The 55,384-nt window shown below is 68.9% G+C and carries 56 protein-coding genes; 30 read left to right on the top strand and 26 right to left on the bottom strand.

Annotated elements, in window-relative coordinates; translation table 11 throughout:
* From RU09_RS04370 to RU09_RS04335, 9 genes are all read left to right on the top strand, one after another.
* Window positions 1-821, top strand: an 821-nt coding sequence (locus RU09_RS04370; RefSeq protein ID WP_042537891.1) for an ABC transporter substrate-binding protein, incomplete at its 5' end; no start/stop codon positions are given.
* Between the two features lie 40 nt (window positions 822-861).
* Complete coding sequence (locus RU09_RS04365; protein ID WP_231567464.1) at window positions 862-1,797, top strand: ABC transporter permease; 936 nt, start codon at window positions 862-864, stop codon at window positions 1,795-1,797.
* On the top strand, window positions 1,794-2,114 hold the full coding sequence (locus RU09_RS19005; protein ID WP_042537885.1) for a hypothetical protein: 321 nt from the start codon (window positions 1,794-1,796) through the stop codon (window positions 2,112-2,114). The genes RU09_RS04365 and RU09_RS19005 overlap by 4 nt, the downstream gene beginning before the upstream one ends.
* The gene (locus tag RU09_RS18440) at window positions 2,111-2,254 is read left to right on the top strand and encodes a hypothetical protein (RefSeq protein WP_156145865.1); all 144 of its coding nucleotides are present in this window, start codon (window positions 2,111-2,113) and stop codon (window positions 2,252-2,254) included. Before RU09_RS19005 ends, RU09_RS18440 begins: the two co-directional genes overlap by 4 nt.
* Window positions 2,251-3,957, top strand: a complete 1,707-nt coding sequence (gene nikE, locus RU09_RS04355) for a nickel ABC transporter ATP-binding protein NikE (RefSeq protein WP_042537883.1) — start codon at window positions 2,251-2,253, stop codon at window positions 3,955-3,957. Before RU09_RS18440 ends, nikE begins: the two co-directional genes overlap by 4 nt.
* Window positions 3,954-4,421, top strand: a complete 468-nt coding sequence (locus RU09_RS04350) for a DUF3237 domain-containing protein (RefSeq protein ID WP_042537881.1) — start codon at window positions 3,954-3,956, stop codon at window positions 4,419-4,421. The genes nikE and RU09_RS04350 overlap by 4 nt, the downstream gene beginning before the upstream one ends.
* Before the next feature lie 4 nt (window positions 4,422-4,425).
* Complete coding sequence (locus RU09_RS04345; protein ID WP_231567463.1) at window positions 4,426-6,102, top strand: amidohydrolase; 1,677 nt, start codon at window positions 4,426-4,428, stop codon at window positions 6,100-6,102.
* 58 nt (window positions 6,103-6,160) lie between these two features.
* Window positions 6,161-7,405, top strand: coding sequence for a flavin-dependent oxidoreductase (locus RU09_RS04340; protein WP_042537879.1), 1,245 nt, complete (start codon window positions 6,161-6,163; stop codon window positions 7,403-7,405).
* Window positions 7,402-7,899, top strand: coding sequence for a DUF3237 domain-containing protein (locus RU09_RS04335; RefSeq protein WP_042537877.1), 498 nt, complete (start codon window positions 7,402-7,404; stop codon window positions 7,897-7,899). Before RU09_RS04340 ends, RU09_RS04335 begins: the two co-directional genes overlap by 4 nt.
* 31 nt (window positions 7,900-7,930) lie before the next feature.
* On the opposite strand, the gene RU09_RS04330 is transcribed toward RU09_RS04335, so the two are convergent.
* The 9 genes from RU09_RS04330 to RU09_RS04290 form a co-directional block, all read right to left on the bottom strand.
* A complete protein-coding gene (locus RU09_RS04330; RefSeq protein WP_042537875.1) occupies window positions 7,931-9,397 on the bottom strand; it encodes a carboxylesterase/lipase family protein in 1,467 nt (488 codons plus the stop codon).
* Between the two features lie 67 nt (window positions 9,398-9,464).
* Entirely contained in the window at window positions 9,465-10,424 is a 960-nt protein-coding gene (locus tag RU09_RS04325) for a DUF1214 domain-containing protein (RefSeq protein ID WP_042537873.1), read from the bottom strand.
* A gap of 115 nt (window positions 10,425-10,539) precedes the next feature.
* Entirely contained in the window at window positions 10,540-10,884 is a 345-nt protein-coding gene (locus RU09_RS04320) for a type II toxin-antitoxin system PemK/MazF family toxin (protein ID WP_042537871.1), read from the bottom strand.
* Entirely contained in the window at window positions 10,881-11,126 is a 246-nt protein-coding gene (locus RU09_RS04315) for a hypothetical protein (protein WP_042537868.1), read from the bottom strand. Before RU09_RS04315 ends, RU09_RS04320 begins: the two co-directional genes overlap by 4 nt.
* A gap of 77 nt (window positions 11,127-11,203) precedes the next feature.
* Complete coding sequence (locus tag RU09_RS04310) at window positions 11,204-12,205, bottom strand: DNA-methyltransferase (protein WP_042537909.1); 1,002 nt, start codon at window positions 12,203-12,205, stop codon at window positions 11,204-11,206.
* Window positions 12,202-13,251: a lipoate--protein ligase family protein gene (locus RU09_RS04305; protein ID WP_042537866.1), complete on the bottom strand. Its 1,050-nt coding sequence runs from the start codon at window positions 13,249-13,251 to the stop codon at window positions 12,202-12,204. The genes RU09_RS04310 and RU09_RS04305 overlap by 4 nt, the downstream gene beginning before the upstream one ends.
* A 49-nt stretch (window positions 13,252-13,300) precedes the next feature.
* Entirely contained in the window at window positions 13,301-14,038 is a 738-nt protein-coding gene (locus RU09_RS04300; protein WP_042537864.1) for a DUF1684 domain-containing protein, read from the bottom strand.
* 269 nt (window positions 14,039-14,307) lie between these two features.
* Window positions 14,308-15,162, bottom strand: a complete 855-nt coding sequence (locus tag RU09_RS04295) for an alpha/beta fold hydrolase (protein WP_042537862.1) — start codon at window positions 15,160-15,162, stop codon at window positions 14,308-14,310.
* A gap of 78 nt (window positions 15,163-15,240) precedes the next feature.
* The gene (locus RU09_RS04290) at window positions 15,241-15,978 is read right to left on the bottom strand and encodes a copper homeostasis protein CutC (RefSeq protein WP_042537860.1); all 738 of its coding nucleotides are present in this window, start codon (window positions 15,976-15,978) and stop codon (window positions 15,241-15,243) included.
* Window positions 15,979-16,059: 81 nt separating this feature from the next.
* Between RU09_RS04290 and RU09_RS04285 the strand changes: the two genes are divergently transcribed.
* The 9 genes from RU09_RS04285 (at window position 16,060) to RU09_RS04245 (ending at window position 24,354) form a co-directional block, all read left to right on the top strand.
* Complete coding sequence (locus RU09_RS04285; protein WP_042537858.1) at window positions 16,060-16,500, top strand: MarR family winged helix-turn-helix transcriptional regulator; 441 nt, start codon at window positions 16,060-16,062, stop codon at window positions 16,498-16,500.
* Window positions 16,501-16,505: 5 nt separating this feature from the next.
* Entirely contained in the window at window positions 16,506-17,861 is a 1,356-nt protein-coding gene (locus tag RU09_RS04280; protein ID WP_082041035.1) for an MFS transporter, read from the top strand.
* Between the two features lie 62 nt (window positions 17,862-17,923).
* Entirely contained in the window at window positions 17,924-18,352 is a 429-nt protein-coding gene (locus RU09_RS04275) for a hypothetical protein (RefSeq protein WP_042537854.1), read from the top strand.
* A gap of 216 nt (window positions 18,353-18,568) precedes the next feature.
* Window positions 18,569-19,504 (top strand): ABC transporter substrate-binding protein, encoded by a 936-nt coding sequence (locus RU09_RS04270; RefSeq protein ID WP_042537852.1) that lies wholly within the window; start codon window positions 18,569-18,571, stop codon window positions 19,502-19,504.
* On the top strand, window positions 19,501-20,553 hold the full coding sequence (locus RU09_RS04265) for an iron chelate uptake ABC transporter family permease subunit (RefSeq protein WP_082041034.1): 1,053 nt from the start codon (window positions 19,501-19,503) through the stop codon (window positions 20,551-20,553). The genes RU09_RS04270 and RU09_RS04265 overlap by 4 nt, the downstream gene beginning before the upstream one ends.
* Window positions 20,550-21,614, top strand: a complete 1,065-nt coding sequence (locus tag RU09_RS04260; protein ID WP_231567462.1) for a FecCD family ABC transporter permease — start codon at window positions 20,550-20,552, stop codon at window positions 21,612-21,614. Before RU09_RS04265 ends, RU09_RS04260 begins: the two co-directional genes overlap by 4 nt.
* Window positions 21,607-22,443, top strand: a complete 837-nt coding sequence (locus RU09_RS04255) for an ABC transporter ATP-binding protein (protein WP_042537849.1) — start codon at window positions 21,607-21,609, stop codon at window positions 22,441-22,443. Before RU09_RS04260 ends, RU09_RS04255 begins: the two co-directional genes overlap by 8 nt.
* Window positions 22,440-23,291, top strand: coding sequence for a siderophore-interacting protein (locus tag RU09_RS04250; RefSeq protein ID WP_042537846.1), 852 nt, complete (start codon window positions 22,440-22,442; stop codon window positions 23,289-23,291). Before RU09_RS04255 ends, RU09_RS04250 begins: the two co-directional genes overlap by 4 nt.
* Window positions 23,292-23,418: 127 nt before the next feature.
* A complete protein-coding gene (locus tag RU09_RS04245; protein WP_231567461.1) occupies window positions 23,419-24,354 on the top strand; it encodes a hypothetical protein in 936 nt (311 codons plus the stop codon).
* 68 nt (window positions 24,355-24,422) lie between these two features.
* On the opposite strand, the gene nrdF is transcribed toward RU09_RS04245, so the two are convergent.
* The 4 genes from nrdF to nrdH are packed head-to-tail and all read right to left on the bottom strand — an operon-like array spanning window position 24,423 to window position 28,279.
* The gene (nrdF, locus tag RU09_RS04240) at window positions 24,423-25,403 is read right to left on the bottom strand and encodes a class 1b ribonucleoside-diphosphate reductase subunit beta (protein WP_042537843.1); all 981 of its coding nucleotides are present in this window, start codon (window positions 25,401-25,403) and stop codon (window positions 24,423-24,425) included.
* 33 nt (window positions 25,404-25,436) lie between these two features.
* Window positions 25,437-27,557 carry a class 1b ribonucleoside-diphosphate reductase subunit alpha gene (gene nrdE, locus RU09_RS04235; protein ID WP_042537901.1) on the bottom strand — a complete coding sequence of 707 codons (2,121 nt, stop codon included), beginning with the start codon at window positions 27,555-27,557 and terminating at the stop codon, window positions 25,437-25,439.
* Window positions 27,558-27,577: 20 nt separating this feature from the next.
* Window positions 27,578-28,039, bottom strand: a complete 462-nt coding sequence (gene nrdI / locus RU09_RS04230) for a class Ib ribonucleoside-diphosphate reductase assembly flavoprotein NrdI (RefSeq protein WP_042537840.1) — start codon at window positions 28,037-28,039, stop codon at window positions 27,578-27,580.
* 6 nt (window positions 28,040-28,045) lie between these two features.
* On the bottom strand, window positions 28,046-28,279 hold the full coding sequence (gene nrdH / locus RU09_RS04225; RefSeq protein ID WP_042537838.1) for a glutaredoxin-like protein NrdH: 234 nt from the start codon (window positions 28,277-28,279) through the stop codon (window positions 28,046-28,048).
* Between the two features lie 389 nt (window positions 28,280-28,668).
* Between nrdH and RU09_RS04220 the strand changes: the two genes are divergently transcribed.
* The 6 genes from RU09_RS04220 to RU09_RS04195 all read left to right on the top strand — a co-directional run bounded on the left by RU09_RS04220 (window position 28,669) and on the right by RU09_RS04195 (window position 34,695).
* Window positions 28,669-29,877 carry an MFS transporter gene (locus RU09_RS04220; RefSeq protein WP_197065952.1) on the top strand — a complete coding sequence of 403 codons (1,209 nt, stop codon included), beginning with the start codon at window positions 28,669-28,671 and terminating at the stop codon, window positions 29,875-29,877.
* The gene (locus RU09_RS04215) at window positions 29,874-30,788 is read left to right on the top strand and encodes a sugar kinase (RefSeq protein ID WP_042537834.1); all 915 of its coding nucleotides are present in this window, start codon (window positions 29,874-29,876) and stop codon (window positions 30,786-30,788) included. The genes RU09_RS04220 and RU09_RS04215 overlap by 4 nt, the downstream gene beginning before the upstream one ends.
* A 44-nt stretch (window positions 30,789-30,832) precedes the next feature.
* Window positions 30,833-31,591, top strand: a complete 759-nt coding sequence (locus RU09_RS04210) for an alpha/beta fold hydrolase (RefSeq protein ID WP_042537832.1) — start codon at window positions 30,833-30,835, stop codon at window positions 31,589-31,591.
* The gene (locus tag RU09_RS04205; protein ID WP_042537829.1) at window positions 31,588-32,748 is read left to right on the top strand and encodes an acyl-CoA dehydrogenase family protein; all 1,161 of its coding nucleotides are present in this window, start codon (window positions 31,588-31,590) and stop codon (window positions 32,746-32,748) included. The genes RU09_RS04210 and RU09_RS04205 overlap by 4 nt, the downstream gene beginning before the upstream one ends.
* 88 nt (window positions 32,749-32,836) lie before the next feature.
* Window positions 32,837-33,304, top strand: a complete 468-nt coding sequence (locus RU09_RS04200) for an Lrp/AsnC family transcriptional regulator (RefSeq protein WP_153302254.1) — start codon at window positions 32,837-32,839, stop codon at window positions 33,302-33,304.
* Window positions 33,301-34,695 (top strand): aspartate aminotransferase family protein, encoded by a 1,395-nt coding sequence (locus RU09_RS04195; protein ID WP_042537827.1) that lies wholly within the window; start codon window positions 33,301-33,303, stop codon window positions 34,693-34,695. Before RU09_RS04200 ends, RU09_RS04195 begins: the two co-directional genes overlap by 4 nt.
* Window positions 34,696-34,723: 28 nt before the next feature.
* Here RU09_RS04195 and RU09_RS04190 read toward each other — a convergent pair whose 3' ends face one another.
* Window positions 34,724-36,208, bottom strand: a complete 1,485-nt coding sequence (locus RU09_RS04190) for a PucR family transcriptional regulator (RefSeq protein WP_052492854.1) — start codon at window positions 36,206-36,208, stop codon at window positions 34,724-34,726.
* 152 nt (window positions 36,209-36,360) lie between these two features.
* Here RU09_RS04190 and RU09_RS04185 point away from each other — a divergent pair, with 152 nt between their 5' ends.
* Both RU09_RS04185 and RU09_RS04180 read left to right on the top strand, forming a co-directional pair.
* Window positions 36,361-37,845 carry a CoA-acylating methylmalonate-semialdehyde dehydrogenase gene (locus RU09_RS04185; protein WP_042537895.1) on the top strand — a complete coding sequence of 495 codons (1,485 nt, stop codon included), beginning with the start codon at window positions 36,361-36,363 and terminating at the stop codon, window positions 37,843-37,845.
* Between the two features lie 33 nt (window positions 37,846-37,878).
* On the top strand, window positions 37,879-39,267 hold the full coding sequence (locus tag RU09_RS04180; protein ID WP_042537825.1) for an aspartate aminotransferase family protein: 1,389 nt from the start codon (window positions 37,879-37,881) through the stop codon (window positions 39,265-39,267).
* Window positions 39,268-39,317: 50 nt separating this feature from the next.
* Here RU09_RS04180 and RU09_RS04175 read toward each other — a convergent pair whose 3' ends face one another.
* The 5 genes from RU09_RS04175 to RU09_RS04155 are packed head-to-tail and all read right to left on the bottom strand — an operon-like array spanning window position 39,318 to window position 44,352.
* Window positions 39,318-40,046: a FadR/GntR family transcriptional regulator gene (locus tag RU09_RS04175; RefSeq protein WP_042537823.1), complete on the bottom strand. Its 729-nt coding sequence runs from the start codon at window positions 40,044-40,046 to the stop codon at window positions 39,318-39,320.
* 34 nt (window positions 40,047-40,080) lie between these two features.
* A complete protein-coding gene (locus RU09_RS04170) occupies window positions 40,081-40,860 on the bottom strand; it encodes a 3-oxoacyl-ACP reductase (RefSeq protein WP_042537821.1) in 780 nt (259 codons plus the stop codon).
* A gap of 45 nt (window positions 40,861-40,905) precedes the next feature.
* Window positions 40,906-42,267 (bottom strand): aldehyde dehydrogenase family protein, encoded by a 1,362-nt coding sequence (locus RU09_RS04165; RefSeq protein WP_042537818.1) that lies wholly within the window; start codon window positions 42,265-42,267, stop codon window positions 40,906-40,908.
* Complete coding sequence (locus RU09_RS04160; protein ID WP_082041033.1) at window positions 42,264-43,016, bottom strand: gamma-glutamyl-gamma-aminobutyrate hydrolase family protein; 753 nt, start codon at window positions 43,014-43,016, stop codon at window positions 42,264-42,266. Before RU09_RS04160 ends, RU09_RS04165 begins: the two co-directional genes overlap by 4 nt.
* Window positions 42,997-44,352 carry a glutamine synthetase family protein gene (locus RU09_RS04155; RefSeq protein WP_042537814.1) on the bottom strand — a complete coding sequence of 452 codons (1,356 nt, stop codon included), beginning with the start codon at window positions 44,350-44,352 and terminating at the stop codon, window positions 42,997-42,999. The genes RU09_RS04160 and RU09_RS04155 overlap by 20 nt, the downstream gene beginning before the upstream one ends.
* A gap of 156 nt (window positions 44,353-44,508) precedes the next feature.
* Here RU09_RS04155 and RU09_RS04150 point away from each other — a divergent pair, with 156 nt between their 5' ends.
* Entirely contained in the window at window positions 44,509-46,056 is a 1,548-nt protein-coding gene (locus RU09_RS04150; RefSeq protein ID WP_042537812.1) for an amino acid permease, read from the top strand.
* Window positions 46,057-46,076: 20 nt separating this feature from the next.
* Here RU09_RS04150 and RU09_RS04145 read toward each other — a convergent pair whose 3' ends face one another.
* From RU09_RS04145 to RU09_RS04135, 3 genes are read right to left on the bottom strand one after another with little or no spacing between them, the layout of a single operon-like run.
* Entirely contained in the window at window positions 46,077-46,349 is a 273-nt protein-coding gene (locus tag RU09_RS04145) for a metal-sensitive transcriptional regulator (RefSeq protein ID WP_042537810.1), read from the bottom strand.
* Between the two features lie 29 nt (window positions 46,350-46,378).
* Window positions 46,379-46,789 (bottom strand): type II toxin-antitoxin system VapC family toxin, encoded by a 411-nt coding sequence (locus RU09_RS04140; RefSeq protein ID WP_042537807.1) that lies wholly within the window; start codon window positions 46,787-46,789, stop codon window positions 46,379-46,381.
* Window positions 46,790-46,792: 3 nt separating this feature from the next.
* Window positions 46,793-47,068, bottom strand: coding sequence for a type II toxin-antitoxin system prevent-host-death family antitoxin (locus RU09_RS04135; RefSeq protein WP_052492856.1), 276 nt, complete (start codon window positions 47,066-47,068; stop codon window positions 46,793-46,795).
* 127 nt (window positions 47,069-47,195) lie between these two features.
* Here RU09_RS04135 and RU09_RS04130 point away from each other — a divergent pair, with 127 nt between their 5' ends.
* Window positions 47,196-48,473, top strand: coding sequence for a DUF445 domain-containing protein (locus RU09_RS04130; RefSeq protein ID WP_042537803.1), 1,278 nt, complete (start codon window positions 47,196-47,198; stop codon window positions 48,471-48,473).
* Window positions 48,474-48,488: 15 nt separating this feature from the next.
* A complete protein-coding gene (locus tag RU09_RS04125) occupies window positions 48,489-49,010 on the top strand; it encodes an AAA family ATPase (RefSeq protein ID WP_231567460.1) in 522 nt (173 codons plus the stop codon).
* A 60-nt stretch (window positions 49,011-49,070) separates the two neighbouring features.
* Here the strand turns inward: RU09_RS04125 and RU09_RS04120 are convergent, their stop codons facing one another.
* From RU09_RS04120 to hutH, 4 genes are read right to left on the bottom strand one after another with little or no spacing between them, the layout of a single operon-like run.
* On the bottom strand, window positions 49,071-49,976 hold the full coding sequence (locus RU09_RS04120) for an arginase family protein (RefSeq protein WP_042537799.1): 906 nt from the start codon (window positions 49,974-49,976) through the stop codon (window positions 49,071-49,073).
* Window positions 49,957-51,165 carry an imidazolonepropionase gene (hutI, locus tag RU09_RS04115; protein ID WP_042537797.1) on the bottom strand — a complete coding sequence of 403 codons (1,209 nt, stop codon included), beginning with the start codon at window positions 51,163-51,165 and terminating at the stop codon, window positions 49,957-49,959. The genes RU09_RS04120 and hutI overlap by 20 nt, the downstream gene beginning before the upstream one ends.
* Window positions 51,162-52,850 (bottom strand): urocanate hydratase, encoded by a 1,689-nt coding sequence (hutU, locus tag RU09_RS04110; RefSeq protein WP_042537796.1) that lies wholly within the window; start codon window positions 52,848-52,850, stop codon window positions 51,162-51,164. Before hutU ends, hutI begins: the two co-directional genes overlap by 4 nt.
* Window positions 52,843-54,384, bottom strand: coding sequence for a histidine ammonia-lyase (gene hutH, locus RU09_RS04105; RefSeq protein WP_042537794.1), 1,542 nt, complete (start codon window positions 54,382-54,384; stop codon window positions 52,843-52,845). The genes hutU and hutH overlap by 8 nt, the downstream gene beginning before the upstream one ends.
* Window positions 54,385-54,436: 52 nt before the next feature.
* Here hutH and RU09_RS04100 point away from each other — a divergent pair, with 52 nt between their 5' ends.
* Window positions 54,437-55,213, top strand: a complete 777-nt coding sequence (locus RU09_RS04100; protein WP_042537893.1) for an IclR family transcriptional regulator — start codon at window positions 54,437-54,439, stop codon at window positions 55,211-55,213.
* The last annotated feature ends 171 nt before the right edge of the window (window positions 55,214-55,384 follow it).

Below are 55,384 nucleotides of genomic sequence, written 5' to 3'. Positions count from 1 at the left end.
TTGAAGCAGAAGACGGCGAGGGCCGCCTGATCTCCGGGCCCTCCACGGCCTCGTACAGCTTCGGTCCGACCTCGGCCGACAGCGCGGCGGCCGACCCGCGCGTGCGCCAGGCGCTGAGCCTCGCCATCGATCGCAGCACCTACATCGACACCGTTCTGCAGGGCCTCGGCCAGGTGCAGAAGACGATCGTCCCGCCGTTCGTCTGGAGCGGCATGGAGGCGAAGGACACCTACCAGGACGCCTACGACGCGCTGCCCTCCCCCGAGGTCGATCTCGATGCGGCCAAAGACCTGATCGCCGAATCCGGCATCGACACCTCCACGCCCCTGGTGCTCGCCGTTCCTGCCGGTGCCAAGGAGTTCTCGCAGACGGCATCGATCATCCAGAGCGCGGCGAAGGACATCGGCCTCACCGTCACGATCGACGAGCGTCAGCCGGCCGACTTCGGAGCACTCTTCTACACTCCCGAGCTGCGCGACGGCATCGACTTCGTCGCCACGACCGGCTACCTCGAGGTGCCCGGCGTGCTCGGCTACCCGCAGCTGTTCATGCTGCCGGCAGAGTTCGGCGGCATCTTCAACTGGTCGGGCTACGCGAACGACGAGGTGACGGCCGACCTCCAGGCGGCGCGCACCGCGACGGATGCGACCACCGCGGCCGAGGCGTTCGTGAGCGCGCAGGAGATCTTCGCCCCGGACCAGCTGCAGGTGACGCTCGCCGGCGCCTACCAGCTCACCTACCTGTCCGACGACCTCACCGGCATCACCACCTCCGTCGCCATCTACAGCTCCCCCTGGGCGCTGCGCCTCGGCGGCGAGTGAGTCGTCTGCGACGACGGGACAGACCCTCATGATCAGGACGGTGCTCGGCAAGCTGGGCGGACTCGCGCTCACGCTCTTCCTCGCCAGCGTCATCATCTTCTCGGCGCTTCTGCTCACGCCGGGTGACCCGGTGACGGCGCTGGCGGGCGGGGCCCGTCCGACCCCGGAGCTCATCGCGGCGATCCGCGCAGAGTACCGGCTGGACGACCCGGTGTGGCTGCAGTACCTGCACTGGCTCGGGGGTGTCGTCACCGGCGACTTCGGTCGGTCGTTCGTCTACAAGACAGATGTCGCCGAGCTCGTGGGAGCACGGTTCGCCGTGACGTTCCAGCTGGTGCTGCTGACCACCGCGCTGATCGCGGTGTTCGGCCTCGGCTCCGGGATCCTCGCCGCGATCGGCAGTCGTCGTACCGACATGGTGGTCTCGGTCACCACGTCGCTCGGCATGGCCCTGCCGACGTTCATCGTCGCAATCCTGCTGATCTGGATCTTCGCGACCTCGCTCGGCTGGTTCCCGACGTTCGGGGCGGGTGAGGAGGGGCTCGACCGGCTCTGGCACCTGGTGCTCCCTGCGGTGTCACTCGCGCTGATGTTCATCGCGTACATCAGTCGAGTGACCCGCAGCGCCCTGGTCGCCCAGCTGCACTCCGAGCACGTCGAGACGGCCCGCGTCCGCGGCATCCCGTGGGGGCGTGTCTTCCGCCGGCACGTCTTCCACAACGCGGCTCCGCAGATCCTCGCGATCTCGGGCACGACGATCGCCGGTCTCTTCGCCGCCTCGGCCATCGCCGAGCAGGCATTCGGTCTCGGCGGCATCGGGTCGCTGCTCACCGAAGCCGCCGCCCGCAAGGATCTGCCGGTCGTGCAGGTCGTCTCCCTGCTGCTCGTCGCCCTGTTCGTCGTGCTCAACGCGATCGCCGACCTGCTGGCCGCCGCAATCGACCCCGACTCCGCAGGAACCAGGAGGAACGCATGAGCGTCGGTCAGCTCGCCGCGGGGCGCATCCCCGCCGCCACTCGTCGGCTCGCCCGCCGAGATCCCCTCGTGGTCGTGGCCGTCGTCGTGCTCGCCGCCGTCGCCGTGATCGCGATCGCCGGCCGGTGGCTCGCCCCCTACTCGCCCGATCAGCTGTATGCCGGTCCGATCAATGACCCCGCCTCACTCGACCACCTCTTCGGCACCGATGACCTCGGTCGCGACATCCTGTCGCGTGTGCTGGTCGGCGCCTCCGCCAGCGTCACGGCGCCGGTGATCGTCGTCGTCCTCGGCCCGCCGCCGACTGGGGCTCGATGATCGCCGGCGGCCAGGCCGCGATCCTCGCCGGCGCGCCCGAGCAGTCGCTCTTCCCCGCTCTGCTCATCGTCATGACGGTGCTCGCCGTCGGCATCATCGGCGCCCGCGCCACCACCTGGGCAGAGGAGAAGGAACGATGACGACACCCGTCCTGGAACTGCAGGGCCTCGAGATCACGATGCCCACGCCCGACGGTTCCCGCACGCTCGTGCACGACTGCACGCTCGACGTCGCCCTCGGCGAATCGGTGGGACTGGTCGGCGAGTCCGGGTCGGGAAAGACGCTCAGCGTGCGGGCGATCGCCGGCCTGCTCCCAGAGACCTTCACCACGGCCGGCACCATTCGCGTCGAGGGCCAGGATCTCGAATCCCTCGACGAGCGAGGGCGCCGCGAGCTGCGAGCGCTGCGCATCGGCATGGCGTTCCAGACCCCTCGTGCCCACCTGAACCCCCTGCGGACGATCGGCGACTTCCTCACCGAGGCACTGGTCACGGTGGCCGGGTTCACTCCGGATGCCGCTGAGCGCCGAGCCGTCGAACTGCTCGACGAGGTGGGAGTGCCCTCTCCCACCCGCCGGCTGCGGCAGCGTCCCGCCGAGCTGTCGGGCGGGCTGCTGCAGCGGGTGATGATCGCGTCCACCCTGGCGATGGACCCCCGACTGCTGCTCGCCGATGAGATCACCACGGCGCTCGATGTGACGACCCAGGAAGAGGTCATGGCCGTGATCGGCGACCTGCGCCGCCACCGCGATCTGTCGCTGCTCTTCATCACGCACGACCTCGCTCTGGCCGGAGCGGTGTGCGACCGTGTGGTCGTCATGAAGCAGGGCCGTACGATCGAGACGCTCCGCGGGTCGAGCATGCGCGCGGATGCCACCGAGGACTACACGCGCATCCTGATGTCGGCATCGCTCGACGCCGTTCCGGTGACTCCGCCCGCAGCCGCGGCCTCCCCCTCCACCGCATCCGAGCCGCTGCTGCGTGTCGACGGGCTGAAGAAATCCTTCCGGGTGCGCGCCGCGCACGGTCGAGGCCACGACATCCTCACCGCGGTCGACGACGTGTCGTTCGGCCTCGCGGCCGGTGGGTCGCTGGGCATCGTCGGCGAGTCCGGATCGGGCAAGTCGACCACCGCCCGCGTGATCTGCGGCCTCGAGCGCGCCGACGCCGGCACCGTCCGCGTCGCCGGGCACGACTGGAGCGCACCAGCAGCATCGGGTGCCGAACGACGCACCCGCGCGAAGACCGCGCAGATGGTGTTCCAGGATCCGTACCAGTCGCTCGATCGACGCCAGACCGTGCGGCAGTGCCTCACCGAGGCGATTCGCGTGCACCGCCGCGACGACGACCGCGCGGCGCTCTCCGCCCGGGTGTCGGCGCTGATGGATTCGGTGCACCTCGACGTGGCCCTGCTCGACGCACGACCCCGATCGCTCTCGGGCGGCCAGCGCCAGCGTGTCGCGATCGCGAGGGCCCTCGCCGCCGAACCGCGCATCCTGGTGCTCGATGAGGCCGTGTCGGCGCTCGATGTCACCACGCAGGTCGAGATCCTGTCGCTCCTCGAGCGCATCCGTCTCGACACCGGCGTCGCCCTGCTGATGATCACCCATGACCTCACCGTCATCCGCCGTCTGTGCGACGAGGTGGTCGTGATGCGCGACGGTCGCATTGAGGAACGCGGCGATACCGGGACCGTGCTCGACAACCCCCAGGCTGAATACACCCGTCTGCTGCTCGACTCGATTCCGGGCGACGGCTGGGTACCGCAGCGGCGCATACCGGTGCGCACCACCCCGATCCCCACGATCGGGCTCGACCGACCGATGAAGAGGAGACGGCGATGACCGACACCGAGCTGATGACCCCCGCGTTCGAGTACTGCTTCGAGCTGCAGGTCGATGTGACCCCGCCCCAGCGGATCGGCCGAGGCGAAGGCGGCGAGCTGCACTTCACCGCCATCACGGGTGGCGCGCTCTCCGGCCCCCGCGTTGAGGGACGAGTGGTGCCCGGCGGCGGCGACTGGTGGGTCGATCACGGCGTGACGACCCAGCTCGACGCGCACTATCTGATCGAGATCGACGGGCACCTCGTCGATGTCGTGAACCGCGGCTACTGGCGGGCGAACGAGGCGGCCATCGCGCAGTTCCAGGCCGGTGGGCGGCCCTCCGAACAGGATCTGTACTACCGCACGGCGTTCGTCTTCCAGACGGATGCCGAGCCCCTGCGCTGGCTCGCCGAGTCGCAGTTCGTCGGCTACGCGCGCCCCGGAGACGACCAGGTCGTCATCCGTGTGTTCCGAGTGGTGTGACGAGATGATCGACGAGCAGGACCCGAGCGGCGAGGCCGCAACGACGAGAGGCACCACCATGACCCGCACTTCTCCCGCCGACGTGTGCATCGTCGACGGTCGCGTGTTCGACGGCCGGATCGGCACCGCCGACACGGCCGTCGCGATCCGCGGCGAGCGCATCATCGCGATCGGATCGGATGACGAGATCCGTGCCCTCGCGGGACCCGACACCCGCATGATCGACGCCGTAGGCGGCGGCATCCTGCCCGGGTTCGTCGACGCGCACATCCACGCGGCGTTCGCGGGTGTCGAGCGGCTCAGCTGCGACCTGACCACGGCTGCGAGAGTCGACGAGACGCTGTCGCTGATCGCGGCTGCGGCCAACGCGACGGATGCCGAGTGGATCACCGGCGGCGGCTGGAGCCACGAGCTGTTCCCCCACCCGACGAGGCAGATGCTCGACGCGATCGTGCCGGACCGCCCTGTGGCACTGAGCGACGCCGGACACCACACGCTGTGGGTCAACTCGCGCGCGCTGGAGCTCGCTGGGGTCGACCGGAACACTCCCGCTCCCCCGAACGGACACATCCACCACGACGAGCAGGGCGACCCCACCGGGTACCTCAACGAGACGGCGGCAGAGCTCGTCGGGCGGATCGTTCCGCCGAGCACGGATGCCGAGATCGCGGCCGGTCTTCTCAACGCGCAGGAATTCCTGTGGACCCTCGGCATCACCGGCTGGCACGAGGCGATTCTCGGCGAGTACAACGGCAAGGCCGATTGCACCGCGGCCTACGTCGCGACGATCGCCGACGGCAGTCTGCGCAGTCGCACGTCCGGCGCACTGTGGGTGCCCCCTGGCACGACGGCCGCACAGGTGCCGGCGCTGGTCGAGCGCTTCGTCGCGCTCCGAGCCGCGAACGCCGCAGCGGGCTTCGACACATCGACTGCGAAGGCGATGGTCGACGGCGTGCCCCACGGCGAGACGGCCGCCCTGCTCGAGCCCTACTGCAGCCACGCGGGCAGCGGAGAGCTGCACATCGATGCCGAGGCACTCGAGGCGCTCGTCGTCTCGCTCGACGCCGAGGGCTTCGCGATGCACCTGCACATCATGGGCGACCGCGGAGTGCGCGTCGCCCTGGCTGCGGTCGAGGCCGCCCGCCGCGCCAACGGCACCGGTCAGCGCCACCACTTCGCGCACCTGTCGATGGTGCACCCCGATGACGCCCGCCGCTTCGGCCCGCTCGGCATCACCGCCAACATCCAGGGCCTCTGGGCATCGGTCGACCCGGCCGTCGTGCCGATGATCGGCGACGCCCGCATGCGCGCCGGCTATCCGTTCCGCGCGATCGCCGACAGTGGAGCCGCGATCGCGATGGGGTCGGACTGGCCGGTGTCGCCCGCCGATCCGTGGCTCGCGATCCACGTGGCCGTCAACCGCACGCTCCCCGGCCCCGACGGCACGCCGAGCGAACCGCTCGACGCCACCCAGCGACTCACGCTCACCGAGGCCCTCGCCGCCTACACCAGCAGATCCGCCGAGCTCGTGCTGGGCGGAGGAGGGATGCTGCGCGTCGGCGCCCGCGCCGACATCGCGGTGTCGACCGTCGACCCGTTCGCGATCCCGACCGAGGCGCTCATCAGCGTGGGCACCGCTGTGACCGTCGTCGGCGGTGCCGTGGTTCACATGCGCGCCTGAGAACCGGCACACCCACCCACCCGCTGCGGCCGAACGCAGCAGAGATCAGGAGAGATCGATGAAGATCATCATCGTCGGCGCAGGGATCGGCGGACTCGCCGCAGCGATCAGCCTGCATGAAGCCGGACTGCACGACGTCAGCGTCTACGAGCGGAGCGCCACGATCCGCGGGCTCGGAGTGGGCATCAACCTGCTGCCGCACGCCCTGCGCGAGCTGACCGAGCTCGGCATCGCCGACACCATCGCCGACTTGGGCGTCGAGCCCCACACGCTGGCCTACTACAACCGGTTCGGGCAGCCGATCTGGCATGAGCCGCGCGGCCTCGACGCCGGGTACCGTTGGCCGCAGCTCTCGGTGCACCGCGGCCGTCTGCAGCTCGCTCTGCGCGACCTCGCCGAGGCGCGTCTCGCCGAGCCCATCCGCCTCGATCACCGCCTCATCGGCGTCACCACCCACGACGACGGCACCGAGACGGCGACCTTCGAGACATCCTCCGGCACGGTCGAGGCGACCGCCGACGTGATCATCGGAGCCGACGGCATCCACTCCGCGCTGCGCGCGCTGCGGTACCCGACCGAGGGAGCGCCTCCCTGGGGAGGGCTGACGCTGTGGCGCGGAGTGACGCGCATCCCCGCGTTCCTCGACGGGCGCACCATGATCATGGCGGGCGACGCCGACCAGAAGTTCGTCGCCTACCCTCTCGCCCCGGTCGACGCGGACGGGCGGATGCTGGTCAACTTCATCGCCGAACGCCGCGTGGAGGGCACGGGCGACGCCGACTGGAACAGAGCAATCGATCCTGCCCCCATCGCCGAGCTCTTCCGCGACTGGAACTTCGACTGGCTCGACGTGCCGACGGCGATCGCCACGGCCGACGAGATCCTCGAATACCCCATGGTCGACCGCGACGCCCTGCCGCAGTGGACGTTCGGGCGCACGACACTGCTCGGCGACGCCGCGCACGCGATGTACCCGAACGGATCGAACGGCGGATCCCAGGCGATCCTCGACGCCCGCACCCTCGCCTTCCATCTCGCCACCGCCGGCGACATCGATGAGGCACTCGCGGGATACGAGGCCGCCCGTCGCCCCGCCATGACGGCTCTGCTCGCGAGCACGAGGGCGACCGGTCCCGAGCGCGTGATGCAGCTCGCGGCCGAGCGTGCACCCGAAGGGTTCGACGATATCGATGACGTCATCCCGTTCGCCGAACGCGAGCAGATCGCGACCGGGTACAAGACCGCCGCCGGCTTCCTGCCGTCGGTACTGAACGAGCGCGCGTCGCTCACCCCGGTCGCATGAGCATCGACTCCACGGGCAGCCCTGACCCGCACGATCTGCTCCCGGTGCCGACCTTCGAGTTCGCCTTCGACGTCACCGTCGGACTCGGGCCGCTCGAAGACCACGGCAGCACGAGTGTCGGTCACAGACGCGTCGTGCCGATCCTCGGCGGCCGCGTCACCGGTGCCGTCGACGCCGAGATCCTGCCCGGTGGCGCCGACTGGCAGATCGTCCGCTCCGACGGCACGATCGAGATCGACGGCCGCTACTCGGCGCGCACGACCGACGGCGACCTGCTGCTGCTGCACGCGAAGGGGCTCCGCACCGGAACCCCCGACGTGCTCGAGCAGCTGCGCCGCGGCGAAGACGTCGACGCCGGGTCGTACTACTTCCGCACCACGGTGCAGATCGAGACCTCGGCACCGGGGCTCGCGCACCTGCAGCGTTCGCTGTTCCTCTCCGTCGCCCAGCGGCAGGCGGACGCCGTGCGCTACCGCGCCTACCGCGTGACATGAGCCCGGCCGCCGCGGCGGGCGGCCGCTCGGCTCAGAGCAGCGCCCGCACCGACGCATACGCGTCGGCGACGTCACGGGTGGGCCGGTCGTAGACACGCACGACACCGGCATCCCCGTCGTGCCTGCCCCACCCCGGATCGCCGGTGGTGATGAACGCGACCGCGGCGCCGTGCACGTCGTCAGCGAGTTCCTGGGGCGGGTTCGGCCCCGCGAGGGCTTCCATCGACGGGCCGTCGAGGCATTCGAAGAAGAACGGCACGTCGAGGCAGTGCTCCGCGAAACCGAAGCGTCCCGAGGGCCACGAGAAGCGGTAGAGCCATGTGGGGGCATCGCCACGGTCGGCCGCGATGCCCGGCACGGTGGTGCGGAACATCCGATCTGTCAGCACCCGGCCCGCGAGACGCGCCTTCCCGAGACGCACGACGTCGGCATTCGCGGCGAGATACTCGGCACGGATGCTCTTGGGCATACCGAACCGGTTCAGCAGCACGGACTGCGGTACCCACCGCAATGCCTTCGCCGTTTTTCCCGCGAACGCCATCGTGAACTCGTCGTCGGTCGCGCCGATCACCAGTGGCTTGTCGGCACCGACGCCTGCACGCAACGACTCCCGGGTCGGCCGCGGAAGCAGGTCGCCGTCGATCGTCGGGCCGAGTGGCAGCCCCTCCTCGATCACGGTCGTCAGTGACGACGGCCCGAGCTGGGTCGCCTTCTTCTGCAGCGCGAGCAGGCGCTCGTCCGACAGCGTCGACAGTCCGGCCACTGTCGGAGCCACCCCACCCGAGGCGGCGAGCGCACGCCCGAACGCCTCGGCGCGAGTCGCCGACACATCGCCCAACGCCCCCGAGATCGCGTAGACCGCGTGGAACAGGTGCTGCGCCTTCTCCATGCCGAGCAGGGTGAGCACCGCCCCGCCGCCCGCGGACTGTCCCGCGATCGTCACGCGGCTCGGGTCTCCGCCGAACGCGGCGATGTTCTGCTGCACCCATTCGAGCGCGAGCAGCCAGTCGCGCACGCCGCGGTTCGACGGAGCATCCTCGATCCAGCCGAAGCCGTCGACGCCGAGCCGGTACGAGATCGACACGGTGACGACGCCGTCGCGGTTGAAGTTGCGGCCGTCGTACCAGGGGCTCGCGGGCGAACCCGCGAAGTAGCCGCCGCCGTGGATCCAGACGAGCACGGGCAGGCCCGAAGCCTCGGGGTCGGGCGTGAACACGTTCACGTTCAGGGTCGAGTCGCCCTCGACGCTCGGCTCGGGGATCAGCGTCACACCGGGGTCGCCGCGCTGCGCGGTCGCCGCGAACTCGAGCGTGTCGAGCACGCCCTCCCACGGCGCCTTCGGCACCGGCGCCTGGAACCGCAGCTCGCCGATCGGCGGCTCGGCGAACGGGATGCCGAGGAAGCCCGCCGATCGCGCGGCACCTCGCCCTCCCGTCGTCGGGCGCCAGCGCCCTCGAACCCGCCCCGCGGCGGTCTGCACCTCGACGTACTCGGTCATGACTCTCACCCTGTCACGACGAGACTCACTCGCACGCCGAGACTCACTCACACCGGACTCCGCGAAACTACGGCGTGCGTGGCAAGTCGGCGGTGATCAGCGGCACGGTCCAGGTGCCGTCGAAGTAGGCGGCCTTCGGACGGTAGAGACGCACCAGAAGGTTCCGCCCCGGAGGCACAGGAATCGCATTCGGGGTGCGGGTGTCGGGATCGTCGACGAAACGGACCGTGACGGAACCGTCGGGCGCCTTCTCCGCGGTGATGCTGTTGATCGTGTAGCGACCGGCGGCGTTGGGCTCGAAGTATCCCTCGGCGTTGTAGACGGAGATCGACCAGAACGCATCGACCGGCGCATCCCTCATCGTCATGGTGTAGCTGCCTGGCGGGAGTGCGGTGTCGACCCCGACATAGACGGCCTCCGATTCGGGCAGCCCGCCCCATCCGGATGCCGTCCCGATCAGGTGCCGAACCGGGATGATCTCCTCGGCCGTGCCGAACATGCCGTGGTATCCGCCGACACCCTTCGCGAGCGTCAACAGGGCGCCGCGCGTCTCCTCGAGCGATTCGGCATCGTATTCGGCGAGGACGAATGGGGCCGACGAGCGCGCTTCGACGCTGATCCCCTTCTGCAGATCTCCCACGACAGCCAGATCGGCCTCGTCATCCGGGTCGGCGAGGATGCGAACGGCGATCAGCACGTGAGGTGAGCCGAACTCCTCGGGTGTCAGCTCGAACGAACCGGCCGTGTGGAAGATCCGGTTGATCAGGTGGCTCTCGTTGACGATCATCGCGGACATGTAACGGTCTCCCGCCTCGGGAAGCGTCAGCGTCGCCCCCGCACTGATGTCCGCGATGGCGAAGCTGTACAGCGTGTCCCGGTTCAGGCGCACCACTGCCTGTTCGTCGATCGGGGCGGGCTCGGAATTGTGGCGGAACGTGTTCACCCCGCCCGCCGCAGCCTGCAGGGCGGCGAACATCCGCGCCGTTTCCGCCACGACGAAATTGTCGACATTCACGTGCTCGCCCATGGGAAGCCCTCCGCTCGGTGGTGACGCCCACGATAGCGATCACCTTCTCTCCGCAGCCATCTTCATCTCATGCGTGACCGGAAGGGGATCGGCATGAAACGTGACGACGGGCGCCTCAGACTCCCAGGACGAGACGGATGCCGGTCCCGATCTGCGCCATCAGATAAGGCGCGAGGTGGCCGGCCGGGTAGGTGTCGACGAACTCGCGTGTGACCGGACCGATCTGACTCACGTTCGCCACCGAGTCGCGATCGAGCCCTGACGCCGCGGCCGGCACCAGTACGTTGCCAGGAAACCCCTCGAGAGCGGTGTTCGAGGTCAGTGGCACGACGAGGACGGTAGTGACGTTCGTGTCGAGCAGCCAATCCTCTTGCACTACAACGGACGGACGCACTTTCGCCGGTTCCGAGCCTCGCGGAATCCCGAAGTCGACCCAGACGATGTCGCCTCTGCGGATCACCAGTCGGTGCTCTCGCGCAGCCGCTGTTCGTTGCCTCGTACGAACAACTCATCGTCGGCATCGGTATCGGCCTGAGCCAAGATCTGGTTCGCGATACGGGTCAGGTCCGAAGAGCCTTCCAACTCATCAGCCAGTCGTCGCCCGGCGAGCTGGAAGAACTCCGACCGGTTCATGCCGTGTCGTGCAGCCACGCGTTCGAAACGAGCGAAGTCGCCATCGGGCACGGAGATCGCCGTCTTCATGGGAAGAGTATAACTGGTCATACCGCGACAGTAGTCAGAGTTTCCGACATTCGCGGGTGCGTCGAAAGATGCCCCTCCTACTCCCCGACGCGGGTCACCACGGCGTGCGGCATCCGCTCGGTCATCACGCGCACCGCCTCGGGATTGTCGTCGACGAGCACGGCGTCGCGCCCGAGGGCCGAGGCCACGGCTCCGGTCGTGCCGCTGCCGGCGAAGAGGTCGAGCACGCGGTCGCCGGGGCGGCTGGATGCCCGCACGATGCGCCGTAGGATTCCCTCGGGCTTCTGCGTCGGATACCCCGTCTTCTCACGTCCGGTCGTCGGCACGATCGTGTGCCACCAGACATCGGTGGGCAGCTTGCCGCGTGCGGCCTTCTCGGGCGTGACGAGACCGGGCGCCATGTAGGGCTCTCGATCGATGTCGTCGGCGTTGAACACGTACTCGCGCGGGTTCTTGACGTAGACGAGGATCGTGTCGTGCTTGGTCGGCCAGCGGCGGCGCGACTTCGCGCCGTAGTCGTAGGCCCAGATGAGCTCGTTGAGAAAGCAGTCACGGCCGAACACCGCATCGAGCATGACCTTGGCGTAGTGCGCCTCGCGGTAGTCGAGGTGCAGATAGAGCGTGCCGTCGTCGGCGAGCAGCCGCCAGGCCTCCTCGAGCCGCGGCATCAGGAAAGCGCCGTAGTCGTCGAAGCGGTCGTCATAGGTGCGCAGCATGCCGCGCACCCGCTCGTACGCGTGGCCGTGGAACCCGTGTCGCACCTCGGCCCCGGGGCCCGCCGGTTCAGTATTCAGCAGAATCGGGTCGGCTGCGGCATCCGACCCGCGGGATTCCGTGGCTGCGACGCCGTCGGCGCCCGTTTCGTGCTGAGTTGTGAACGTGCGACGGGCCGTGACGACCTGGCGCTCCTGCGTGCGCCCCGTGTTGAACGGCGGGTCGAGGTAGACGAGCGTGAAGGATGCCGACGGCAGGGTCGCCGTGACCGCGAGATTGTCGCCCTGGATGATCGAGACGTCACCGCGGACGACGGGGGCAGGCGTCGCCGGATCAGACGCAGGTGCAGGCGAGGGGTCGGTCACGGAACCCGATGCAGCCACGTGTCCGTGGCGAACTTCGACTCGACCAGCGCCTCGGCATCCGCATACTCGTCGGCACTGATCGCGCCGTCTTCCGCCGAGGTGAGCGAGCGGAACGTGTCCTTGAAGCGCTCGATGATCTCGGCCCGTGAGAGTCCGGTCTGGCTGCGCAGCGGATCCACCCGCTTCGCCGCCGAGGTGGTTCCCTTGTCGCTGAGCTTCTCGCGGCCGATGCGCAGCACCTCGGTCATCGTCTGGCCGTCGATGTCGTACGAGAGGGTCGCGTGGTGCAGCACTCCCCCGTTGGCGAGGCGCTTCTGCGCGGCTCCGCCGATCTTGCCCGAGGAGCTGGCGATGTCGTTGAGCGGCTGGTAGATCGCGTCGATGCCGAGCGAGCGCAGCGCCTGCAGCACCCAGTCGTCGAGAAAGGCGTAGGAGTCGGCGAAGGTCATGCCCTGCACGAGGGATGCCGGCACGTAGAGCGAGTAGGTGATGATCTGCCCCGCGGCCATGAGCATCGCGCCACCGCCCGAGATGCGGCGAACGACGTCGAATCCGTGGCGGGCAGCACCTTCGGGGTCGACCTCGTTGCGGTACGACTGGAACGAGCCGATGACGACGGCCGACTGGTCCCACTCCCAGATGCGCAGCGTCGGACGACGGCGCCCCTCACCGACCCGAGAGGTGAGCACCTCGTCGAGCGCGAGGTTCATGCGCGGCGAGACCGCCTTCTCGTGCACGATCTCCCAGTCGAAGTCGTTCCACCCCGGTGCCGTGACGAGTGCTCGACGCACGGCCGTGCCGACGGCTTCGGGAGTGAACCCGAGCAGCTGCGCACCCTCGGGCAGCGCACCGCGCACCGCCGCGGCGATGGCCGTGGCATCCGTCTCGACCGGCAGTCCGGTGACCGCCCGGTCGATGTCGTCGAGTGCCGTGTCGGGTTCGAGGAAGAAGTCGCCGGCGAGCCGGAAGCGAGCGATCCTGCCGTCGTCGACCTCGAGGTCGACGACGACGAGCTTTCCTCCTGGAACCTTGAATTCACCGTGCACGATTACAGCTTAAGGCGAGGCCGTCGCTGGGGCGCGGTCCGCCGCGGATTCACCGCCCGAGCACGACAGCCCGCTCGCCCGCGCGGATCGGCGCCGAGAAGCGATTGCCCGGCGGCGGCTGCGGGCACACGTATTGATCGGAGAAGGCGCACGGAGGCAGGTATGCGCGGTTGAAGTCGATGACCACGGAGCCGTCGGATGCCGGTTCTTCGATCGGCAGGAAGCGGAAGCGATATGTCTCGGTGCCGTTGGTGCCGTCGGCGAAGATCGCGCTCAGGCCGCCCTGGGGCGTGCGGGTCGCGGCGAGCGCCACCGCGACGCCGTCGAGCGTGAACCGCAGCCGACCGGCGAGGTCGGACTCGTGCGAGCGACCATCCACCGAGGTGATGGTGATCGTCTCGCCGGGCGTCGGCTCGAACACCGCGGCGATCCGCCATCCCTTCCGAGGCGGATACGCGTCGATCGCGCTGAACCGCTCCCGCTCCGGCCGCCTCGGGTTGAACACCCGCAGCGCCACCTCCCCCCGCCTGTCGAAGACGCGCAGCTCGCGGCGTCCGAGCCGCAGCGTGTCACGGCCCCTCAGCGTGACGACCGACCCGGTGGTGCCGAGATCGCTGCCGCGGATCCCTCCGTCTCCCGTGAGCGCCCAGAGCCCGGGCACCCCCTCGACGGCAGCGGGCTCGGTGATGAGCCAGTTCGTCGACTCGAGCGCGGCCGGGCCGTACTCGGCGCCGGCATAGCGCTCCCGCGAGTCATGCCACGCACGCCACTCGTCTTCGAAACCCACCCCACACCTGCCTCTCGCCGCGAATCTATGCGGAGGGAAGACCGGTATGCCGGGATGACGTCACGCGGATTCACCCGCTGTAACGGGGGTTCATCGGGCGTAACACTCGGACGCGCGAAAAGGCGCCCGACCCCGGTCGTTGAGAGAGGACGGCGAAGCCGACCGAGACGAAACGCAGTGAGCCGATTGCGTGCACTCGCCACGTTTCGTCTCGCTGCTTCGCTGCTCGCTCAACGACCGGACAGAAGCCCGCTCCGCCGCGCGACGGCTCAGCGCGGAGGGATGCGGGTGTCGAGCCACGACAGGATGTCGGCCCGCACCTCGTCCTGCTGCAGCTCGTTGAAGATCTCGTGACGCGCATCGGGGTAGACCAGCGTCGTGATGTCGGTGAGCCCCGATCGCGTGCGGTACTCGTCGGCGAGCTTGTGCACGCTGCGGGGGCCGCCGACCGGGTCGTCGCGGCCGACGAGCAGCAGCAGCGGGATGTCGCGGCCGAGGTCCTTGCGCGGGCGACCGTAGAGCTTGGCCGCCTCGACCGGGCCGAACAGTTTCAGAAGCGGCTGATCCGTGGTGAGCGGATCCTCATCGAACGAGGTCCACACGGCGGGGTCGCGACTCAGCCATTCGAGGCCGGTGGCGTCGTCCGCCGCCCAGCGGGCGTTGAGCGGTGCCGCGTTGAGCGATCCGGGTGTGCGCAGAGCCGACCCCGAGAGGATCACGGCATCCCACGCCTCGGGGTGGTCGTTCACGAGCATCTGCGCGAGGAACGATCCCCACGAGTGTCCGAGCAGCACGAGCGGCAGGTCGGGGTGCTCGTCCTTGATGATGCCGGTGAGCTGCCAGATCGCCGCCTGCGCCGCGCGCAGTCCGCCCTTGCCGAGGCGGCCGAGCTTGGCGGGGCCTCCGTGCTGGCGGATGCCGGTGCGACCGTGCCCTCGGTGATCGTCGGCGTAGACGATGAAGCCGGCCTCGGTCAGCGCGGCGATCAGCGCCCCGTAGCGCCCGGCGTGCTCGCCCACACCGTGCAGCAGCTGCACGACTCCCCGCGCATCGCCCACCGCCGGGTGCACGTCGTAGACGATGGCGATGCCGTCGGCATCCGTGAATTCGCGCGTATCGGTCACGCCCCCACCCTACTGAGGGTGCGCGACATGCGTCAGGGCGACTGCGGGACGAGCCTCAGCTCGACCGCGCGATGCGGCTCAGTTCGACAGCGCGGCGATGACGCCCTGGGCGATCGCGAGGTCGGTGACCTCGTATCCACCGACGCCGTCCGATGCCGACCCCATGCGCACTCCGCCGTCTTCGTGCACCATGCGCTTGGCGGAGAAGTGCAGAGCGTCGACGCCCGCTGCGACGAGGGCGGGAGCGCTGGCGGCATCCACTCCGCTGCCCGCCATGATCTCGATCTCTCCGGCCGCCTCGGCGACGAGCGCGCGCAGGGTGTCGATGCCGTCGATCGCGACCGAGGCGCCACCCGAGGTGAGCACACGGCGAAGGCCGAGATCCCTGGCGGCGACGAGCGTCGCCACGGGGTCGGGAGTCACGTCGATCGCGCGATGCAGGGTGACGGATGCTCCGCCGGCGGCGTCGCGCAGTCGCCGCATGGCGGGGATGTCGAGCAGCCCCTCTTCGTCGAGCGCACCGATCACGACACCGTCGGCGCCCGCCTCGATCGCACGGCGGACGTCGCTCTCTGCGATCGCGATCTCGTCGGCGGAGTAGGTGAAACCGCCGGCTCGGGGCCGGACGAGCACATGCACTTCGACCCCGACGGCTCGTGCCGCGTCGATCGACAGGTCGAGGGTCGCCGGCGACGGGGTGAGGCCGCCGAGAGGCAGAGCCTGAGCGAGCTCGACGCGCACGGCGCCGACCGCGCCGGCGATGCGCACTCCGGTCGGGTCCTGCACGGCGAGCTCGAGAGCAACGGATCGGGTCATGCGTCCATTCTGGCCTGTCGGCGGCGGCCGATCCGACGCCCGCTTCCCATCGTCAGCAAAATTACTTAGACTGTCTAAGTAATGTCTGCGACCGATGATTCCCTCCAACTCACCGCGACAGACCTGCGCATGGCGACGTTCCGACTCGCACGCCGCCTGCGCTCGGCCCGTGCCGTCGACGCGATGAGCGACGCGCAGCTCGCGGTGCTCGCGACGCTGCGCATGCACGGCCGGCGCACGATCACGGCCCTGGCAGAGCGCGAGCGGGTCACTGCACCGTCGATGACGAGCATGATCAACGGACTCGAGGAGCAGGGTTTCGTGATCCGCACCCCGGATGCCGAAGACCGCCGTCGCGTGCAGGTCGACATCACCGAGGCGGGCACCGAGATCGTCGCGCAGACCATCAAGCGCCGCGACGAGCTGCTGGCCGAGATGCTCGGCGAACTGGACTTCACCGAGCAGGAACTGACGACGCTGCGAGAAGCGAGCGCCCTGATGCGAAAGGTGGTCGACCGATGAGCGCGATGTTCCGTTCGTTCTCGAACATCAACTACCGCATCTGGTTCGCCGGCGCCCTCGTCTCGAACATCGGTGGCTGGATGCAGGCGACCGCGCAGGACTGGGTCGTGCTCACCGAGCTCACCGACAACGACGCCGCGGCCATGGGGTTCACGATGGCGCTGCAGTTCGGTCCGCCGCTGGTGCTGGTGAGCCTCACCGGATGGGTCGCCGACCGCTTCGAGCGCCGCCGCATCCTGCTCGCCACTCAGAGCGCACTGCTGCTGCTCGCGATCGCCGTGGGCGTCCTGCTGCTCAACGGCGTGATGACCCTGCCGATGATGTTCTGCTTCGCCGCCGCGTTCGGTGTCGTCAACGCCTTCGACGCACCCGCGCGGCAGGCGTTCGTCTCCGACATGGTCTCGGCCGGCGACACGTCGAACGCGGTCGCCCTCAACTCGGCATCCTTCAACCTGGCCCGCATGATCGGCCCGGCCGTCGGCGGTCTGCTGATCGTGGCGATCGGCTCCGGATGGGTGTTCATCGCGAACGCCGTGACGTTCCTCGCGATGCTCGTCGCGCTGATGCTGCTGCGCACCGGGCAGTTGGCGCCGCGTCTCAAGAACCGCCGGACCGGCGGCCTCGCCGAGGGCTTCCGCTATGTCTGGGGTCGCAGCGACCTGCGGGTCGTCTTCGTGACGGTGTTCCTGATCGGCGCGTTCGGCATGAACTTCCCGATCTTCGCCTCGACCATGGCGATCGAGTTCGGGGCCGGGGCCGACGGCTACGGAGTGCTGAGCTCGGTGCTCGCGATCGGCTCGCTCGCCGGGGCACTGCTGGCGGCCAGGCGTGACCGCGCTCGCGTGCGCGTCGTGGTCTTCGCGGCGGGCGGTTTCGGTGTCGCGGCCTTCATCTCCGCATCCATGCCGACGTATCTGTCGTACGCGATCACGCTGACATTCACCGGATTCATGATCGTGACGCTGCTCACGACGGCAAACGGATACGTGCAGATGACCACGGCCCCTGCGCTGCGAGGGCGCGTGCTCGCGCTGTACATGGCCGTGATCATGGGCTCGACTCCGGTCGGCGCTCCCATCGCCGGGTGGGTGGCCGACACGTTCGGCCCGCGCGTGGCGATCATGCTCGGTGGCACCGCGGGCTTCGTCGCCTGTGCGATCGGCGCGATCTGGATCTTCACCTCCGGCCGACTGCACCGCTCGGAGGACAGCCGGTTCCTGATGACGCTCGACGAGACCAGGCCGCTGAACGTCGTCGACCGCGCCGACATCGTCGAGAAGGCAGACCCGGTCGAGTTCAGCGATGAAGCGGCCGTCACGACGCCGATCCGCACCTCGAAGAAGGACGACCCGGAGTTCTGAGCGGGTGACTGCGGTTTGTCAATGCCCTCCACGTGCGGGCGGGGCGGACGTACGTTCGCCGCATGGACCAGAACACAGGACGCACCCCGCACGCCGAAGAGCCCGCCGAAGGTTCTCCTGAGCAGAACCCTCAGCACAACACCGCGCCCGATGGGCAGTCGTCCGTCGAGCGCGACGAGCTCCACGGCAACGCCCAGGGCTCGACCCAGGGCGGTGCCATCCAGGGCGACAGCTCGCACGGCGACTCCCCGCGCGGAGCCATTCAGGGCGACGCCGACGAAGAGAACGCTCAGGGCGCAGCCCAGGGTGGCGCGATCCAGGGCGACAGCTCGCACGGAGAATCGCCTCGCGGCGCCATTCAGGGCGACGCCAGCCCCGACCGCGACGCGGCCCTCGGCGGCGACGAGAACACCGAACAGCAGCTGACCGCCGACAATGAGGTCGAGGAAGACGCTCTGCGCGCGCTCGACCCGGACGACGCTCCCGCCTGAGAGCCGACTGGTCTCAGCCTGCAGGACAGATGAGGGGGCGGATGCTGCGGCATCCGCCCCCTTCATGTGTCGCGTGAATGCACCCTCGCTGGAGCGCCGAGGAGCAGACCCGACGCGCCGTGTTGCGTGGAACGTGGGCCCCGCTGTTAGGGTTGCCTAACCAACATTGATCCGATCGATGTCGTTCCCCTCCCCGGTCCCGAAAGGTCATTCACCATGCCCTCCCGCCCCCGCCGTCGTGCCTCCACGACCCTCGCCGCCTCAGCGTGCGCGCTGATCCTGCTCGCCGGCTGCGCCCCTGAGCCGACCGCCGCCACCGATGCGACAGGCGAATCCGCCGGCACTCACGACGTCGAGCATGCCCGCGGCACCACGGCGGTCCCCGACGAGCCCCAGCGCGTGGTGACTCTGGAACCGCTCGAGCTCGACACTGCCGTCGCGGTCGGCATCGAGCCGGTCGGCGCGGCGGTCGCGAGCAACGTCGCGGGTGCGCCCGCGTACCTCGGAGCCGACGGTGTCGAGCCCGTGGGCACGGTTCCCGAACCCGACCTCGAGGCCATCGCCGCGCTCGAACCCGACCTGATCCTCGGAACCGAGGCCCGGCACTCCGAGCTCTACGAGCAGCTCTCCGCCATCGCCCCCACGGTGTTCATCGAGACGCAGGCCGACCCCTGGCGAGACAACGCGATGCTCATCGGCGAAGCGCTGGGCCGCGAAGAGGAGGTCGCCGATCTGCTCTCGAAAGTCGACGAGCGCTGCGAGTCGCTGGCCGACGAGTACGCGGTCGACGGCGAGACCGCGCAGCTCATCCGTCCCCGCGACGAGACGACCCTCAGCCTCTACGGGCCGGTGTCGTTCTCGGGCAGCCTCCTCGAATGCGCCGGGTTCACGATCCCCGAGCAGGAGTGGGCCGACGGCCTGCAGGCCGACATCTCGCCAGAGAACATCGTCTCGGCGGAAGCCGACCACGTGTTCGTCACCGTGACCGACGTCGACGACGCCTCGGAGATCCCCGCCGCGATCGCACAGAACTCCGCAGCCTTCCCCTCGGTCACCCCTGTCGACACGAGCTACTGGGTGTCGGGAGTCGGGCCGAAGGGCGCGCAGGCCGTGCTCGACGACATCGAGGCGTACCTCGAAGAGAGCCGGTGACCGCTCTCGCCTCGGTCGAGACATCGGGGGCTCCGCATGTGCGGGGTCCCCGACGCGGCCTTCGAGCTGTCGGCGGGGCGATCGTCCTCCTCGCTGCACTCGCAGTCGCTGTCGTCCTCTCCCTCGCGATCGGCGCCAATCCCCTCTCGCCCGAGGCTGTCTGGACGACACTGCGCGGCGGGGGCACTCCGGAGACGGACTACGTCCTGTTCGAGTTGCGCATACCTCGAACGGTCACGGGGCTCGTCGCCGGTGCGGCCCTGGGCGTGGCCGGCGCTCTCATCCAGGCCTTCACCCGCAATCCGCTCGCCGACCCGGGCATCCTCGGCGTGAACGCCGGCGCCGCGCTCGCGGTCGCCCTCGGGGTGAGCCTGCTCGGGCTGCGTGACGTGTCGCAGTTCGTCTGGCTCGCCTTCCTCGGGGCGCTCATCGTCACGGTCGCCGTCTACCTCATCGGCTCGGCCGGGCGCGGCTCCGCCGATCCGCTCCGCCTCACGCTCGCCGGAGTCGCACTCGGAGCCGTGCTCTCGGGCATCACCACCGGCATCTCCCTCAGCGACCCCGACGCCTTCGACTCGATGCGCAGCTGGAACGCCGGATCGCTCCTCGGACGTGGCTTCGATGTGATCGTTCCGATTCTCCCGTTCGTCGCTGCCGGGCTCGTGCTCGCGCTGCTGCTCGGTCCGGGCCTGAACGCCGTCGGCCTCGGCGAAGACGTCGCGCGGGCACAGGGCGCGAACGTCGCCGGCATCCGCATCGGCGTGATCATCGCCGTCACGCTGCTCGCTGGTGCAGCCACCGCCCTCGCCGGGCCGATCGCGTTCATCGGATTGATGGTGCCGCACGTGATCCGCTGGACCTTCGGCGTCGATCAGCGGGGGATCCTGCCGCTCTCCGCGGTGCTGGCACCCGTGATCCTGCTTCTCGCCGACGTCCTCGGTCGGGTCATCATCGCCCCGGCGGAGGTGCCCGTCGGAATCGTCGCGGCGTTCATCGGCGCGCCGGTGCTGATCGTGCTGGCGCGGCAGCGCAGAGCGAGCGCACTGTGAGCGCATCGACCACCTCGGCACCCGTCGACGCCGCCGGCGCGAAGATGATCCTGCACCTGGGGCCGCTGCGGATGCCGGTGCGCCGGCGCAGCATCCTCATCGGCCTCCTGGCCTCGGCCGCTCTGGGTGTCCTGGGAATCCTGGCGCTGGGAATGGGAAGCTATCCGCTCACCCCGCAGCAGGTCGTGGAGACTCTCCTCGGCGGGGGCGACGCCATGCACCGCACGGTCGTGATCGACTGGCGACTTCCTCGGGCACTCGCGGGGATCACGATCGGCGCCCTCCTCGGCATCGCCGGTGCGCTGTTCCAGACCGTCACGAGGAATCCGCTGGCGAGTCCCGACATCCTGGGCCTGTCCAACGGCGCCTTCACGGGCATGCTCATCGCACTGGTGCTCGTCTCGGGCAGCTGGCCGGTGCTCACCGCCGGATCTCTCATCGGCGGATTCGCGACGGTTCTGGTGATCTGGCTGCTCTCTGCACGAGGCGGCGTGCAGGGCTTCCGCCTCATCGTCGTGGGCATCGGCGTCTCGGCGGTCCTCGCGTCGCTGAACACCTGGATGCTCCTGCAGATCGAGCTGGAGACCGCGATGTTCGCCTCGGCCTGGGGCACCGGGTCGCTGAACGGCGTCAGCGCGGGTCCGCTCGCGGGAGCGCTGCTGTGCGCGCTGCCGTTCGCCGTCGCAGCCCTCGTGCTCGTGCCGCGCCTGCGTCAGCTCGAGCTGGGCGACGACATGGCCGCAGCCACAGGGGCTCGGCCGGGCCGGATCCGGGCCGTCGCGCTGCTCATCGGCGTGGCGCTCGTGGCCGCCGCGACGACCGTCGCCGGCCCCGTGGCGTTCGTCGCTCTCGCCGCGCCGCAGATCGCGCGCCTCGTGGCCCGCACCCCGCACCTCTCGCTGATGCTGTCGGCACTGTTCGGAGGAGTCCTCCTGCTCGGCGCCGACCTCGTCGCACAGCACCTGCTGCCCACCGCCCTGCCCGTCGGCGTCGTGACCGTGTCGGTCGGCGGCGCCTACCTCGTCCTGATGATCGTCCTGGAGATCCGCCGCCGTGCCTGAGAACCCGTCCTCGCCCGATCCCACCGTCACCTCGCGCCTGAGAGCAGAGCGGATCACGCTCACATACGACCGCACCGAGATCCTCCGCGACCTCTCTGTCGCCCTGCCGGCTGGAGGCTTCACGGTGATCATCGGGCCGAACGCCTGCGGCAAGTCCACGCTGCTGCGCGGCCTGTCGCGCCTGCTGCCGCCCTCGAGCGGGCGCGTCGTGCTCGACGGCAAGTCGATCAGCGAGTACCCGGCGAAGGAGGTGGCCCGACGGCTGGGGCTGCTGCCGCAGAGCGCGACAGCCCCGGACGGCATCACCGTGGCCGACCTCGTCGCCCGCGGCCGCTACCCGCATCAGAACCTGATGCGCCAGTGGTCGGATGCCGACGAGAGGGCCGTGCAGCACGCTCTCGACGCGACCGGCACCGCAGACCTCGCCTCCCGCCCGGTGGACGCACTCTCGGGGGGCCAGCGTCAGCGCGTCTGGGTCGCCATGGTCCTCGCGCAGGAGACCGACCTGCTGCTGCTCGACGAGCCGACCACATTCCTCGACGTCGCCCACCAGGTGGATCTCATGGAACTGCTCGCGCATCTCAACGCCCAGGGCCGCGCGCTCGTCGCCGTGCTGCACGACCTCAATCACGCCGCGCGGTATGCGAGCCACATCATCGCGATGCGCGAGGGGCGCATCGTCGCCGAGGGCCCGCCGAGTGAGGTGATCACGAGCGAACGGGTGCAGCAGGTGTTCGGCCTCGCGAACGTCGTGATCGACGACCCTGTCACCGGAGGACCGCTGGTCGTGCCGTTGCGCGGGTCGACTCCTGCCGGAGTGCGATCGTGACCGCCGAGCGCCCCTGGGCCTACAGCGCCTTCCCGGTCGAGGTGCGAGCGCGGGCGATGCTCAGCGCGCACTTCGTCAGGCTGACTCTGGGCGGAGAGAGTCTGCGGAACTTCGCCGGCTGGGGCACGGATCAGCGGATCAAAGTCGTGCTGCCTCTGGCAGACGGCAGCATCGCCGACTTCGGACTGCTCGACGAGCCGACACCGCATCCCTCCGACTGGTATGCACGGTGGCGCGCGCTGCCCGAGGACGAGCGCAATGTGCTCCGCACGTACACGCCGTCCGCGATCCGGTCGGAGGTCGGCGAGATCGACATCGACTTCTTCCTCCACGAACCAGCCGGACCCGCGTCCGCATGGGCGGCCGCGGCGGCCCCGGGTGACCACCTCGTCATCAACGGGCCGGACGCGCGGATGGGGTGGACCGGGTACGGGCTGCACTGGCATCCGGGCGACGCGCAGCGGTTCCTGATCGTCGCCGACGAGACGGCGTTCCCGGCAGTGCGCGGCATCCTCGATTCCCTCGTGCCGGACGCCCGCGCCGAGGTCTTCCTGGAATGCGGTGACGCCGCCGATGATCTCGTCTCGCCTGCGGCCCCCGACACGGCGCGCGTGCACCGTGTGCTCCGCGATGCCGGAGACTCGGAGGCGATCGAACGGGCCGTGCACGCCTGGGGCGCCGTCCACGGTGCGTCCGCCCGCGACGACACCGCCTTCTACGCGTGGATAGCGGGTGAGTCCAGCACGACCACGGGCATTCGCCGGTACCTGACCTCCGGCCTCGGCATCGCGAAGGACCGCGTCTCCTTCCTCGGCTACTGGCGGAGAGGCGGCCCACTCGTCGGGTGATCCCCGGAGGGCGGCAATCGCAGAAGCCGATGCGGCCGACGCGAGGCGGGTGTAGGTTGCGGAGATGGAGCCGATCCGAGTGGGCCTCGTAGCCGACCCGGCTTCGCCCACTACCGTCGCGCGTCGGATGACCGACCTCACGCCACCGCTCGCCGCTGCGGCCGACAGCTGGATCGTCGAACTCGTCAGCGAGCCGTTCACCCTCGGGTCTGAAGACGTCGACGTCGCCCTCGAGCGGCTACGTGCGCATGCCGAGCAGAACGGGTGGGATCTCGTCATCGGCGTCACCGAGCTTCCGCTTCGCGACGATGACGGCCGCTACCTGCTGGCGGCGATCGATCCTCGTCGCCAGTCCGCGGTGCTGTCGCTGCCCGCCCTGGGCGGGTTCCGGGTGCAGAGCCGCGCCCGTCACGCGGTGCGGGGACTCGTCGACGGGATGGCCGAGCCCGCCTCGCCGGAGGAGCAGCGCCTGCCGCTGCCCGGACTCAGTGCCCGCGGGCGCGTGCTTCTGGGGATGGTGCTGGCCAACCGTCCGTGGCTGCTCGCCGCCGGGCTCAAGTCCGCGCTGGTCGCAGCGCTGGCGACCGGCGCGGTGGCGACGATCGAGCCGACCGTGTGGTCGCTCGCCAGCTCACTGTCGGGCTGGCGCCTGGTGGCGGCGACTGTGGCCTCCATCACGATCATCATCGCGTGGATCGTGATCGACGGCAGGCTCTGGGACCGTCCAGACGACGACTCACTCCAGGCCCGTGAGAGATCCCGTCTCTACAACACCTCGACGCTGCTGACCCTGACCATCGGCATCGTCATCTGCTATCTGGCGCTGTACGTCGTGAATCTGGCCTGGGCGCTCTTCGTGCTCGACACGTCGGTGATGAGCGAGTCCCTCGGCCGAACCGTCGAAGTCGGCGATCTGTTCGTGCTCACCTGGTTCGTCGCGTCGGCGGCGACACTCGGCGGGGCGTTGGGAACGGGCCTGGAGTCCGACGACGCGATCCGCGCCGCCACCTACTCCAAGCGGGAAGAGGAGCGCCGAGCCCGCCTGGCCGACGAGCACGCCTGAGGCGGCGACGACATGACGAAGGGGCGGATGCCGCAGCATCCGCCCCTTCATCATGCTCAACGTGTGACTCAGAAGTCCCAGTCGTCGTCTTCCGTCGCCTCGGCCTTGCCGATGACGTAGGAGGAGCCCGACCCCGAGAAGAAGTCGTGGTTCTCGTCGGCGTTCGGCGAGAGCGCCGACAGGATCGCCGGGTTCACGTTCGTGACGGTCGAGGGGAACATCGCTTCGTAGCCGAGGTTCATCAGCGCCTTGTTGGCGTTGTAGTGCAGGAACTTCTTGACGTCCTCGGTCAGACCGACGCCGTCGTAGAGATCCTGCGTGTACTGCACCTCGTTGTCGTAGAGCTCGAACAGCAGGTTGAAGGTGTAGTCCTTCAGCTCCTGGCGGCGCTCTTCGGTCTCGTTCTCGAGACCCTTCTGGAACTTGTAGCCGATGTAGTACCCGTGCACGGCCTCGTCACGGATGATGAGGCGGATCAGGTCGGCCGTGTTCGTGAGCTTCGCCTTGGACGACCAGTAGATCGGCAGGTAGAAGCCCGAGTAGAACAGGAACGACTCGAGCAGGGTCGAGGCGACCTTGCGCTTGAGCGGGTCGTCACCCTGGTAATAATCCATGATGATCTGAGCCTTCTTCTGAAGGTTCGGGTTCTCCGTGGACCAGCGGAACGCCTCGTCGATCTCCTTCGTCGACGCGAGCGTCGAGAAGATCGAGGAGTAGCTCTTCGCGTGCACCGACTCCATGAACGCGATGTTCGTGTAGACCGCCTCTTCGTGAGGGGTGATCGCGTCGGGGATCAGCGAGACGGCGCCGACCGTGCCCTGGATCGTGTCGAGCAGAGTCAGACCGGTGAAGACGCGCATGGTGAGCAGCTGCTCGTCGGGCGTCAGCGTGTTCCACGACTGGACGTCGTTCGACAGCGGCACCTTCTCGGGCAGCCAGAAGTTGTTCACCAGACGGTTCCAGACCTCGAGGTCCTTGTCGTCCTGGATGCGGTTCCAGTTGATCGCCTGAACGCTGTCGACCAGCTTGAGCGGGGGGTGAGGAGTCATTGTTCTTCGTCGTTTCCTGTGGTCAGAGCCGGATCAGAGCATGCACGAGACGCACTCGGTCATGTCGGTGCCCTCGAGCGCCATCTGACGCAGACGGATGTAGTAGATCGTCTTGATGCCCTTGCGCCATGCGTAGATCTGAGCCTTGTTGATGTCACGCGTCGTGGCGGTGTCCTTGAAGAACAGCGTCAGCGACAGGCCCTGGTCGACGTGCTGGGTGGCGGCGGCGTAGGTGTCGATGACCTTCTCGTAGCCGATCTCGTATGCGTCCTGGTAGTACTCCAGGTTGTCGTTCGTCATGAACGGCGCCGGGTAGTAGACGCGGCCGAGCTTGCCTTCCTTGCGGATCTCGATCTTCGAGGCGATCGGGTGGATCGACGACGTCGAGTTGTTGATGTACGAGATCGAGCCGGTCGGGGGCACCGCCTGCAGGTTCTGGTTGTAGATGCCGTGCTCCTGGATCGACGACTTCAGCGCCACCCAGTCAGCCTGCGTCGGGATGTGCTTGCCCGCGAAGAGCTCCTTGACCTTCTCGGTCTCGGGCACCCAGGCGCGCTCGATGTACTTGTCGAAGAACTCCCCCGACGCGTACGTCGAGTCCTCGAAGCCGTCGAAGGCCTGCTTGCGCTCGATCGCGATGTTGTTCGAGGCGCGCAGCGCGTGGAACAGCACCGTGTAGAAGTAGATGTTCGTGAAGTCGATGCCCTCTTCGGAGCCGTAGTGGACGTGCTCGCGAGCGAGGAAGCCGTGCAGGTTCATCTGACCGAGGCCGATCGCGTGCGAACGGTCGTTGCCGTCTTCGATCGAGCGGACCGAGCGGATGTGGCTCTGGTCGCTCACCGCGCTCAGCGCGCGGATCGCCGTCTCGACCGTCTGGCCCAGGTCATCGGCATCCATCGACAGCGCGATGTTCATCGAGCCGAGGTTGCAGGAGATGTCCTTGCCGATCTGGTCGTACGACAGGTCGTCGTTGTACGTGGTCGGCGTGTTCACCTGCAGGATCTCGCTGCAGAGGTTCGACATGTTGATGCGGCCCTTGATCGGGTTGGCCTTGTTCACCGTGTCCTCGAACATGATGTACGGGTAGCCCGACTCGAACTGGATCTCGGCGATCGTCTGGAAGAACTCGCGCGCGTTGATCTTCGTCTTCTTGATGCGCGGGTTGTCGACCATCTCGCGGTACTTCTCGGTGACCGAGATGTCGCCGAAGGGAACTCCGTAGACCTTCTCGACGTCGTACGGCGAGAAGAGGTACATGTCCTCGCCGTTCTTGGCGAGCTCGAACGTGATGTCGGGAACCACGACGCCGAGCGACAGCGTCTTGATGCGGATCTTCTCGTCGGCGTTCTCGCGCTTGGTGTCGAGGAAGCGCATGATGTCGGGGTGGTGCGCGTTGAGGTACACCGCTCCGGCACCCTGACGGGCGCCGAGCTGGTTGGCGTAGCTGAAGCTGTCTTCGAGGAGCTTCATCACGGGGATGATGCCCGAGGACTGGTTCTCGATCTGCTTGATCGGAGCGCCGGCCTCACGGATGTTCGAGAGCAGCAGAGCGACGCCGCCGCCGCGCTTGGAGAGCTGGAGAGCGGAGTTGATGCCGCGGGCGATCGACTCCATGTTGTCTTCGATGCGCAGCAGGAAGCAGCTGACGAGCTCGCCGCGCTGGGCCTTGCCCGAGTTGAGGAAGGTCGGCGTCGCGGGCTGGAAACGGCCGGAGATGATCTCCTCGACCAGTGCGACTGCGAGGTTCTCGTCGCCGCCGGCGAGGCCGAGGGCCGTCATCACGACGCGGTCTTCGAAGCGCTCGAGGTAGCGCTTGCCGTCGAACGTCTTGAGCGTGTAGCTCGTGTAGTACTTGAAGGCGCCGAGGAACGTCTCGAACCGGAACTTCTTGCTGTAGGCGAGGTCGTTGAGCTTCTGGATGAACTCGAGCGAGTACTGCTCGATCACGGCGGGCTCGTAGTACTCCTTCTCGACCAGGTAGTCGAGACGCTCCTTGAGCGAGTGGAAGAACACCGTGTTCTGGTTGACGTGCTGCAGGAAGTACTCGCGTGCCGCCCGCTTGTCGGCGTCGAACTGGATCTTCCCGTTCGCGTCGTACAGGTTCAGCATCGCGTTGAGGGCGTGATAGTCCAGGCCCTCGTAGGTCGGGTTCATCTTGAACGCCACCGTGTCCGTCACTGAGTCGGTTCCTGCCTGCTCGTCAACTGCGGTACCCACCGTCGCTCCAATCCGTCGCTCACGCGATCTACATCGTCTTGTGTGCCGAAGATCTCGAGCCGATACAAGTGAGGCACGTTGCACTTGCGGCTGATGATGTCACCGGCGAGACAGAAGGAGTCGCCGAAGTTGGTGTTGCCCGCGGAGATGACTCCGCGGATGTGATTCCGGTTGCGCTCGTCGTTGAGGAACCGGATGACCTGCTTGGGCACCGCGCCTCGTTCGACGCCGCGCCCCTCACCCCCGCCGTAGGTGGGGGTGACCAGCACGAAGGGCTCGTCGACGACGAGATCTTCCTGCTGCCGGAGAAGGGGAATGCGTCGGGCCGGGAGCCCGAGCTTCTCGACGAAGCGCGCGGTGTTACCCGAGGCGCTCGAGAAGTAGACCAGGAGCGGCGCGGCGGTCGCGACGGCGCTCATGGCGGATCACGCCAGACGCGAGGCGAGCTCGTCGATCTTGTCGGGACGGAAGCCCGACCAGTGGCCCTCGTCGGTGACGACGACCGGCGCCTGCATGTAGCCCAGCGCCTTGACCTGCTCGAGTGCGGTCGCGTCTTCCGACAGGTCGAGGATTTCGTACTCGATGCCCTTGGCGTCGAGCGCGCGGTAGGTGGCGTTGCACTGAACGCAGGACGGCTTTGTGTAGACCGTGATCGACATCTTTTCGCTTCCCCTCAAATCTCTGGCCTGCATCTGTATCAGGCTGTTTTCCGGTAGACCCTCACCGGGATCTCAATACTACATATAGGTACGGACATTCAGGGTGACCACTAGGGGTAGTAGTTACATACGTGTAGTTTTCCACCGCTCTCCACTGTTACAACACAGGTTCTCCACCGTTTCTTCCACAGGCTCGGGCACCTCGGGAGCAGCTCCGAACCGCGAGAAATCGCGGCTGGGAACGACCTGTGAGAGATCCATCCACAGGTCGGACCGTACGCCTCACCTCTGACATCGGATTTTCTGTGGAAACTCGGTTTGGGCGTGTCGCGGCGTGTCGCGGAGGAGCCGCTTCGACCGGCGTCCGCACCTCCCGGTAGCGTTGACCCGTGGCGGGATATCGTGACCTTCTTCGCACGCCCGGAGTGGCGCGCATGATCGCTGCACAGCTGACCGCTCGCTTCCCCAACGGGATGACCTCGCTCGCGATCCTGCTGCACGTCGAACAACAGACCGGCTCATACGGCTCGGCGGGCCTGGTGCTCGCCGCGACCAGCGTCGGGCAGGCCGTCGCCGGCCCGATCACGAGTCGATGGATGGGCGCCTGGGGCATGCGCCGCGTGCTCGCCCTCACGCTCAGCGTGTGCGTGGTCGCCGTGCTGGGCTTGGCGCTGCTCCCCCTGAACGTCCCCGGATACATGGCGCTCGGCATGATCGCCGGCCTCTCGACGCCGCCGGTGCAGGCCGCCGTGCGCACCATCTATCCGAAGCTCGTGAACTCGACACAGCTCACCCCGCTCTTCTCTCTCGACGCCTCGCTGCAGGAGATCATCTGGGTGCTCGCCCCCGTCGTGATCACGCTCGTGTCGACGCAGATCGGCACGGCCGTGGGGCTGCTGCTCGTGGCGGTCGTGCTGGTCGGCGGCGGAGCGTGGTTCATCCTCTCTCCCGAGGTCGGCCGCGTGCGCATCCCGCGAAGTCGCAGCGCCCTCGGCAAGGTCGTGCTCAAACCGCCGGTGCTGCTCGCCACCATCATCGGATTCCTGCTCATCGGCGCGTGCTCCGCGGTCGAGGTCGGTGTCGTCGCGACGTTCGAGCACGGCAGCCTGGCGGCCGGCCTCGTGCTCGCGGTGTTCGCCGTGGGCAGCCTCGCCGGAGGCCTCTCGTTCGGACACATCCCCATCGGGCCCTGGGCGATGGCCCGCCGCCTCACCATCGTCACGGTCGGCCTCGCACTCACCATGTTCTCCCTCAACGAGTTCTGGCTCGGCGGCACCCTGATCGTCGCCGGCATCGGCGTCGCGCCGGCTCTCGCCGTGCTGTTCGCCATCACGACCGCGAGCGTCAAGTTCAGCGAGACCGCCGAGGCCTTCGGCTGGGCCGGCACCGGTCAGCTGATCGGCGCCGCGGCCGGCTCTGCCGTCGCGGGCTTCCTCGTCGATGCGACTGATCCGCGCGGCGCCTACCTCGCGGCGACGCTCTTCGCCACAGCCGGACTCGTCGTCTCGATCGTCTTCGTCCGCTCCTTCCCCGATCTGCGTCATCGCGATGCGAGTCCCCACCCCGATACCGAACCTCTGGCGGTCACCCCTTCATGAGCTCTGCGTCCTCCCCCGCATCCATCGCCCCCGAGGTGGTCTGCATCGGCGAGTCCATGGGACTCGTCACCGCTCTGGGCGCACCGCTCGCCGAGACCGAGACGGCGGCACTGGGGCTCGCCGGGGCAGAGGGCAACGTCGCCGTCGGACTCGTCTCGGCAGGGCATCGGGCCGCCTGGGCCTCGCGCCTGGGCGACGACCCGATCGGCGTGCGCATCTCGACCGAGCTCGCGCGCCGCGGCGTCGACCTCTGGGTGACGACGGATGCGGACGCGCCCACCGGCGTCATGTTCAAGGATCCGGGCACCGAGTCGTCGTCCGTCTACTACTACCGACGCGGATCGGCGGCGTCGCTGATGGCGCCCGGGTTCCTCGACGCCCCGCAGCTCGCCGGCGTCCGCATCGTGCACACGACCGGCATCACCCCGGCGCTCTCCCCCTCCTGCCGCGCGATGGTCGATCAGCTGTTCGTCGACGCGCGCACAGCCGGCGCGCTCGTCTCGTTCGACGTGAACGATCGCAGGGCGCTGTGGACGATGCAGGATGCGGCCGAGACGCTGACCCGGCTCGCGGATGCCGCGGACATCGCCTTCGTCGGTCGAGATGAGGCCGAGCGCGTCTGGGGCACCGCCACCGCCGTCGAGATCCGCGCACACCTTCCGAACTGCGGGCTGCTCATCGTGAAGGACGGCGACGTCGGCGCGACCGCGTTCCTCGGCGACGACGAGCCGGTGTTCGTGCCCGCGCCGCGGGTCGAGATCGTCGAGCCGGTCGGCGCCGGCGATGCCTTCGCGGCCGGGTTCCTCGCCGCGACGCTCGACGGCGCAGAGCTCGCCGAGCGACTCTCTGCCGGACACACCGCAGCCGCGCGGGTGCTGACCACGCACGGCGACCTGCCACCGCTGCCCTGAACTCCGCACGCCTCCCCCCTAGGACCCGGTCGTAGGCTTGCTGCATGCCCGCACCGCTCACGCTGCCCCGCATCTCCTGGGGTGATCCGGCCTCCAATCGCCGAGTGCTCCTCGTGCACGGCCTCGGCTCCTCCGCTGCTCTCATGTGGCGGGTGGGCACCGCCCTCGCCGACGCCGGATGGCATGCGACCGCCGTCGACCTGCGCGGTCACGGCGACGCCCCGAGGGCCCTCGACTACTCGGTCGCCGCCTACGCGGCAGATCTCGTCGCGACCGAGCCCGACGGCGGTGGAGCGTGGGATGCCGTGGTCGGCCACTCTCTCGGCGGCGCCGCCGGCACGGCGGCCGCAGCATCCGCTCCGGAGTGGACCCGCCGCCTGGTGCTGCTCGACCCGGCGATCCTCGTCGACGGCCGCGATGCCGCGATCGTGCGTCGCAGCCAGGAGCGTGCCTTCGCCGACAACAGGGTGGAGCTGGTGCAGCAGGAGCATCCGCACTGGCATCCGCAGGACTGGGAGCTCAAGGTCGATGCCGTGCACCGAGCGAGTGCGTGGGCGGTCGAGCAGACGAGTGCGCAGAACACCCCGTGGGATGTCACGGCGGATGCCGCGCGGTTGACCGTCCCCACCCATGTGATCGCCTCTGATCCGGCGGTCTACAGCATCTTCACCGGCGATGTCGCAGCCTCCGTTCTCGCCTCGAACCCTCTCGTCACGATGTCGGTCGTCGAGGGATCCGGGCATTCGCTGCACCGCGACAAGCCCGAAGAGACCGTCCGACAGCTGAGAGAGGCCCTCGCGTGAGCACGTTCGACCCGACCGCGTATCTTCCCGACGACCTGCTCGAGCGCATCCGCGAGCGGGCTCCCGTCCACGACCGCGAGAACACGTTCCCCGAACAGGACCTCGCCGAGCTGCGCGACGCCGGCTACCTGTCGATCCTCGTCCCCGCCGACCGCGGAGGCGCGGGTCTCGGACTCGCCGAGGCCGCGATCCTCCAGCAGCGCCTCGCGACCGCCGCCCCGGCCACGGCGCTCGCGATCAACATGCACCTCGTCTGGACCGGGGTCGCCAAGGTCTTCTCCGACCGCGGCGTGCCCGGCCTCGAGTTCGTGCAGGACGGCGCGGTCGCCGGCGACGTCTTCGCCTTCGGCATCAGCGAGGGCGGCAACGACCTGGTGCTGTTCGGCAGCGACACCGAGGCCGCACCCACCGCCGACGGCGGCTACGCATTCACCGGCACCAAGATCTTCACCTCTCTCGCGCCCGTGTGGACGAAGCTCGGGCTGCACGGCCTCGACACGACGAGCGCCGACGCCCCGAAGCTCGTCTTCGCGTTCGTCGACCGCACCGATGCGGTCGTGACGGGCGACGACTGGGACACTCTCGGCATGCGGGGCACGCAGAGCCGCACTACCCGACTCGACGGAGCCACGGCGGATGCGGCGCACGTGGTGCGCCGCATCGATCCTGGTCCGAACCCCGACCCGATCGTCTTCGGGATCTTCTCGGTCTTCGAGATCCTCCTCGCCTCGGTCTACACGGGCATCGCGCGCCGTGCGCTCGACCTGGCCGTGCTCACCGCGCAGAAGCGCCGCTCGAAGAAGACAGGTGCCGCGTACAGCCAGGATCCCGACATCCGCTGGCGCATCGCCGACATGGGCCTCGCGTACGACGCCCTTCCGCCGCAGATCGCCGTCCTCGCGCGCGATGTCGACGAGAAGGTCGACAACGGCGCCCGGTGGTTCACGCTGCTCTCGGGGGTCAAGCACCGGGCGATCACGATGTCGAAGCACGTCGTCGACCAGGCGATGCTGGTCGCCGGCGGCGGCTCGTACTTCTCGTCGAACGAGCTGTCGCGGCTCTATCGTGACGTCCTGGCGGGGGCATTCCACCCCTCCGACCCCGAGTCTGCGCATTCCACCGCGGCGAGCGCCTGGCTGGGCCCGCTCGAGTCCTGACCGCGATATTCTGCGGTTTGCCCGCTGCAGCTCCGCCGATTCTGCGGAATCGGTTGAAGACAGCCCGCTGCGGTGCGAGGATCGCATCATGATGTCCTCGAAGAAGCATCCGCCACTGGACGGTGTGGCCAAGACGATCATCGAGCTGCTGCAGGAGGACGGCCGGCGCTCGTACTCCGACATCGGGCGTGAGGTCGGCCTGAGCGAGGCCGCCGTGCGCCAGCGCGTGCAGCGTCTCACCGAGTCCGGCGTGATGCAGATCGTCGCCGTGACCGATCCGATGCAGCTGGGCTTCCCTCGACAGGCGATGATCGGCATCCGCGTCTCGGGCGACACTCGCGTCGTCGCAGAGGCCATCGCCGAGATCGCCGCGATCGACTACGTGGTGATCACGGTCGGATCCTTCGACATCCTCGCCGAGGTCGTCTGCGAGGACGACGAAGACCTCCTCGCGCTGATCAACGACCACATCCGCCCGATCGACGGGGTGCTGTCGACCGAGACCTTCATCTACGCCAAGCTGCAGAAGCAGCTCTACAACTGGGGGACCAGATGAGCACGCAACGCACGACTCCGTCCGAGGCCGAACTCCAGGCCATGGCCAAAGACCACCTGTGGATGCACTTCACACGGCAGTCGACCATGGACAAGAGCGGCGTGCCGATCATCGTCAAGGGCGACGGCCACCGCATCTGGGACTCGAAGGGCAAGGACTACTTCGACGGCCTCTCGGGTCTCTTCGTCGTCAACGCCGGGCATGGACGCCGCCGCCTCGCCGAGGCCGCGGCGAAGCAGGCATCCGAACTGTCGTTCTTCCCGCTGTGGTCGTATGCGCACCCGGCGGCCATCGAGCTCGCCGATCGCCTGGCCGATGAGGCACCCGGCGATCTCAACCGCGTGTTCTTCTCGACAGGAGGCGGCGAGGCGGTCGAGACCGCGTTCAAGCTCGCGAAGCACTACTGGAAGCTGATGGGCAAGCCCACCAAGCACAAGGTCATCTCGCGCTCGGTCGCCTACCACGGCACCCCGCAGGGCGCCCTCGCGATCACCGGCATCCCCGCGATGAAGTCGATGTTCGAACCCGTCACGCCCGGTGGCTTCCGGGTGCCGAACACCAACTTCTACCGAGCGGCCGAGATGGGCGGCCCGAGCGACGACCTCGAGGCCTTCGGACGCTGGGCCGCCGACCGCATCGAGGAGATGATCCTGTTCGAGGGGGCAGACACCGTCGCCGCCGTCTTCCTCGAGCCGGTGCAGAACTCGGGCGGATGCTTCCCGCCCCCTCCCGGCTACTTCGCCAGGGTGCGCGAGATCTGCGACCGCCACGACGTGCTGCTCGTCTCGGATGAGGTCATCTGCGCGTTCGGCCGCCTCGGACACACCTTCGCCTGCACCGGCCTCGGCTATGTGCCCGACATGATCACCTGCGCCAAGGGCATGACGAGCGGCTACTCGCCGATCGGCGCCACCATCGTGAGCGACCGGATCTACGAGCCGTTCTCGAAGGGCGACGTGTCGTTCCCGCACGGCTACACGTTCGGCGGTCACCCCGTCTCGGCAGCCGTGGCGCTCGAGAACCTCGCGATCTTCGACGAGGAGGGGCTCAACCAGCGGGTGCGCGAGAACTCGCCCCTGTTCCGCGCCGAGCTCGAGAAGCTCCTCGACCTGCCCATCGTCGGCGACGTGCGCGGCGACGGCTACTTCTTCGGCATCGAGCTCGTGAAGGACAAGGCGACGCGCGAGACGTTCGACGACGACGAGTCCGAGCGGCTGCTGCGCGGCTTCCTGTCCCCCGCGCTGTTCGAGGCCGGGCTCTACTGCCGCGCCGATGACCGCGGCGACCCCGTGATCCAGCTCGCGCCGCCGCTCACGGTCGGACCGGCGGAGTTCCGTGAGATCGAGCAGATCCTGCGGAGCGTGCTCACCGACGCGCAGTCGGTTCTCTGACGCTCTCTTCAGGGGCTCCGGAGACGGCTCAGGCCGATGCCGCGGTGCGCCGCCTCGCGAGAAGTGCGAGGTGGAGCGCCGCGATCGTCTCGCCGTCGTCGAGGTCGGCGCCCAGGAGGTCGCCGATCAGCGTGATCCGCTGATAGAACACCGATCGCGACAGGTGGCTCGCCGCCGCGGCCGCCGAGCGGTTTCCCGGGTGCGCGACGAGAGCGGCGAGCACGTCGAGCAGATCGCCTCTGCGCTCCTGATCGTGACGGATCAGCGGCGCCAGCATCCGCTCGCTGTGCTCGTGCAGCCGGTGGTCGTCACGCAGAGTGGCGACGAGCCGCTCGAGCGGGCGGTCGTCGACGCGGCGCACCCTCGCCCCGGCCTCAGCCCTGTCGCTGTCGGCGAGGTCGCGCGCGGCGCGCAGAGAGCCGAGCAGACCGAGCACGTCGTCGGAGACCGGCCCCACGAAGACGGCGCGGTCGGGGCCGGCGATGCGCAGCAGCATCTCGTCGGACAGCACCGCGGATGCCGGCAGCGAGAGCAGCGCGACATCGTCGTCGTCGACGCGGGCGGCCACGACCGCGAAGCCTGCCTGCCGCGCCCGATAGGCGAGTTCGCTGATGGACGCCGAGCCGCGGGCGACGATCCCGTGACACTGGCGTTCGGCGAGCGCGAAGCCCCCTGCGCGCAGCCGAGCATCGATGTCGTCCGCCCTGGCGAACCGCGCACCGAGGAGGTCGTCGATGACGGCGCGCTGCGCCAGCAGCGACCATTCCGCGTCACCGCCGTCGGCGATGCAGCCGAACGCGAGCGCCGTCGCACCCTGTTCGAGCACGGTGACGCGGCCGGCGGGGTGTGCCGGGCCGGGCAGCGCGAGAAGCGTGCCCCAGCGCACTCCTCTCGCCTGCACGGGCACCTGCTCGGCACCCCCTCGACCGTCGAGCACCTCGGCGATCGGCATCCCGAGCCCTTCGGCCGCGATCACCTCGCGTGCCAGGTTCTCGAGCACCACCGGGGCGCCGAGGGCGCGGGCGGTCTCGGCCACCACGACGTCGGCCGGCGCCCCCTGCAGGCTCAGCGCGGTGAAGAGCTCGTGCAGATGCTGCCGCTCCCGCAGCGCGTGCGTCTGCGCGGCGATCAGGGCGTGGTGCACGGCCTCGGTCACGGCGACGAACTTCACCTCGCGGGTGAGGGCGACGAGCGCGAGGCCCACCGTCGCGCAGACATCCACGACCGGCTGCGGCACGGCATCGCGGGCTGTCCCGAGCTCGAAGACGATTCCGGCGATGCCCGCTCGATGCAGCCTCGACGCGAAGGCGCGCAGCTCTCCGTCGTCGAACGGCCACCCTGCACCCGTCGTCAGCAGCAGCTCTCCTCCGTCGAGCAGACGCGCGACGCCGACGCTGTCGGAGACGTGCACCCACCGCACCGCAGCATCCAACGCCGCACCCCCGACGAGCACGTCAGGCTCGCCCGCCTGCACGGCGGGGTCGGCCAGCACGTCGGCGACCGTGAGGTACACACTGTGCGCCGGACGGTCTGTCCGGATAACCCTGATGTCGCTACGTTCTGACGCCAAGATTGCCCTCCGTGCTCTGTGATCATGGGAGGAAGCCAGCGTATCGAACCCCGGTCAGAGTGTTCGATGCGGATCACGCACTGCGAGGGAGCCCCGTGGACATCGTCCGTCACATCATCAATGGAGCAGAGACCGCCGAGGCGGCGCGCACGGGTCAGGTCTTCGATCCCGCCACCGGACAGGTCTCGAAGCAGGTCGCCTTCGCCTCGACCGCGGAGGTCGACCGGGCGATCGCCGCCGCGGCATCCGCTCTTCCGGCGTGGCGCGAGACGAGCCTCATCAAGCGCGCCGACGTGTTCTTCCGGCTGCGCCAGCTGCTCAAGGAGCGCACGCCCGAGCTCGCCGCGATCGTCACGTCGGAGCACGGCAAGGTGCTCTCGGATGCCGCGGGCGAGGTCTCGCGCGGCATCGAGAACGTCGAGTTCGCCGCCGGACTCGTGCACCTGCTCAAGGGCGAGCGCAGCGAACAGGTCTCGCGTGGTGTCGACGTGCACTCGGTCAAGCAGCCCGTCGGCGTCGTCGCCGCGATCACGCCGTTCAACTTCCCGGTGATGGTGCCGCTGTGGATGGTGGCCTCGGCGATCGCGTGCGGCAACACGGTCGTGCTCAAGCCCAGCGAGAAGGACCCGTCCGCGTCGGTCTGGCTCGCCAAGCTCTTCCAGGAGGCGGGTCTTCCGGATGGAGTGCTCAATGTCGTGCACGGCGACAAGGAGGCGGTCGACTCGCTGCTCGAGTCGCCACGCGTGAACGCGATCAGCTTCGTCGGTTCGACGCCGATCGCGCGCTCGATCTACCAGCGCGCCTCGGCTGCGGGCAAGCGCGTCCAGGCGCTGGGCGGCGCGAAGAACCACATGGTCGTCATGCCGGATGCCGACATCGATGCCGCAGCCGACGCCGCCGTCTCGGCCGCCTACGGCTCGGCCGGCGAACGCTGCATGGCCGTCTCGGTGCTGGTCGCGGTCGGCGACATCGCCGATGACCTGGTCGCCGCGATCGCCTCGCGCATCGAGGGCCTCACGATCGGCGCCGGCACGGATGCCGCGAGCGAGATGGGCCCGCTCATCACCCGCGAGCACCGCGACCGCGTCGCCTCCTACGTGACGGGCGCCGCTGCAGAAGGAGCGACCGTCGTGGTCGACGGCACGACGAAGGAGTTCGACTCGGAGGGCTTCTTCATCGGCGTCAGCCTGATCGATCAGGTCGCCCCCGGCATGAAGGTGTACGACGACGAGATCTTCGGCCCGGTGCTCTCGGTGGTTCGCGTCGAGACCTACGCCGAGGCCGTCGAGCTCGTCAACGCGAACGCCTACGGCAACGGCACGGCGATCTTCACGCGCGACGGCGGCACCGCCCGCCAGTACGAGTTCGACATCGAGGTCGGCATGGTCGGCGTGAACGTGCCGATCCCCGTGCCGATCGGCGCCTACTCGTTCGGCGGTTGGAAGGACTCGCTGTTCGGCGACTCGCACATCTACGGCCCCGAGTCGGTGCACTTCTACACTCGGTCGAAGGTGGTCACCACCCGCTGGCCCGACCACACGCCCTCGCAGATCGACCTGGGCTTCCCGAGCAACCACTGAGCTCCGAGCAGACAGAGAACTGAGATACGAGACATGACGAACTTCACCGACCGCCATGGTGCATCCCACCCGCTGCCTGCCCCCGAGGCCGAGGCGCAGGTGCGCGCGGATGACCGCGGCCACGTGTTCCACTCGTGGAGCGCGCAGGGCCTGATCGATCCGCTCCCCGTCGCCGCGGGTGAGGGCTCGACGTTCTGGGATTACGCCGGCAACGCCTACCTCGACTTCTCGAGCCAGCTGGTGAACCTGAACCTCGGGCACCAGCATCCCGACCTCGTCGCGGCGATCCAGCAGCAGGCGGGGCGTCTCTCGACGATCCAGCCGGCGATGGCCAACGACGTGCGGGGCGAGCTCGCCCGACTCATCGTCGAGGTCGCACCCGAGGGCTTCGAGAAGGTGTTCTTCACGAACGGCGGCGCCGAGGCCAACGAGTACGCGGTGCGCATGGCTCGTCAGTCGACCGGTCGCCACAAGGTCCTCTCGATGTACCGCAGCTATCACGGCTCCACGTCGACCGCGATCTCGCTGACCGGCGACCCTCGCCGGTGGGCGAACGGCACTCCCGACTCCGGCGCCGTGCGCTTCTTCGGGCCCTACCTCTATCGCTCGCCGTTCCACGCCGAGACGCCGGAGCAGGAGTCCGAGCGCGCACTCGCCCACCTCGAGCAGACGATCCAGCTCGAGGGACCGCAGACCATCGCCGCGATCATCATCGAGACCGTCGTCGGCACCAACGGCGTGCTCGTGCCGCCGCCCGGGTACCTGCAGGGCGTGCGCGAGCTGTGCGATCGCTACGGCATCGTCTACATCGCCGATGAGGTCATGGTCGGCTTCGGACGGCTCGGCGAGTGGTTCGGCATCGATGCGTACGACGGCCGCCCCGACCTGATCACCTTCGCCAAGGGTGTGAACTCGGGCTACGTGCCGCTCGGCGGCGTCGTCATCTCCGAGCGCATCGCGCGCGCCTTCGACACCACGCCCTTCGCCGGCGGACTCACCTACTCGGGCCACCCGCTCGCCTGTGCCGCGGGCGTCGCGACGTTCGAGGTGTTCCGTCGCGACGGCATCCTCGAGCGCGTGCGCGATCTCGGCGAGCGCATCGTCGAGCCGACCCTGCGCCGCTGGGTCGACACCCACCCGAGCGTCGGAGAGGTGCGCGGCCGCGGCCTGTTCTGGGCCGTCGAACTGGTGCGCGACAAAGAGACGCGCGAGCCACTCGTGCCGTTCAACGCCAGCGGAGCGGATGCTGCGCCGGTCGCCGCCTTCGCCGCCGCCGCCAAGAAAGCCGGCGTCTGGCCGTTCACGCACTTCAACCGCATGCACGTGGCCCCGCCGCTCGTGATCAGCGAAGAAGACCTGGTGCGCGGTCTGACCGTGCTCGACGAGGCTCTCGCCGTCGCCGACGAAGCAGCCACGAGCTGACAGCGCCGTGAGCTGACAGTGCCGTGAGGTGCAGCCGCTGCTGCGCGGGTTCAGATCAGGAAGCCGCGCAGCAGCGCTTCAGAGCCCGCGAGGTGATCGCGCATCGCGGCTTCAGCGACATCCGGCCGCCCGGCCAGGATCGCGGTGACGATGCGTTCGTGCTGCTCGCCCGAGTGCTGGATGTTGCGCGGCATCAACGGGAACGTGTCGAGCCATGCGTTGACATCGGCCCTGTTCTCGGCGAGCAGAGCGACGAGCGAGGGGATGCCGGCGGCCTCGGCGATCGCGAGGTGCAGCAAAGTGTCGAGCCGACGATACTCCTCGGGCCCGGCGGGGAGAGCCGCCTCATGCCGCGCCCACAGGTCGGCGCGCGTCGCGGCATCCAGCGAACGACTCGCGGCCGCGCGCACCGCCCCGGTCTCGAGCACCCGCCTCAGGCCCAGCACGTCGTCGAGCTCGGCGGCGGTCACGGCCCCGGCATCCGACGGCTGGGGCAGCGGATCCGCGACGAACGTGCCGCCGTATCGACCGCGCTTCGGCACCAGGTACCCCGTGTCCGCGAGTTCGCGGATCGCGTCGCGCACGGTGTCGCGGCTCACTCCGAAGGATGCCGCGAGCTCGCGCTCGGGCGGCAGTGACTCCCCCGGCGCGACCACGCCGAGACGGATGGTCTGCACGAGGCGAGCGACCGCATCCTCGAGGGCGTTGCCTCGGCGCAGCGGCCGGTAGACCGCCCGGCGCACCTCGACGAGATCGCCGTCGGAGGGGTTCTCGCTCATGCTTCTCAGCCTGTCACAGCGACATGATCCCGCTTCACAGCGGGGTGACGTAGGCGTTGGTGATGCCGCCGTCGACGACGAAGGCGCTCGCGGTGATGAACGACGAATCGTCCGAGGCGAGGAAGGCAACAGCGGCGGCGAGCTCGGACGGCTCTGCGAAGCGTCCCATCGGCACATGCACGAGTCGGCGCTGAGCGCGCTCGGGGTCTTTTGCGAAGAGCTCCTGCAGCAGCGGGGTGTTGACCGGTCCCGGGCACAGGGCGTTCACGCGCACTCCCTGCCGGGCGAACTGCACGCCGAGCTCGCGCGACATCGCGAGCACGCCGCCCTTCGATGCGGTGTAGCTGATCTGCGAGGTGGCCGATCCCAGCAGCGCCACGAAGGAGGCCGTGTTGATGATCGAGCCTCGACCTGCCGGAACCATGTGGCGAAGCGCCGCGCGGCTGCACAGGTACACGCTCTTGAGGTTCACGTCCTGCACCCGATCCCAGGCCGGCAGTTCGGTCGTCTCGATCGAGTCGTCGTCCGCGGGCGAGATGCCGGCGTTGTTGAACGCGATGTCGATGCGCCCGAACTCGGCGGCGACCCCGTCGAAGAGCGTGTTGACCATGGCCTCGTCGGCCACGTCGACGATGCGGAACGCTCCGCCCACCTCGGCCGCTGCCGCTTCGCCCGTGGCGGGGTCGACGTCGGCGATGACGACGAACGCGCCCTCGGCGGCGAAGCGCTGGGCTGTGGCGAAGCCGATTCCGCTCGCGCCACCCGTGATGATGGCGACGCGGTCCTTGAGGCGCTGGGTCAGATCGATGCTCATGTGTGTTTCTCCGTTGCAGTGAAAGGGTCGGGCCGGGTGTCGCTGTCAGGATTCGTCGGTCGCGAAGAAGACGTTCTTGGTCTCGGTGAAGTGCTCGGCGGCGTCGGGCCCGAGCTCACGCCCGAGACCCGAGGCCTTCATGCCGCCGAACGGCGTCGCGTATCGCACCGACGAGTGCGAGTTGACCGACAGCACGCCGCTCTGAACACCCCGCGAGACGCGCACGGCGCGGCCGAGGTTCTCGGTCCAGATCGAGCCGGCGAGTCCGTAGGCGGTGTCGTTCGCGAGCCGGATCGCATCGGCTTCGTCATCGAACGGCATGACCGCGACGACCGGGCCGAACACCTCCTGCTGCGCGATGCGGTCGGACGGATCGGCGAGCACCACGGCCGGGGCGAACCAGAAGCCGTCGCCCTCGGGTGCGCTGCCGCGGAAGGCGATGTTCGCGTCGTCGAGGAATCCCGAGACCGTGTCGCGGTGTGCGGCCGAGATGAGCGGTCCCATGTCGGTGTCGGTGCTCGACGGGTCTCCCACTCGCCACGCAGCGACAGCCGGCTCGAGCAGTTCGAGGAATCGGTCGTACACCGATCTCTGCACCAGCAGCCGGCTGCGGGCGCAGCAATCCTGACCCGCGTTGTCGAACACCGAACCCGGAACCGCCGCGACGGCCTTCTCGAGGTCCGCGTCGGCGAAGACGATGTTGGCGCTCTTGCCGCCGAGCTCCAGCGTGACGGGCTTGAGCGCTCGCGCGCATCCGGCCGCGACCTCGATGCCGACCTCGGTCGAGCCGGTGAACACGACCTTGCGGACATCCGGATGCTCGACGAGCCGCTGCCCGACGACGGAACCCGACCCGGTGACGACCTCGAACAGCCCTTCGGGAAGACCCGCTTCGAGAGCGAGTTCGCCGAGGCGGATGGCCGTGAGAGGGGTGAGCTCGGCGGGCTTCAGCACCACGGCGTTCCCTGCGGCGAGCGCCGGCGCGAACGCCCAGGCGGCGATCGTCATCGGGAAGTTCCACGGCACGATGACGCCGACCACGCCGTAGGGGTCGTGGAAGGTGACATCGAGTCCGCCTGCCACCGGGATCTGCCGGCCGGACAGTCGCTCAGGGTCGGCGGAGTAGTAGTTGAGGACCTGCGCGACGTGACCCGCCTCCCATCGGGCGGAACCGATCGGATGCCCGGAGTTCAGCACCTCGAGCTGGGCGAGCTCTTCGGCCGCGGCCTCGACCGTGCGAGCGAACGCGCGGAGGGCATCGGCCCGAGCGACCGGGGCGAGCGCGGCCCATCGGCGCTGCGCCACGACAGCGCGCGCGATCGCGGCATCCGTCTCTCCGATGTCGGCGCGAACGATCTCGCGGATCGCCGCTCCGGTCGACGGGTTGATGACTGTGAACGCGCTCATCGGGCGTCCTCCTTCCGCCGCGCGGCGAACGCGCGGGCCTGTGCGACGAGATCGGTGAAGAGCCGCCGATCCTCGGCGTTCTCCTCGGGGTGCCATTGGACGCCGACGATGTGGCCGGCCGAGGTGTCGACGAAGGCCTGCACGAGTCCGTCGTCGGAGTGCGCAGCCGCCACGAGACCGTCGCCGAGTCGACCGACGCCCTGGTGGTGGTAGCTGTGCACGCGCATCTCGGTCTCGCCGATGATCTCGGCGAGCGGAGTGTCGGTCGACACCTCGACGTCGTTCTCGGCGAAGACGCCGCCGCCGATGCGGTACTTCTCGGTGCCGAGCGATTCGGGCAGATGCTGCTGCAGGGTGCCGCCGCGGGCGACGTTCACGAGCTGCAGACCGCGGCAGATCGCGAGCACCGGGATGCCACGGCGCTCCGCCGCCCGGAACAGGGCGAGCTCCCATGCATCACGGTCGACGCGGGCGGGGTCGGTGAGCGGATGCCGGTCCTCGCCGTACAGCTCGGGTGCCACATCGGCACCGCCCGAGAGCACGAGGCCGTCCATGCCCGAGATGGCCGCATCCGCGGCATCCGGATCCTGCGGAGGCAGGAGCAGCGCGATGCCGCCGACGGAGGTCACGCTCGTGAGGTACTGCTCAGGCAGGAACGCCGCCCGCACATCCCACACCCCCTGCTGCGCGCGCTCCAGGTACGTCGTGACGCCGATCAGCGGCCTGAGGTCAGAGGCGCTCGAAGCCACGGATGCGCTCCCAGTCGGTGACGGCCGCGTCATAGGCTTCCACCTCGATGCGGGCCTGGTTCAGGTAGTGCTCGACCACGTCGTCGCCGAACGCCGCGCGCGCGATGGTCGACTCGCTGAACAGCTTCGCGGCCTCGCGCAGGGTCGTCGGCAGATGATCGACCCCGGCCTCATAGGCGTTGCCGGTGAACCGCTCGGGCAACGGCAGCTCGTTCTCGATGCCGTGCAGCCCGCCCGCGATGATCGCCGAGATCGCGAGGTACGGGTTCACGTCTCCCCCGGGCACCCGGTTCTCCACCCGGAGCCCCGAGCCTGAACCGACCACGCGCAGGGCACACGTGCGGTTGTCGATGCCCCACGCGACTCCGGTCGGCGCGAAGCTGCCCTTCGCGAAGCGCTTGTACGAGTTGATGTTCGGCGCGAGCAGCAGGGTGAACTCGCGCAGCGTGGCGAGGATGCCGGCGATCCAGTGCTCCATCACGGGGCTGAAGCCGTGCTCGCCGTCGCCCGCCATGACCGGAGCGCCCGACTCGTCGCGCAGCGACAGGTGGATGTGGCAACTGTTGCCCTCGCGCTCGTTGAACTTGGCCATGAAGGTGAGCGCCTGCCCGTGCTGCTCGGCGATCTCCTTCGCACCGTTCTTGTAGATCGCGTGCTGGTCGGCGGTCTCTCGCACCTCCGCATAGCGGAACGCGATCTCCTGCTGACCGAAGTTGCACTCGCCCTTCACGCCCTCGCAGTAGAGCCCTGCCCCGTCCATGCTGTTGCGGATGTCGCGCAGCAGCGGCTCCATACGGGTCGAGGCGAGCAGGTTGTAGTCGACGTTGTAATCGGTCGCGGGCGTCAGACCTTCGTACTTGCGCGCCCACGCATCGCGATACGTGTTGTCGAAGACGATGAACTCGAGCTCAGTTCCGGAGTAGGCGGTCCATCCCCGCTCAGCGAGGCGGTCGCGCTGACGGTCGAGAATCGCACGGGGCGAGGGCCCGACCGGCTCGCCGTTCTGCCAGACGAGGTCGGCCATGACGAGAGCAGTGCCGTCGAGCCAGGGGATGTTGCGCAGCGTCTCGACGTCGGGCTTGAGCACCATGTCGCCGTAGCCGCGATCCCAGCCCGACATCGCGTAGCCGTCGACGGTGTTCATGTCGACGTCGACCGAGAGCAGATAGTCGCACGCCTCGGCACCGTGGGCCAGGATGTCCTCCTGGAACAGCCGCGCCGACACACGTTTGCCGACCAGCCGGCCCTGCGCGTCGGCGAAGGCCACGATCACCGTGTCGATCTCGCCGGCGGCGATGCCGGCATCCAGCTGGTCGATGCTCAGGTTGCCCGCCATCTGACGCTCCGTTCTCGTGCTGTGAAGCGATCGGCCGACCGGCTTCGCCCTCAGAGTAGATCACCTTGCCGTTTAAAGGTAGACGAAACCACCATTGACTGTCACAATCGTCCGCAAGGTGCACCCGGCGCCTGCACGCATGCGAACGGAGAGCGGATGTCCCAGCAGAGCAATGAATCCCGCAAGGTCGCCGGAGCGACCTATACACGCGCCGGGAGTGAGTATTTCGAGAAACGCACACTGAAGAGGTCTGCCGGAGTCTGGGGCCTGTGGGGCCTCGCGGTCGCCGCCGTGATCTCGGGCGACTTCTCCGGGTGGAACTTCGGCATCGACTTCGCGGGCTTCGGCGGGATGCTCATCGCCTTCGCGATCCTCGTCGCGATGTACTACGGCATGATCTTCGCGATCGGCGAGATGGCGGCCGCGATGCCGCACACCGGCGGCGCCTACTCGTTCGCCCGATCGGCCATGGGCCCGTGGGGCGGCCTCGTCACCGGCGCGGCCGAGACCATCGAGTACGTCGCGACCACCGCGGTGATCGTCTACTTCTCGGCGTCGTATGCGAACGGCATCACGAGTGAGCTGCTGGGCCTCGAGCTGCCGGGATGGGTCTGGTACCTCATCCTCTACATCGTCTTCATCGCCCTGAACTCCGCGGGAGCGGCGATCTCGTTCCGCTTCGCGATCATCGTGTCGGTGATCTCGATCGGGATCATCCTGGTCTTCTCCGCCATGGCGCTCTTCTCGGGCGCGTTCTCGTGGGATGCCCTGTGGGACATCGTGCCCGACGAGGGCCAGACGGCGTTCCTCCCCCACGGCGTCCTGCCGATCCTGTTCGCACTGCCCTTCGCGATGTGGTTCTTCCTCGGCATCGAGGAGCTGCCGCTCGCGGCGGAGGAATCGCACAACCCGACGCGCGACATCCCCAAGGCAGGGTTCTGGGCTCGCGGCACCCTCATCATCACGGGCCTCCTGGTGCTGTTCCTCAACACCGGCGTGCTCGGTGCCGAAGCGACAGGCACCGCCGGCGAACCGCTGCTCGACGGCTTCCGCGCGATCGTGGGCGACCAGCTCGCCGCCGTGCTCGCGCTGTTCGCACTCATCGGCCTGCTCGCCTCACTGCAGGGCATCATGTTCGCCTACGGACGCAACATGTACTCGCTGTCACGCGCCGGGTACTACCCGCGCTTCCTCTCCCTCACCGGAAAGCGCCAGACGCCGTGGGTCGCCCTCACGGTGGGTGCAGCCATCGGCTTCGTCGCGCTGATCGTGCTCGACGTGCTCACCGCGGTCGACTCCGAGGGCGCGGGCACCGTCGCCGGTGCGATCGTCCTGAACATCGCCGTCTGGGGAGCCGTCGTCGCATACGGACTGCAGCTCGTGTCGTTCATCATCCTGCGCAAGAAGTTCCCGAACGTCGACCGCCCGTACGTGAGCCCGTGGGGCATCCCGGGTGCGGTCATCGCCCTCGTGATCGCGGCACTGATCTTCGTGGGCTTCCTGCTGAACCCCACGTTCGGCCCGGCGATCATCGCGATCGCGATCGTCTATGCGATCATCCTGCTCGGCTTCGGCCTGTTCTTCCGGCACCGTCTCGTGCTCTCCCCCGAAGAGGAGTACGCGCTGTCGGGCGGTTCGCACGGAGACCCGCAGGCCGAGGGCTACGACGCCATGGAGGGCGAGGTGTTCGGCGGCGGACGCTGATCGAGAGGAGGAGCGCGGCTCTACTTGCGGTCGAAGTCGAACGCCTTGAGCAGCTCGTCGACGGCCTTGTCGCGCTCCTCCCCGCCCTCGTCGAACATGTGCGTCACGTGCGTGCGCAGGTGGTTCTCGAGCAGCAGACGGTTGAGAGACTCCAGAGAGCGCTGGATCGCGCGGGACTGCGTGATGATGTCCATGCAGTACTCCTCGTTCTCGATCATCCGCGCGACTCCGCGCATCTGACCTTCGAGGATGCTGGTGCGGTGCAGTGCACGCTTCTTGATGTCTTCGATCACGTTTCGAGGGTACTCGGCCTCTGCCGCTGTCAGTCCTCGAACGGGTTCAGCACCGACAGGCCGGGGATCTCGAAGTCCTTCGTGTTGCGCGTCACGAGAGTCAGGCCGTGATGCAACGCTGTGGCCGCGATCAGCGCGTCAGCCCACGGACGACGATCCGGCACGTTGAGAGCGGCGCACGTCCGCGCGATCTGCGGAGAGACGGGGAGGATGCGGGAGCCGAGCCCGAGTCGGAGCGCGTCCAGCCAGCGTCGGAGTGCTCTCGCCTGACGCGGGTCGCGCCGCTGGAGTCCGAGGACACCGAGTTCCAGCTCGTAGTCGGTGATGGCGCTCATGTGAAGAGCCTCGGGCTCCCCGCTCTTCATCCAGGTGCGAGCGGCGATGCCGGCTCCGATTCCGCGCCTCGCGTCGGAGAACGTGTTCGTGTCGAGCAGATACATCGGTCAGAACTCGATCGGAGGACGACCGAAGTCCGTCTTCCGGTCGGCGACGATCTCGTCGATGATGCGATCGAACTCGCCGTCGTCGTCCACGAGGTCCTCCTCCGGCATCGCGAGGAACTCGAGAATCGACCCGGGCCGGGCCGGGGCTAGCCGTTCGTACTCGTCGATGCTCAAGAGCACGTACGCGGGCTCGCCGCGCTTCGTGATCATCACGGGCTGGTCGTCGGCGACGCGCTGAGCGCGCGCGACGGACTGGTTGAATTCTCGAGCGGTCATGGTGAACACGATGTACCTCGATTCCGAATGTAGTGATGGTACTACACAGCCCAGATCTCTCGACGGACGACAGGACTCGATGCGGTACGCCGTACTCGGCTCGAACTCCCCGTGAAAGGATGACGTCATGCCGCGAACCCCGATGGCGCTCCTGTCGCCCGCAGACCAGGCGCGACTTCGCGCTCTCCGACGAATGAAGGCCGTGGCGCTCGGTGCGCTGATCTTCATGGCCGTCGTCTTCGTGATCGCGTTCGCGTTCCAGGAACGGCAGCCGTGGCTGGGCTACGTCCGGGCAGCCGCAGAGGGCGGGATGGTCGGCGCCCTGGCCGACTGGTTCGCCGTGACCGCGCTGTTCCGTCGTCCACTCGGCCTGCCGATCCCGCACACCGCGATCATCCCGAACCGCAAGGACGAGATCGGCCGCACGCTCGGCGAGTTCGTCGAGACGAACTTCCTCGAGGCGAGCGTCGTGCGCACCAAGCTGGCCAGCACCGCGATCGCCAAGCGCGCCGGCGAATGGCTGAGCGAACCCGCCCACGCCGAGCGCGTGGGCGCCGAGGGAGCGACGATCGCGACCGCCGTGCTCAACGCCCTCAGCGACGACGACGTGCGAGACCTCATCACGGACCTGGCCCGTGAGCACCTCGTCTCCCCCGAGTGGGGCCCGCCCGCCGGCGCCTGGCTCGAGAAGATCGTCGAGGCCGGCGCGCATCACGGCGCCGTCGACCTCGCGGCCGACAGCATCGGCCGCTGGCTGGACGCGAACGCCGAGTCGTTCTCGGGCCTCATCTCACGCAGGCTGCCCGGATGGGTGCCGAAGCTCGCGCACCGGTTCGTCGACGACACGGCCTACAACGAGGCCGTGAAGTTCGTCCGCGCCGTGCAGGCCGATCCGCAGCATCCGGCCCGTCTCGCGGTCGACGGGTACCTCGCCCGACTCGCCGACAGCCTGCAGAACGACCCGGAGACGCGCGCCAAGCTCGAGAACGCCAAGTCGTCGCTCTTCGACAGCCCCCGCGTGGGCGCCCTCGCCGCCGAGGCGTGGAACACGGCGAAGAACGGACTGCTCGCCGCCCTCGCCGACCCCGAGAGCGGGCTGCGCGTCCGCGCGGCTCAGGCCCTGCGGGAAGTCGGTGAAAGGCTCACGACGGATGCCGCACTGCAGCACCGCGTCGACACGTGGGTGTCGGATGCCGCGGTGTTCCTCGTCGACCGCTACCGCCATGACATCGCGTCGATCATCACCGACACCGTCGAGCGCTGGGACCCGGTCGAGACCACCGAGAAGATCGAGCTCATGGTCGGCCGCGACCTGCAGTACATCCGCCTGAACGGCACCTTCGTCGGCGCGCTGGCGGGCCTCGCGATCTTCACGATCGCGCACCTGGTCATTCCCGGGGTCTGAGGCGTGCGGATCGTCGTGTCGGGCACGCACGCGAGCGGCAAGAGCACCCTGATCTCAGACTTCCACGCGGCACATCCCGAGTACACGGTGCTCGGCGATCCGTTCGACGACGTCGAGTCGGAGGCGCCGACTGGCGCGGCCAGCTTCGTGGCGCAGCTCCGCGTGACGGTCTCTCGGCTGCGAGAGTCGGCGCGCGAGAGTTCCGTCATCTCGGAACGTGGTCCCGTCGACTTCCTCGCCTACCTCACCGCGCTGGAGATGCTGGGACGCGGCGACGGCGCCCTGCTCTCTCGAGCCCAGGAGCTGGTCGAGACCTCCATGGCCCACATCGATCTGATCGCCGTCGTGCCGCTGGACCTACGGCACCCGATCGACGTTCCCGACGACGAGGATCCGGCCCTCCGAGAGGCGATGGAGAGCGCTCTTCTGGATGCGCTCGACGACCTCGAACGCGCCGGTGGTGCGCCGCCGATCGTGACGCTCACCGGGAATCCGCAGGAGAGGCTCGCGCAGCTGGAGATGGCTGCCGGCCTCTGAGGTTCGGCACGCCGCCTGCGCGCACGAGCATCCTCGGCGCTGCGCGGAGAGAACTCGCAGTCATCGGGTGGCGAGGGCGGCGAGCATCTCGAGCACGCACAGCGCGGCGAGGCGCACCGTGCGCATGTCATCGGTGTCGGCCGTCGCGTCGACCTCGGCGATGTCCGCACTGACGACCCGCGGATCCGCGACGATCGAGCGGACGAGCGCGCGCAGCTCCCACGCGGCGAAGCCGCCGGGGACGGATGCCGGGCATCCGGGCGCTGCAGCCCTGTCGGCGGCGTCGACGTCGACATCGAGGTGGATGCGGGCACCGGCGCCCGCTCCCGCGATGCGCGTGGCTTCGGCGACGACCTCGGCGATGCCCCTTCGGCGCACCTCGTCGAGGGTGATCACGCGGATGCCCCAGTCGGCGGCGCGCGCGGCGTACGCGGCGGAGTTCGCGAAGTCCGCGATGCCGATCTGGACGATCCGCGTCGGATCGATCCGCTCGCCCTCCGGCGCATCCTCGACGAGCCGCCGCACGGGTGAGCCGTTCGAGATCCCGTCGCGCAGGTCGAAGTGCGCGTCGATCGTGATCAGTCCGGTGGCCCGAGCGCCCCGAGCGACCGGGTAGGTCAGCGCGTTGTCGCCGCCGAGCGCGATGACGAGGCGCGTGGCATCGGCGAGCTCGCGCACCCGCGCGACCGTCGCAGCGATGCCGTCCTCTCCGTCTGGTTCGACCACGTCGCCCGCGTCGAGCACGCGCAGCGCGTCGGTGAGGTCGACGACCGGCGGACCCATCAGGGTGGCGCTGTAGCGGGTGAGCGCCTCCCGGATCGCGGCGGGTGTCGCGTGCGCGCCGGTCGGCGACAGCGAGGTGCGCCACGTAGGAACACCGAGCAGCACGGCATCCGCATCATCCCCTGCGGCGAACGCGGGCCACGACCCGGCACGCGGCCAGAGGTCATCGTGCGACAGGGCCATGATCCTCCGTTCCGCGAGCGTCGAAGACCGCGACACCGTCTTTCCAGACCTGCTCGACGAGCGGCACCCCCGGGCGGTAGGCCAGGTGGATTCGGGTGGGAGCCTTCAGCAGCACGAGGTCGGCCCGCACCCCAGGTGCGATGACGCCGACGTCGTCGCGCCGCAGTGCCAGCGCTCCCCCGGCGGTCGCCGCCCACACGGCCTCGGCGGGTGTCATCCCCATGTCGCGCACGGCGATCGCGATGCAGAACGGCATGGAGGAGGTGAAGCTCGACCCCGGGTTCGTGTCGCAGGCGATCGCCACGGTGACTCCCGCGTCGATGAGTCGGCGGGCGTCGGGGTACGGCTGCCTCGTCGAGAACTCCACCCCGGGCAACAGGGTGAGCACGGTGTCGGATCCGGTGAGCGCTGCGATGTCGGCGTCCGTCAGGTAGGTGCCGTGGTCGACGGATGCCGCGCCGAGCTCGACTGCGAGACGGACTCCGTCACCCGGGCCGAGCTGGCTCGCGTGCACGCGCGGCATCAGTCCCTTCGCGATGCCGGCGTCGAGCACCCGCCGCGACTGCTCGACCGAGAACGCCCCGGTCTCGCAGAACACGTCGATCCACTTCGAATGCGGTGCACAGGCGTCGAGCATCGGCCCGGTCACCAGGTCGACATACTCGTCGGCACGGCCGGCGTAGTCCGCGGGAACCACATGGGCACCGAGGAACGTCACCTCCGGCGTGACCTCGGCAGCGAGGCGCACGAGACGTTCTTCGTCCGCGACGCTCAGCCCGTAGCCGCTCTTGATCTCGATCGTGGTGGTGCCCTGAGCGAGCAGTTCGTCGACGAATACCCGCAGGCGCGCGCGCAGCTGATCGTCGCTCGACGCTCGGGTCTCCGCGACGGTCGAGCGGATGCCGCCGGCCGCGTACTTCTGCCCGGCCATCCGCGCCTCGAACTCGGCGGCACGATCGCCCCCGAACACCAGGTGGCTGTGGCTGTCGACGAACCCGGGGATGACGGCACGTCCGCCCGCGTCCACGATCTCGTCGGCATCGGGTGCGTCGTTGGCCGAGCCGACCCAGGCGATTCGCTCGCCGTCGAGGAGAACGGCCGCCTCGACGAGGGTGCCGAAGCGGTCACCGTCGGATGAGCCGACGTTGGTCGTCAGCTCAGCGATGTTCGTGATCAGCGAGGTGCTCACAGCATCGGCACCTTCAGGCCGCGCTCGCGGGCGATGTCGCGAGCGTGCTCGTACCCCGCGTCGACGTGTCGCATGACGCCCGTGCCGGGGTCGTTGGTGAGCACGCGCTCGAGCTTCTCGGCGGCGAGCGCCGAGCCGTCGGCGACGGTGACCTGGCCGGCGTGGATCGAGCGGCCGATCCCGACGCCGCCGCCATGGTGCAGCGACACCCACGATGCGCCGGATGCCGTGTTGAGCAGCGCGTTCAGCAGCGGCCAGTCGGCGATGGCATCCGACCCGTCCTTCATGGCCTCGGTCTCGCGATAGGGCGAGGCGACCGAACCCGAGTCGAGGTGGTCGCGGCCGATCACGATCGGGGCGGCGAGCTCGCCGGAGGCCACCATCTCGTTGAACTTGAGGCCCGCCAGGTGACGCTCCTTGTAGCCGAGCCAGCAGATGCGGGCAGGCAGGCCCTCGAAGTGCACCTTCTCGCCGGCCTTCTCGAGCCAGCGATGCAGAGCCTTGTCTTCGGGGAACAGCTCGGCGATCGCACGATCGGTCTTGTAGATGTCCTCGGGATCTCCCGAGAGAGCGGCCCAGCGGAAGGGCCCACGGCCCTCTTCGAACTGCGGGCGGATGTACGCCGGCACGAAACCGGGGAACTCGAAGGCGCGGTCGAAGCCACCGAGCTGGGCCTCGGCCCGGATCGAATTGCCGTAGTCGAAGACCGCGGCCCCCGCATCCTGGAAGGCCACCATCGCGGCGACGTGCTGCGCCATCGATTCGCGCGAGCGGCGGGTGAACTCCTCGGCGTCCCGCTCGGCCTCTGCCTTCCACTCGGCGACTGCGATGCCGACGGGCAGGTAGGCGAGCGGGTCGTGCGCACTGGTCTGGTCGGTGACGATGTCGATCGGCACACCGCGGCGCAGCAGCTCGGGGAAGACCTCCGCCGCGTTCCCGACGACGCCGACCGACAGGGCCTCGCCGGCGTCCTTCGCCGCGACGACCCGGGCGATCGCCGCGTCGAGGTCGGTCGTGTACTCGTCGAGGTAGCCGTGCTCGACACGACGGGCGAGGCGCGATTCGTCGACGTCGACGATGAGCACGGCACCGTCGTTGAGGGTGACCGCCAGCGGCTGCGCGCCACCCATTCCGCCGGCACCGCCGGTCAGAGTCAGCGTGCCCTTCAGCGAGTCTCTGCCGAGCGACCGGGCGACGGCCGAGAACGTCTCGTAGGTCCCCTGCAGAATGCCCTGGGTTCCGATGTAGATCCACGACCCCGCGGTCATCTGCCCGTACATGATCAGCCCCAGCTCCTCGAGCCGGCGGAACTCGGGCCAGTTCGCCCAGTCGCCCACGAGGTTCGAGTTCGCGATCAGCACTCGCGGCGCCCACTCGTGCGTGCGGAAGACGCCGACCGGCTTGCCCGACTGCACGAGCAGCGTCTCGTCCGGCTCGAGCTCGTCGAGGGTGCGGACGATCGCGTCGTACGCCTCCCAGCTGCGCGCCGCCTTGCCGGTGCCGCCGTAGACGACGAGGTCTTCGGGATGCTCGGCCACCTCGGCGTCGAGGTTGTTCATCAGCATGCGCTTGGCGGCTTCGGCGCCCCAGCTCTTGGCCGTGCGGTGGTTGCCGCGGGCGGCGCGAACGACGCGCGGTCCCGTCGCGGTCGTCGTCGTCGACTCGGGGGTCGTCGTGTCAGTCATGCGCGTGCTCCTTTGCGATGCGGGCGATTGCGCCGGACTGCACGAGTGCGGTCACGGCTTCCATGTCTGGGGAGAGGAATCGGTCGGGTCCTGGTCCTGCGGCGACGGTGCGCACCAGATCGCGCACGGCACCGGTCGCAGGGCCTGCCTGCAGCGGGGCGCGCAGGTCGAGCGCGCGGGCGCCGGTGAGGATCTCGATGGCGATGACACGGCCGAGTCCGTCGATCGCCCGACGGAGCTTGCGGGCCGCGGCCCAGCCCATCGACACGTGATCCTCCTGCATCGCCGACGAAGGGATCGAATCGACGGATGCCGGCACGGCGAGGCGCTTGAGCTCCGAGACGATGCCCGCGGAGGCGTACTGAGCGATCATCAGTCCCGAGTCGACGCCGACCTCGTCGGCCAGGAACGGAGGCAGGCCGTGGTTGCGTGCCGGATCGAGCGCCCGGTCTGTACGGCGCTCCGAGATCGACGCGACGTCAGCCACGGAGATCGCGAGGAAGTCCAGGACGGCAGCGACGGGTGCGCCGTGGAAGTTGCCGTTCGACTCGATGCGGCCGTCGACAGTGATGACCGGGTTGTCGATCACGCTGGCGAGCTCTCGCTCGGCGATCATCGAGGCATAGCCCATCGTGTCGCGCGCGGTCCCGTGCACCTGGGGCGAGCAGCGCAGCGAATACGCGTCCTGCACGCGGCCGTCCTCCGGCCCCTTGTGGCTGTGCACGATCGGCGAGTCCCGCAGGAACGACCGCAGGTTCGAGGCCGATTCCGCCTGTGCCGACTGCGGACGAAGAGCCATGAGGTCGGCCGCGAACACGGCGTCCGTGCCCATCTGCGATTCGACCGACATCGCCGCGGCCATGTCGGCGGTGAGCAGCAGGGTCTCGAGGTCGTGCAGCGCCAGCACGAGCATCCCGAGCATGCCGTCGGTGCCGTTGATGAGGGCCAGCCCCTCCTTCTCGACGAGGGTGAGCGGCTCGATGCCGGCGGCCGAGAGCGCCGCTGATGCCGCGACGAGTTCGCCATCCGCCACGCGGACGTCACCCTCGCCCATCGCAGCAAGGGCGATGTGCGCGAGGGGAGCAAGATCGCCCGAACAGCCGAGCGAGCCGTACTCGCGAACGACGGGTGTGATGCCCGCGTTCAACAGCCCCGCGTAGGTTTCGACGACGACCGGGCGAACGCCCGTCCGCCCAGAGGTCAAGGTCTGCAGGCGCAGCAGCTGCAGACCGCGCACGACCTCGCGCTCGACCTCCGCGCCGGTGCCGGCCGCGTGCGAGCGGATCAGACTGGCCTGCAGCTGCATCCGGCGATCCGGAGCGATGAACGTCGTAGCGAGCGCGCCGAATCCGGTGGAGACGCCGTAGTGCGGGTGCGGATCGGCGGCCAGTCCGTCGATCACCCGCCGTGTGTCCGCCACTCGGGCGAGGGCTGCGGGGCTGATCGCCACCGGCGCACCGTGGCGGGCGACCGCGACGACATCGGCGTGGCTCAGTGGGGCATCGCCGACGAGGACGGAGGACAGTTCGGTCATGTCTCGATTCCACACCCGCAGGGTCGCGGGCGACAGCGGTTCGTGGGATCCTTTGTCTGTGATCCCAGACAGAACGGATGCCGCAGCACAGGTCCCGGCGGCCGACAACACGCTGCGGATCCTGCGATACCTCGCCGGGCGGCCGGCCCCGGTCGCCGCATCAGCCATCGCTCGCGAACTCGAGCTGCCGCGCTCGACCGTCTATCACCTGCTGGCCACCCTCGCCGAGCACGGATTCGTGCTTCACCTGCGCGAGGACCGACGGTGGGGTCTCGGCACCTCTGCGTTCGAGCTCGCCGGCGGGTATGCGCGACAGCAGCCACTCGCGCGTCTGGGGCGCCCACTCGTCGCCGCCCTCTCCGACCGCCTCGGCGAGAGTGCGCACCTCGCGGTGATGAGCGGCGGCGACGTGCTCTACATCGTCGAGGAGCGGGCCCCACGACGCCAGGCCCTCATCACGGATGTGGGAGTGAGGCTTCCTGCCCACCTGACCGCGTCGGGGCGCGCGATGTTGGCCGCGCTCCCCCGAGAGCAGGTGCGAGCTCTCTACCCGAGTGCGTCAGCGTTTCCCGACCGCACCGGGCTCGGGCCTCGGAAGCCGAGCGACCTGCGCGAGCTGCTGCGCACGGTGCGTGCACGAGGTTATGCCACCGAAGACAGCGAGGTGGCAGAGGGCCTGCGCAGCGTCGGCGCGGTCGTCTGCGATCACGCGGGCTGGCCCGTAGCCGCCGTCGCGGTGACCTGGGCGGGGACGGATCTCGACGAGACCGTGCTCGCAGCCGCTGTCCGCGAGACTGCATCCGTGCTCGAGTCACGGCTCAAGCGATAGCGGATCTCGCAGCGATGCGAGTGCCGCGCCAGTCGAGGCACTCGCATCTCGCACGCACGTTAACGCAGAAAAGCCACCCAACATTGGGTGGCTTTTCTGTATAAAAGAAGTCCGGCGGTGTCCTACTCTCCCACAGGGTCCCCCCTGCAGTACCATCGGCGCTGTGAGGCT

It is taken from the genome of Microbacterium sp. MEJ108Y, from assembly GCF_000834175.1.
Taxonomy (GTDB): domain Bacteria; phylum Actinomycetota; class Actinomycetes; order Actinomycetales; family Microbacteriaceae; genus Microbacterium; species Microbacterium forte.
The sequence above is the reverse complement of the archived record's forward strand: the minus strand, read 5'-3'. Positions and strand labels throughout refer to the sequence as shown.

What these genes read in the sequence shown, in the direction of transcription:
- RU09_RS19005 (WP_042537885.1), top strand. Translation starts at nt 1,794, where the DNA reads ATGAGCGTCGGTCAGCTCGCCGCGGGGCGCATCCCCGCCGCCACTCGT.
- RU09_RS18440 (WP_156145865.1), top strand. Translation starts at nt 2,111, where the DNA reads ATGATCGCCGGCGGCCAGGCCGCGATCCTCGCCGGCGCGCCCGAGCAG.
- nikE (WP_042537883.1), top strand. Translation starts at nt 2,251, where the DNA reads ATGACGACACCCGTCCTGGAACTGCAGGGCCTCGAGATCACGATGCCC.
- RU09_RS04350 (WP_042537881.1), top strand. Translation starts at nt 3,954, where the DNA reads ATGACCGACACCGAGCTGATGACCCCCGCGTTCGAGTACTGCTTCGAG.
- RU09_RS04345 (WP_231567463.1), top strand. Translation starts at nt 4,426, where the DNA reads ATGATCGACGAGCAGGACCCGAGCGGCGAGGCCGCAACGACGAGAGGC.
- RU09_RS04340 (WP_042537879.1), top strand. Translation starts at nt 6,161, where the DNA reads ATGAAGATCATCATCGTCGGCGCAGGGATCGGCGGACTCGCCGCAGCG.
- RU09_RS04335 (WP_042537877.1), top strand. Translation starts at nt 7,402, where the DNA reads ATGAGCATCGACTCCACGGGCAGCCCTGACCCGCACGATCTGCTCCCG.
- RU09_RS04330 (WP_042537875.1), bottom strand. Translation starts at nt 9,397, where the DNA reads ATGACCGAGTACGTCGAGGTGCAGACCGCCGCGGGGCGGGTTCGAGGG.
- RU09_RS04325 (WP_042537873.1), bottom strand. Translation starts at nt 10,424, where the DNA reads ATGGGCGAGCACGTGAATGTCGACAATTTCGTCGTGGCGGAAACGGCG.
- RU09_RS04315 (WP_042537868.1), bottom strand. Translation starts at nt 11,126, where the DNA reads ATGAAGACGGCGATCTCCGTGCCCGATGGCGACTTCGCTCGTTTCGAA.
- RU09_RS04290 (WP_042537860.1), bottom strand. Translation starts at nt 15,978, where the DNA reads ATGACCCGATCCGTTGCTCTCGAGCTCGCCGTGCAGGACCCGACCGGA.
- RU09_RS04285 (WP_042537858.1), top strand. Translation starts at nt 16,060, where the DNA reads ATGTCTGCGACCGATGATTCCCTCCAACTCACCGCGACAGACCTGCGC.
- RU09_RS04280 (WP_082041035.1), top strand. Translation starts at nt 16,506, where the DNA reads ATGTTCCGTTCGTTCTCGAACATCAACTACCGCATCTGGTTCGCCGGC.
- RU09_RS04275 (WP_042537854.1), top strand. Translation starts at nt 17,924, where the DNA reads ATGGACCAGAACACAGGACGCACCCCGCACGCCGAAGAGCCCGCCGAA.
- RU09_RS04270 (WP_042537852.1), top strand. Translation starts at nt 18,569, where the DNA reads ATGCCCTCCCGCCCCCGCCGTCGTGCCTCCACGACCCTCGCCGCCTCA.
- RU09_RS04245 (WP_231567461.1), top strand. Translation starts at nt 23,419, where the DNA reads ATGACCGACCTCACGCCACCGCTCGCCGCTGCGGCCGACAGCTGGATC.
- nrdF (WP_042537843.1), bottom strand. Translation starts at nt 25,403, where the DNA reads ATGACTCCTCACCCCCCGCTCAAGCTGGTCGACAGCGTTCAGGCGATC.
- nrdE (WP_042537901.1), bottom strand. Translation starts at nt 27,557, where the DNA reads ATGAACCCGACCTACGAGGGCCTGGACTATCACGCCCTCAACGCGATG.
- nrdI (WP_042537840.1), bottom strand. Translation starts at nt 28,039, where the DNA reads ATGAGCGCCGTCGCGACCGCCGCGCCGCTCCTGGTCTACTTCTCGAGC.
- nrdH (WP_042537838.1), bottom strand. Translation starts at nt 28,279, where the DNA reads ATGTCGATCACGGTCTACACAAAGCCGTCCTGCGTTCAGTGCAACGCC.
- RU09_RS04215 (WP_042537834.1), top strand. Translation starts at nt 29,874, where the DNA reads ATGAGCTCTGCGTCCTCCCCCGCATCCATCGCCCCCGAGGTGGTCTGC.
- RU09_RS04210 (WP_042537832.1), top strand. Translation starts at nt 30,833, where the DNA reads ATGCCCGCACCGCTCACGCTGCCCCGCATCTCCTGGGGTGATCCGGCC.
- RU09_RS04200 (WP_153302254.1), top strand. Translation starts at nt 32,837, where the DNA reads ATGATGTCCTCGAAGAAGCATCCGCCACTGGACGGTGTGGCCAAGACG.
- RU09_RS04195 (WP_042537827.1), top strand. Translation starts at nt 33,301, where the DNA reads ATGAGCACGCAACGCACGACTCCGTCCGAGGCCGAACTCCAGGCCATG.
- RU09_RS04180 (WP_042537825.1), top strand. Translation starts at nt 37,879, where the DNA reads ATGACGAACTTCACCGACCGCCATGGTGCATCCCACCCGCTGCCTGCC.
- RU09_RS04175 (WP_042537823.1), bottom strand. Translation starts at nt 40,046, where the DNA reads ATGAGCGAGAACCCCTCCGACGGCGATCTCGTCGAGGTGCGCCGGGCG.
- RU09_RS04170 (WP_042537821.1), bottom strand. Translation starts at nt 40,860, where the DNA reads ATGAGCATCGATCTGACCCAGCGCCTCAAGGACCGCGTCGCCATCATC.
- RU09_RS04165 (WP_042537818.1), bottom strand. Translation starts at nt 42,267, where the DNA reads ATGAGCGCGTTCACAGTCATCAACCCGTCGACCGGAGCGGCGATCCGC.
- RU09_RS04155 (WP_042537814.1), bottom strand. Translation starts at nt 44,352, where the DNA reads ATGGCGGGCAACCTGAGCATCGACCAGCTGGATGCCGGCATCGCCGCC.
- RU09_RS04150 (WP_042537812.1), top strand. Translation starts at nt 44,509, where the DNA reads ATGTCCCAGCAGAGCAATGAATCCCGCAAGGTCGCCGGAGCGACCTAT.
- RU09_RS04140 (WP_042537807.1), bottom strand. Translation starts at nt 46,789, where the DNA reads ATGTATCTGCTCGACACGAACACGTTCTCCGACGCGAGGCGCGGAATC.
- RU09_RS04135 (WP_052492856.1), bottom strand. Translation starts at nt 47,068, where the DNA reads ATGACCGCTCGAGAATTCAACCAGTCCGTCGCGCGCGCTCAGCGCGTC.
- RU09_RS04130 (WP_042537803.1), top strand. Translation starts at nt 47,196, where the DNA reads ATGCCGCGAACCCCGATGGCGCTCCTGTCGCCCGCAGACCAGGCGCGA.
- RU09_RS04120 (WP_042537799.1), bottom strand. Translation starts at nt 49,976, where the DNA reads ATGGCCCTGTCGCACGATGACCTCTGGCCGCGTGCCGGGTCGTGGCCC.
- hutU (WP_042537796.1), bottom strand. Translation starts at nt 52,850, where the DNA reads ATGACTGACACGACGACCCCCGAGTCGACGACGACGACCGCGACGGGA.
- hutH (WP_042537794.1), bottom strand. Translation starts at nt 54,384, where the DNA reads ATGACCGAACTGTCCTCCGTCCTCGTCGGCGATGCCCCACTGAGCCAC.